The sequence below is a fragment of the Nitrosomonas sp. Nm34 genome (genome assembly GCF_900113925.1).
Classification (GTDB): domain Bacteria; phylum Pseudomonadota; class Gammaproteobacteria; order Burkholderiales; family Nitrosomonadaceae; genus Nitrosomonas.
Window position 1 is genome coordinate 1 of sequence record NZ_FORD01000017.1, and the last position, 57,671, is coordinate 57,671.

The window sequence follows — 57,671 nt, forward strand, 5'->3', positions numbered from 1 at the left end:
CCGGGCAATAGCGACACGATACGACAAGCTGAAGCGAAATTATGAAAGTATGGTAGCCATAGCGTGTGGATATCTGTGGCTACCTATGTGAAATGTCAACAGACCCTAGGGATAACCCCGTTAATGATGCGCCCAATAGCATCGGGAAAAAAGGGTAAGAGTTTTTTTAAAGAACTCTGCGGAATCGCCAGCACGAGGTGGCGAGTCCGCACAGTGATGCTTTCGTGATGGTGCGTTTCCAGAGTCAATCTAAGATGATTGTTTTCATCTTGATGAATGGCAGTCAAACAATAATTCATGTAAAGCTGAATCGAAGGGTATTGAGGCGAAGAGAATAATTTTACTAACTCAATGACCAGTGCTTCGGTTCCCTGCTTAATACCAACCAGCTCATCTTCAGGATGCAATCCTCTGAGCCAGAAATTGATCCACTCTGCGGCAGAGGGATTTTGATGGATAAAATGGTAAAATGTACCATATTCAATAATTTTCTTAAGGGCATTGTGGCTCAACACCTCACTTAATACGTTCCAGAAGCCGGTTTGGTAAAGCGAAATTCCATTAAAAGTAAGCTCATTTCTGACGCGGTGATAGAAGGCTTCATCCAGGCCAGCCCACCATTCCCAGTGCCGTGTATCTCGCGGATTATTTAAATCACCACCACTTTGTCCAAGAACCCGCAATATGCCCAGACTTAAAAGCTCAAGCGCATTAAATGGGTGTCCATGAGAAATACGGCCTTCATCTTTTTCCAGATCAAAGAGTGCTTCCAGATTAGTGGCTGGGGTATAGGGTGGAAAATAACAGGTTGCCAGTTTTAATTCCTGGATAAGGCGCATAAGAAGCGGTTGACCTTTTTTCTCAAAGCGCATGGAACCAAATTCTGCCAGGAACCCATCCATATCGACGGTCTCGATGCGTCCACCAAATCGCTCAGATTTTTCGAAGAGGGCTATTCTATGCCCAGGACCTTTCTGCTTATATAATTGATAACACGCGTAAAGGCCGGTAATCCCTCCTCCGATAATGACAGTATCCAGCTGCATCGAATCACTCATCATTCTCTCCTTTTTTCGTATGCTGCTCAGATGATGTTTCTACCGCATCATGCTCTTCAAAAAATCCCCCTGTTTACTTTTGCGTCCAGGGTATCTAGTATATGATTCTAAGCAAAATAAGAAGAGAAAAGCTTCAATCATAACGTTGACTTCGTACAAGTCAATTGTTACCGAACTAATTTACTTTACTTAACTTAAAAGGAAATATTATGTCTGTACTCGTCACATGTCCTGCACCCGATTTTACTAAACCTGCTGTCTTACCTGATGGCAGCTTTGATGAGAATTTTAATTTTCATACGCATATCCGTAACAAATACGCCGTGCTGTTTTTCTATCCGCTGGACTTTACTTTTGTCTGTCCCTCGGAAATCATTGCACATTCCCATCGCGCGAAAGATTTTCAGCAGCGTAATGTAGAAGTAATTGGTGTGTCAGTCGATTCCCACTTCACGCATTACGCCTGGCGTAACACCCCTATCACCAAAGGTGGGCTGGGTCCGATTGATATTACCCTGGTGGCTGATTTAGGCGGCGAAGTCATGAATGCCTACGGGGTCGCCCATCCCAATCATGTGGCGCTACGTGGCTCTTTCCTGATCGATCGACAAGGTATTGTACGGCATCAGGTCGTCAATGATCTGCCACTCGGGCGCGATGTTGATGAGATGCTGCGCATGGTTGACGCTTTACGCTTCCATGAAGAGCATGGTGAAGTTTGCCCAGCTGGCTGGAAAAGCGGACAACCTGGCATGAAAGCAAGTCCTGAAGGAGTAGCAGAATACCTCAGCAGCCACGGGGACAAATTGTAAGGCCGAATTCGACTGCTTCACGCTGGTGTTTTAATAGATAGATTAGGAAGAGATCATAATATAAGCAATCTAAGTGCAATATAAAAGGAACGCATAAGCCAGATAATCAGTCTCATGAGTTTGGATAGAGCGAAGTTTTGTTAAAGCTTTTTTAACGAAATATCGTTACTTATACTTCAGAGCTGAGAGGAGGAACACATGAGCTTAGATAAAGATAAAGCTGTCGCCTTATTGAATCAAATCATGGAACTCGAGCTGGCCGGTGTGGTACGTTATACGCACTACGCCTTGATGGTATACGGCTATAACCGTATACCTATCGTGGAGTGGTTGAACAAACAAGCTGAAGAAGGATTGCTGCATGCGCGCAAGGCGGGTGAGCTCGTCACCCTATTGGGAGGACATCCCTCGCTCGCCATCGGGCCTTTGCTGGAGACACACGAGCACGATACTAGTCTAGCCTGTTCAGTTCCGGTCGGCGATATCTTGCAGGAATCCCTTGCTCATGAAGATAAGTCGCTGAATCTCTATTATCAACTGTTGGAACTGGCTCAGGGCAAATCGGTAGTGGTGGAGGAATATGCGCGCAGTCAGATTGTGGCAGAAGAAGTGCATGCCGATGCAGTCAGAAAAATGCTGCGTCAACCCTGCGAAGCAGGGAGATAGATGCGATTTGTGAGTGTGAGGCACAAGATTTCATTGATATTGCCATCGCGGCACCGGCTCTGGCTGTGGTTCACGTGCCAACCGATGGTTACTTGATTATGCCTGTTTCGTCCATTGGAGAGACAACCGTTCGGCCTGTTCCAGAACTAGCCTGATCGCTTCTTCCTGTCGATCGGGTGGATATTTATAGCGGCGTAAGGTGATGCGCACCAGATTACGCAGCCGTGCACGGACGCTTTCGCGTTTCTGCCAGTCAACCGTGGTGCTGCGGCGCAGCTTCTCGGTCAGTTCATGCGCGATTTTTTTGAGGATGTCGTCACCCAGCTCACGTACCGCGCTTTCGTTGTCGGCTAAGGCGTCATAGAACGCGAGCTCGGATTCATTCAGCCCCAGATACTCGCCGCGCTTGGCCGCTTCGCGGAATTCCTTGGCCATCTGAATGAGCTCTTCAATTACCTGGGCACTTTCAATGGCACGGTTGCGGTAACGATTTAACGCCTCCTGCAGGCGATCGCTGAATTTCTTCTCCAAGACCACGTTGGTTCTGCTGCGGGATTTGACCTCATCATTGAGCAGTTTCTGCAGCAGCTCCACTGCAAAGTTGCGCTGTGGCAAATTGCGGACTTCTTCCAGAAAGCCATCGGACAGGATACCTATATCTGGCCGTTCCAGTCCCGCCAGCTTGAAGACGTCCTCCACGCCTTCGGCCACCACCGCATTGTCCAGAATCTGCCTGAGTATTGCGTGCTTGCGATCCTCCGACAATTTCTTATCGGTTTCGGTGGCTTTGGCGATCACGCTCTTGATAGCCTGGAAGAAGGCGATCTCTTCCCGTAGCGTGATGGCGTCATCCAGTGTGCCGCACAGAGAGAAAGCCTTGGTAATTGCTAGTACCACATCAGCCCAGCGCTCTTTGCCATCTTCCAGTCCCAGCACAAAATTGGCAGCGGGCAGTAGCAAGGTTGCCGCCTGAGTGCGATAGGCGGCATAGTCGAAGCCATGCAGCAGGTTACGCGCTACCTCCATCAGCTCCTTGAGTTTGGCCAGCGCTTCCGCGGTATCAAGGGTGGGCTGGCCCTTGCCACGGCTGTCAGTATAGATTTTCAATGCACGGCGCAGCTCAGCGGCGATGCCGATATAGTCCACCACCAGTCCGCCTTCCTTGTCGCGGAATACACGGTTTACGCGGGCGATGGCCTGCATCAGGTTGTGGTCGCGCATCGGCTTGTCCACATACATGGTGTGCAGGCAGGGCACATCAAAGCCGGTCAGCCACATATCACGCACGATCACCAGCTTCAGCGGATCTTTGGGATGTTTGAAACGCTTTTCCAATTGCTTCTTGGTCGCGGCGCTGTAGATGTGAGGCTGCATCAGCTCGGTATCTGCTGCCGAGCCGGTCATGATTATCTTGATGGTTCCTTGGGTGGGATCAAGGCTGTCCCATTGCGGCCGCAGCGCGACGATGGCGTTATAGAGGTGAACGCAAATCTCACGGCTCATGGTCACGATCATGCCTTTGCCTGCTACAGCCTCATTGCGTGCGTCAAAGTGCTGCACGATATCCGCTGCCACTTGCTTGATACGCGGCTCCGCACCCACGAGCTTTTCCAGTGCGGCCCACTTGGTTTTGGCTGCCTCGCGCAGCGCGATGTTTTCTTCATCCTCAAAGATTTCCTCAACCTGGTTGCTGAGTTGCTCAATCTCGGCCTGATTGATATCCAGCCTGGCCAGGCGGCTTTCATAGTAGATCGGCACCGTAGCACCGTCATCGACCGCATCCTGAATGTCATAGATGCTGACATAGTCGCCGAACACCGCACGGGTATCTTTATCGTCCGTTTCCACCGGCGTGCCGGTAAAACCGACAAAGGTGGCGTAGGGCAGGGCATCACGCAGATGCTTGGCGAAGCCATATTTGTATTTGCCCGACTTCTTGTCGAGCACTGCGCGAAAGCCATACTGCGAGCGATGCGCTTCGTCGGCAATCACTACGATATTGGTACGCTCAGTCAGGCACGGGAATTGGTCTTCGTCTTTCTCTGGGGAAAACTTCTGCACTGTAGTGAAAATGATGCCGCCGGATGGCCGATCTGCCAGCAATGCACGCAACTGTTCGCGGTTCTCTGCCTGCTGCGGGGCTTCCTTCAGAAGCGAGCGCGCCCCGATAAAGGTCTGATATAACTGCCCATCCAGATCACTGCGGTCGGTAACCACGACAATGGTCGGGTTCTGCATCTCCGCTTGCTGCATCAGCTTGCCGGTAAAGCACACCATGGAAATGCTCTTGCCCGAGCCCTGGGTGTGCCAGACGATGCCACCCTTGCGCGAGCCGGGCACCACTTGTTTGCCATAGGTAGCACGTTCCTGTTGCGCCGTGCTTTGCTCAGACTGTGGCTGTGTAGCGGCAATTACCGTGACGCGTACTGCCTCGCGCACGGCATGAAATTGGTGATATCCTGCGATTTTCTTGATCAGTCCGTCATCGGTCTGCTCATAGAGAATGAAATAACGCAGATAATCCAGCAGCAACTCTGGCGCGAAGAAACCGCGCACCACTTTCTCCAGCTCAAACTCCAGCAGTGGCCGGTCGTTTTCGTTGCGCAGCGTGCGCCACGGCAGGAAGCGCTCGCGGTCGGCGGTGAGCGAGCCCACCCTGGCATGCAGACCATCGGAGATCACCAGCGCCTCGTTGAACATGAACAAGTCGGCGATCTCAGCCTTATAAGTTTCAAGCTGATTGAAAGCTGCCCAGATATCCGCCTGCTCGGCCGCCGGGTTCTTGAGTTCGATGACCGCAATCGGCAAGCCGTTGATGAAGCACATCAGATCCGGACGACGTGGCTGCCTGATGCCTTGCACCGCGTACTGATTCACTACCAAAAAGTGGTTGTTGTGCGGTTGCTCGAAATCGATCAACTGCACGCGGTCGCCGCGTTTCTCGCCGTTGTTTTCGATTTCTACTGGCAGCCCGTCGAGCAGCGTCTCGTGAAAGCTGCGGTTACTTGGATCAGCGAGGGTTCGCGCAATTTGGCAACACGATGCAACCCCTCTTCCAGCACCGCATCGGGCACAGCTGGATTCAACCGGTGCAGCGCATCAAACAAACGCCTTGGCAACAATACCTGGCGGTAATCGGCACGCTCAGGCGTGTCGCCGTCCGGGGCGATGTCTGGACCAAAGCGGTACTCCCAGCCAGAGTCTTGGAACCAGGTGAGAGCAAGCTGTTCGAGGTCGTCTTCGGTCATGATATACCCATACAAGATTTGCAACTAAATGAAAAATATATTGTTATACAATAAGCTATGTAATTTATGCCTGTGGTGCTATATGAGTACCTAAATAAACATCAGGCCCAGAACGGCATGTAACGGGCGTAGCGTTCTGAAGCAGGAGCAGTAGGTTGGGCTGACGAAGGAAGCCCAACATGCCCAACACATCACCGCTCACCATAGTCATCCACACCATTGTTCATCATTTCACCACCCCAATTTGCCGTTGCCATGCCCCGCTCGATATACCCATGCAAAGTTGAATAAGGCCAATCCACCGCGCGCGCTGCCCAACCATGCTTGACCGGATGGTAATGAATGTAATCTACATGTCGCTCTAAATCGGCTTCATCCCGGATTTGATGTTCCCAATAGCGCCGTTGCCAAATGCCGCGTTCTCGCTTGGCTTGCCGACTAACGCTGACCACTTCGCCGACTGCCAGCCGCCGTGAAAATCCAGCTTTGATCAGCGACCAGCGCAACGGATAATCCGCGTTGCTCTCCGGCAAGCGCCAGATTGCGTGCAGGTGTTCGGGCAGCACCACCATCGCCACGATGGCGAATGGATGACGGGTTTTCACCGCATTCACCGCCGTGCGAAAAGCATCAATATGCCGTACCAAGATATCAGAACGCCGGTCTGCGAGATTTACCGTGAAAAAGTAGGTTCCTCCCGCTGTTCTTGCACGCCGATAATGCATCTGATCAGTTCTGTGGTGATGCTGGTGTTGGGCTTCCTTCGTCAGCCCAACCTACGGTTTCTGGTACGCGCAGTTCGCCGGAGAGGAGTTTGGGGAGAAGGGTGTCGCGCAGGGAGGCAAGTGTTCTCGTCTGGTTGGTATTAGAAAGAATCACTTCGAAAAGCGGAGCCAATAATTCCTGGTAAGAACAACGTAAGTCTGCTGTAGCAGCTAAAACACGCATTTCTGAGAAGCGGCCTGTACTAAGGTTTGTCAATACTGAACCACCGCTGCCACCTGCTCGGATTTCGTCGCCGAGATCTCGGAGAGTCCAGAACCAGTAGTACGTTTCACCCAGGTGCTCCGGGACAACCGAATTGATTTGCTGATTCGTCTGAGAATCTTCTGTTGTAATAACCACCAGCCCCGGCGTTGCTATACAACTCACACAAATTGAACCAGCCGGTAATGTCTTCTTCGTCTGCGATACTGCTCCTTTATGTGAGAGCTTTCTCTGGGTCATTGTGGCAAAGACGTTTCCATGCATATCCGGGATGGTAATGAATGGAATGTCATTTCCGTAATAAGCTGGATTCTTCGTCGGTGGAGTCTTTCCACATACGATGTTTCCAACATCCCTCACAGCCCACACAAACCACCCCTCCGGAATCTCGCCGAGTTCGGAGTCGACGAGTCGGTCGGGGAAGAGGGCGAGGAGGTCGGGAGTGAGTCCAAGGCGGTGGCAGATGGTTTCGGACGGTTCGCCGCTGGCTTTGGCGCGGACGGGGTCGAAGTCGACAAACCAGGATTTGAAGATCGCTCGTGCGATGGCCTCCAGCGTTTCGCTCATGCGTCGGTTCAGTTCGATTTTGTCGTCGAGTTTGCCGAGGATGTGGGCGATGGCGTGTTGTTCTTCAAGCGGCGGAACATTCACCTCTATTGGGTAAATAAAGTTGCGATTCAGCGAAGGTTGAGCACTACCGGAATTGTACCTGGCGAAGCTGATACTCTTCAGAAAGTAATAAGCAAATTTCGGATCATTACCGTGAAAATCGGTGACGTACAAAGCCGTGTTATGTGGCCAGTAATTAACCGGACAGTAATGCACCTGACCAAAAGAAGCGCCACTTCGCCCAATTACGATTCCAGGGCCCTTGGCCAGCGCGATGTCGTGAAAACCATTCTGTCCAGCTGAACCCATTACAGGAATCGTCCCAGGTTTACGCTCTATCTCGGTCAGATCATGCCCTCGCTGAAGGCTTACGAACTCGCCAAGCGTGGTGTGCCGCCAATTACCTGCCATAACCCAACCTCGCCAAATTCTCGCGTATCACGGCCTCTAGCCGCGCGCTTTCTCTGAATTGCTCGTTTAACTGCGCGGTGAGTCGCGCCATTATGTCCTCGAACGGTTCGCCGTCGGTTTCCTGTTCGGCCGCGCCGACGTAGTGGCCGGGGGTGAGTACGTAGTCGTGCTTTTTGATGTCTGTGAGCATGGCGGCTTTGCAGAAGCCGGGGATGTCTTGATAAATGAGTTGCCCTTCGACAGGCTCAGGGCGAACGGATTGCTTCCAGGCGTGGAAGGTGTCAGCGATCTTGCGGATGTCTTCCGGCGCGAAGTCGCGGAGCACGCGGTCTTTCATATAGCCGAGGTTGCGCGCGTCGATGAACAGGGTTTCGCCTTTGCGGTTTCTGAGCTCTGGATTCCCGCTTTCGCGGGCATGACGGCCACTTTGTTTGTGCTTGGTGAGGAACCAGATGCAGGCGGGGATTTGGGTGTTGGTGAACAGCTGGCCGGGTAACGCGACCATGCATTCGATCAGGTCAGCCTCAATTAGTGCTTTGCGGATGCCGCCCTCGTTGTTGGTGTTGCTGCTCATGGAGCCATTGGCGAGCAATAGCGCCATACTGCCGTGTGGCGCCAGGTGGTGGATCATGTGCTGCATCCAGGCGAAATTGGCATTGCTCGCGGGTGGGATGCCGTAGTGCCAGCGCGGGTCGTCGTCTTTCACGCCGGCGTTCCACTCTTTCATGTTGAACGGTGGGTTGGCCATGATGAAGTCGGCGCGCAGGTCGGGGTGCTGGTCGCGGGTGTAGGTGCTGGCGGGTTCTTTGCCGAAGTCGAAGTCCATGCCGCGGATGGCCATGTTCATTGAGGCCAGGCGCCAGGTGGTGGGGTTGGATTCCTGGCCGTAGACGGAGATCTGGCCGATGCGGCCGCCATGCTCTTCGACGAATTTTTCCGATTGCACAAAGAAGCCGCCGGAGCCGCAGCAGGGGTCGTACACGCGGCCCTGGTAGGGCTCCAGCATTTCGACGATGAGGGTGACAATGCTCTTGGGCGTATAATACTGCCCGCCCTTTTTGCCCTCAGCCATGGCGAATTCGCCGAGGAAGTATTCATACACATGGCCCAGGATGTCTTTGGCCTTGAGCGTGCCGTGCTTGAACGGAATTTCAGCGATGAGATCGATCAGGCCAGGCAGTGCGGCGTCGATCTGCTTGCGCGCGTAGTCTTTTCCAGCACACCTTTAAGTTTGGGGTTTTCCTTTTCCACCGCTTCGAGCGCATCGTCGAGCAGGCGGCCGATGCCGTTGAATTTGTAGTCGGTAGTCTTGCCGTTCTTGACCTGCAGCACGGTGCCGACCGCAACCTTGGCATGGGCTTGCAGGAAATCCCAGCGCGCCAGCGCCGGCACCCAGAATACGTTCTTTTCGGTGTAATAGTCACGCGCTTCGAGTTCCTGTTCGATCAGCTCGGCGCTGTCATCGCCCAGGTAATAATCATGGTTCGGGTCGCGGAAGGCAAGCTCAAGCTCAGCACGACGTTCCTTGAACGCATCTGACACGTATTTGAGGAAAATGAGGCCGAGCACCACATGCTTGTACACCGCGGCATCGAGCATCGGCAGCAGCTTGTTGGCCATGGTCCATAGGCGTTTATCGAGTTCGTTGAGGAATTGCTGTTCTTCAAGATTCATAAGGGTTACTGCATGATTATGTCCATTCGAGAGTGCCGATTTGAGCACCGGCAAGCGCATCAGTCAAGCGAGTTGTATTCAAGGTGAATATTCATCTGTGTTGTTTCAACGCCCAGTTATCAATCAGCTCGCATAGCTCATCAGGATGGAGGGCCGGTAACCAGTGTTCGGAGTCGACTGTAGCAAATTCTACTTGTGGCAAACTGTGCAGTAGGTTTTGGGTGTGTTCAGGGTCGGTGATACTGCGTCCACTTGACTGGATGACGAGGGCAGGGCAGCGCACCTCAGCAATGGGCAAGGGGCGCATAATCTCACTCAGGTTATTGATGTACTGCGCTGTCGGGATGACTTTGAGATCATGCTTGGGGCTGCCATATTCTGCCAGCATGGTTTGCAGCTCGGCTGGGCTTGCTTGATGTACGCGGCGATCCAGTACCTGCAGATCTAATGTGCCGAGTTGGCGTCGATAGAGACCAAGTCGATTGAGTAGTTTAATCAGTGACACAGAGACGCGCAGCAGTGGTATGAATGGCCGCAGTCGAGCCAGAATGCCGGTGAGTGCTTGACGCGCCATGGGTTCAATCAGTACCAGGCCAGCACACATGTTGGGATAGCGCGCGGCAAAGTTGAGGGCAATATTAGCGCCGAGGCAATGACCGACGAAAATGGCACGCGGCTGATGTTCATGCTGTAGAAGGGTAGCGATATCCTGGCTCCAATCCTCGAGTCGTGCTGGCCCGCGCCACATTGATTCGCCATGTCCGCGCAAATCCGGGCGCAACAACAAATGATCAGCAGCCAGGCGGCTGTGCTGGGTGAAATACCACCAGCGAGTGGAGTTGCTCGCAGCACCATGCAGCAACACGAGTGGTGTGACAGGGGGATGACTTTGCAAGTTTTGCGTCGGCGTCCATCGGCAGTAGGTGAGTTGGGTACCGTCTTTACCTTGGAAATGTAATTTTTCGTCCATCTACAGCCGTCCTGTTTTTTCTAAGCGGCGCTGGACCATGCGGTGATAGAGCGAGGACAGCCAGGGGCGAACCACGGGCAGGCCGATCAACCAGGCGAGCGGTTTGAGTAACGGCACGCGCGACATCAGCAGAATATAGGCATCCAGTTCAGAAACGACCCGTTGATTCTTATCGCGCACATGCAGCTCACTCAAGGCTTTGCGCGGATCAATCCCGATTTTGCGCAAATGATCGTCCTGCCCGGTGATATCGAACCAGCAGATAGCTTCCCCCTCTTTTCCTGCCAGTTTTTCATAGTTTTCCCGGTCCTTGATACAAGCTGGGCAGGAACCGTCGTAATAGACAGTGATTTCTTTCTTTTGCTCACTCATCATCCATCCTCTGATAAAAAGTCATCTCTAGTAAACTGTTCCAACATAACATTAAGAAAAAATGCCGTTCAATCTGAGCTCGTCCAAGGCCAATGTCAATTGCTTGGCAGATTGATGAGTTCACCGTGAGCGGTAAAGGTTTTACTGGGATGATCCGTTAGTTAGTCATGAAAACAGGTTTGAGGCAAGTTTCCTGGAACAAAAAAACTTTTTACCATAAATATAGATCGCGTAGGAGAGCAGAGAAGTGAATTTCTAGCATTTGTTCCTAGGGTCTGTTGACATTTCATATAGGTAGCCACAGCTATCCACACGCTATGGCTACCCTACTCTCGTAATTTCGCTTCAGTTTTCGTATCGTGTTGCTATTGCCCGATATGCTTTAGCCGGGCAATAGCATTCTCCAGCCAATGCCGGTATTGATTAAACCCCAATCCATATCTGCACTACTCTTCAGTGAGTTGCGCTTTCCCGGTATCACAGCCCGAGCGACCTTCTTCGTTATCTGTTCCCGTAACCATTCGCTGTCATAGCCCTTGTCTGCAACTATTGCTTTTGCGTCAGGCAACCTGGCAATCAAATCAGGTGCGGCAAAACAGTCATTGACTTCTCCACCGGTGATTTCAAACTCAACTGGCAAGCCATAACCATCGACCGCTAAATGGATCTTGGTGGTATTGCCTGCACGGCTTTTCCTGAGAGCCTGCGATGCTTGACTCGCTGCTCCCGCACTATGTTGATGCGCTTTAACATAACTGCCATCCATAAATCTCCATTCCTAATCCGGATCAACAGCCAATGCTTTGAAAATATTGAGCCATTTCCTGCTCAATGACCCTGCATTGAATCATTTATAGATAAAATTCCAGCAGCCGAACACCTGGGGCAGACCGCGCCATAGACAGCCAACCCGCATTCGATACAGTATGCCTTCTACCGTCATGCGCAGATTGCGCTTGTTATCAATCGATTCTTGAAGCAGAATCTTCTCCAGCTTCGACCAGTACTCATCATTGAGCCTCATTCGGGGCATCGCAAACTCGTTTTGTTGGTGGTAGGGGAACCCCAATATGACGAGTTTGTTTCTATCTATGAAACACTTATATTAAAACGTCAACAGGCTCTAGCGTCCAGAGAGTTTTAATTTTTTAAAGAAAAGCATTTATTGAACATTATTGTCAAAGCAATAACGGCTTCTTTCGCTGTTCATTCAAAATTGGTGGTATTCTAAAATAGAATTTCCGATCTTGAAGATTTGTAGGCTAAATCTCTTGCAAAAGGAGCGAATTATGACTATTACCCTTAATCATACGATTGTGCCGTGCATTGATAAGCAAGCGTCTGCAGAGCTTTATTGCAGATTATTTGGTTTTGAATATTTGGGTAAATTCTCCCACTTTATTGTGGTGCGGGTGAACGATACGCTATGCTTGGATTTTGATAACAAGGAAAAATTTGAATCGCACCATTATGCATTTAAAGTTTCCGAGCAGGAGTTTGGCGAAATCTTTGCGCGCTTGCAGGCAGAGAAGCTTAAATATGGCAGTGGTCCTACTGACGCAGAGAATATGACGATCAACCACAATTATGGAGGGCGCGGAGTTTATTTCCGTGATCCAAATGGACATCTGTTGGAGCTGCTTACGGCAGATTATGAAATGCCTCCACAATAGCTTACTTCCAGGTGGAGTTGTCACACCAGAGTGAGAATGAGCTGTTCAGTGTTCTTCGCTCATACCATATTCTATTGGTGTTTTGATGAAGAAGATATTGATTCCTTCTTCGTGTAGTCGGTTAAATATGTGTTTGGCCTCAGCTTCACTCAGCGCCATCGTTACTTCGATGGGCTGATCACTCAGCTCGAAAAAATGTGCTGCATGTAGTTTGCCATCATGACCGTAACCTTGGGTTGCAGCAATTAATGTGGCACCTCGGATACCGAGTCTGCGCGATTCTTGTAATAACCATTCACCCAAGGGTAAGCCATCATGTTGACGGGCTTGTTGGGTAAAAAAAGTCAATTGATAACCATGCATAGTCTTTCTTCCTTGAATTTAGGCGCTCCTTAAGAGCGAAATTGTTACTAACCCGAGCATTGTCATCAACAATGATCCTATCACATGTAGACTGATAGCACCGGCTGCTAAGAGTATTCGTTCCTGTTGAATGAGTGTGATAACTTCTGCCGAGAAGGTAGAGAAAGTCGTGAGTCCACCAAGGAAGCCAGTAATAATAAATAAACGCCACTGGGGGGCAAGCTCAGGGTGATTGGCAAATAGGGAAATTGCTATACCTATTAAATAGCTGCCAATGAGATTGGCGATGAGCGTTCCTGGCGGAATGGCTGGAAATAGTGTGTTGAGCGTGCTTCCAAGGAGCCACCGCAGGAGAGCGCCTAACGATGCACCGATGCAAATGGCGAGTATGGAATGAAACATATACTTCTATGATTCCGGATAATGATTAATTAACTAAAGTTGGTAGCTGATATGTTATACAACAAATTAAATTGATTCAGAGTTTTCGTCAGAATGATCTTATTTGTGCTATCCAAAAACCAATAAACCTATATTTTTGTTATACCGATTACCTCAAATGATTAATTTGTTGCGTATAGGCCATGATCGCTGGCAGAAGACCAGAATGGTAGTGGCCTTCGTTGCGCCCTATAAAAGGCAGGTTGCTTTCAGCCTGGTAGCGCTGTTGTTTACTGCAACGATCATGCTTTCAATCGGGCAGGGCATTCGCCTGCTGATCGATCGTGGCCTGGCTACCCAATCAGTTGAGCTGCTGACGCAGTATATGCTTATTTTCATATTGTTGATTATCGCGCTGGCGGTAGGTACCTTTACGCGCTTTTACTGGGTGACCTGGCTGGGCGAGCGTGTGGTAGCGGATATCCGCTGCAAAGTATTCGATCATTTAATCCATCTGCACCCTGGTTTTTTTGAAAATAACCGCAGTCTTGAAATTCAATCACGCTTGACTGCAGATATGACATTACTGCAAACCGTGGTTGGTTCATCTGTTTCAGTTGCTTTGCGTAATCTGGTAATGCTGCTGGGAGGGGTGGTCTGGCTATTTATAACCAATGCCAAGTTGACAGCACTGGTGTTGGTCAGCGTGCCGTTGGTGGTAGCGCCTATTCTGGTGTTTGGGCGCAGGGTACGGCGTCTGTCCCGTCAGAGCCAGGACAAGGTAGCAGCAGTAGGTGCTTATATCGGCGAGATACTAGGGCAGATAAAAACTGTGCAAGCTTACAACCATCAGGCGATCGATAAGATCAATTTTCATCGGCATGTGGAAGATGCTTTTGCCATAGCCAAGCAACGAACCATTCAACGCGCATGGTTAATCACCGCGGTGATTATCCTGGTGTTTGGCGCAGTAGGTCTGGTCCTTTGGGTGGGAGGTATGGATGTGATTGCAGGGCAGATTAGTGGAGGTGAATTGGCAGCATTTGTTTTTTACAGTGTTATCGTAGGTTCTGCGGTGGGTTCGATTTCAGAGGTTCTGGGAGAACTGCAACGTGCTGCGGGTGCCGCTGAGCGTACTGTCGAGTTATTATCTGCTCCCAGTCAGATCGTATCGCCTGCCCATCCCAAATCCTTGCTGAACGTATCGGGTCATATCGAAATAGAGCAATTGTGTTTTGCTTATCCCTCGCGTCCTGATGTGCTTGCCCTCAATAAATTGTCATTGACTATTAAACCCGGCGAGATGCTGGCGCTGGTCGGGCCATCAGGTGCCGGAAAATCGACCTTGCTGGATTTGCTATTACGTTTCTATGATCCGCAATCTGGTTGCATCAAGCTGGAAGGGATCGATATCCGGCAGATGGAAATAACAGCGTTACGAGCAAGTTTTGGATTAGTGTCACAAAATCCCATCTTATTTTATGGCACCATCAGCGATAATCTTCGTTATGCCCGCCAGGATGCAACGGATGCAGAAGTAGAAATGGCTGCCAAAGCAGCCTACGCACATGAGTTTATCGTTAACTTGCCAAAAGGCTATCAAACGCATCTGGGTGACGCAGGTTTAGGATTGTCAGGTGGGCAGAAACAGCGGATTGCGATCGCTCGCGCCATTTTAGCTAATGCAGCGATTTTGTTGCTGGATGAAGCGACCAGTGCATTGGATGCAGAAAGTGAATATTGGGTCAAGCAAGCGCTATCTCAGTTGATGGCACATCGTACTACGATAGCGATTGCGCATCGCTTGAGTACAGTCAAATCAGCGGATAGGATCGCAGTACTTAATCATGGGCGTGTAGAAGCACTCGGTACGCACGCAGAATTGATGGCAACCAGTGAGCTTTATGCACGATTGGCAGCGCTGCAGTTTGAAACTTAATGAACAAACTTAATGGATGAGTAAGATAGTAGCATACACAGTAAGCTAGAGTTTATCCACCGTCGTTGCTCTTATTTGCTGAGCTGGAACTTGGAACTACAAGCTTCGCAGGCAGGATCTTTTTTTAAATTGATGGTTCGCCATTTCATTGTCAGCCCATCGAGTAAAAGTAAACGTCCGTTGAGTGTTTCGCCAATGCCCAGCAAAACTTTGATTGTTTCCGCTGCTTGAGTACAACCGATGATCCCGGCTAAAGGTGCAAATACTCCCATCACAGCACAGTTGGGATCATTATCTTCACCAGAAAGAGGAAAAAGACAATGGTAACAGGGATTGTCGGCAGTACGCAGATCAAATACAGAGACCTGGCCATCAAAGCCCATCACGGCCCCTGAGATCAGAGGTTTTTTCTGAATAATACAAGCTTGGTTGATGGCATGACGAGTGGCAAAATTATCGCTCGCATCAACCACGGCATCAGCGGAAGAAAGCAGATGCACCAGCATTTCTTCTGTTGCTGGTTCTTGCAAAGTCATAATTTCGACTTCTGGATTGATATGATTAAGCGTTCTTCGAGCAGAGGTCGTTTTAGGTTCGCCAATCGCGTCAGTATTATGGATAATTTGCCTTTGCAAATTAGTTAAGTCGACGTTATCTTTGTCACAGATAACAATTTTTCCGATACCACTGGCAGCCAGATAAAGCGCGGCGGGGGAACCGAGTCCCCCCGCCCCAACGATCAGTATGCATGATTGCGTTAGCTTTTCTTGTCCCCTTACATCAATTTGGGGCAGCAAAATATGGCGACTATAACGCAATAGCTGACTGTCATTCACAATCCTTCCGCCTCACTTTTCAGCTATTGCATTACTTAGCACTTAGAAATCAGCTACTTTTTTTCGCTGTTTTTGTAGATTTTCTTTTTGCATCGGCATCCATTCCTTTCAGATGCTTAATTGCTTTGGTAAGCAGCACATCATCATTAGAACCAAACTCTATAGGAGTTTTTTTCTTGGAGCTAGATTTTTTGCTTTTAGGCTTCTCATCCGATTCATTAGCTTTTTGTGAGTCTACAGCATCAATTTTTAAGACTTCATCCACTTTGTTACTACGCAGATGCCGGCTAAGATCTGATTCACGCAATTGCCGGGAGGCGTCATCCGTTTCATCGATAATATCCGGTGTGATGCCCTTGGCCTGAATGGACTGGCCGTTAGGTGTGTAGTAGCGGGCTGTAGTCAACTTGATCGCAGTATTGTTGCCAAGTGGAAGAATAGTTTGCACTGAGCCTTTGCCAAATGTTTGGGTGCCCATCACGATGGAGCGCTTGTGATCCTGTAGCGCACCTGCAACAATTTCAGAGGCGGAAGCTGAGCCCCCGTTGACAAGTGTAACCATGGGGACTGTTTTAATTTCCGATGGTAATCCTGCTATAAAATCTTTACCTGGTCCACGCAGATAATATTCAGGATTAGCCAGGAGCCGCATTTTTGCATCATTTGTACGCCCCTCTGTATAAACAATGAGTGCATTAGCGGGAAGAAACGCTGCTGACACTGCTACAGCACTGTTGAGTAATCCGCCGGGGTCGTTTCTTAAATCAAGTACCAGCCCTTTCATCGGAGTTTTACTTTCTTTAAATAGCTTTTCAATTGCCTGGGCCAAATTTTCACCTGTCTGTTCCTGGAACTGCGTGACGCGCAAATAGCCATAACCAGGTTCAACTAATTTGGCTTTGACACTTTCGATTTTGATAATAGCACGCGTTAATGTAAATTCCAGTGGCTCGCCTTCGCCTTCCCGAGCGATAGTCAGTGTAATCGAAGTGTTAGGTTTACCTCGCATGAGCTTGATGGCCTCATTAAGGGTCATACCTTTCACTGCGGTATCATCTAGTTTGATAATCAAATCACCTGTTTTGATACCCGCTCGAAATGCTGGTGTGTCCTCAATAGGTGAAATGACTTTAACCAACCCATCTTCCATGGTCACTTGGATACCGAGCCCACCAAATTCGCCTTGTGTGCCGATTTGCAATTCTTTATATTCTTCGCTATCCAAATAGGCAGAGTGTGGATCCAAGCCAACCAGCATGCCGTTGATGGCTTCAGTAATAAGTTTCTTATCATCAACCGGTTCAACATAATCGCTTTTAATACGACCAAACACCTGGGTAAAAGCTCGTAACTCTTCGATTGGGAGAGGAGGCAATTCCGCTTTGAGTGCTTTATCAGCAACAGCGGAAAAGTTGAGACTGATCATCACTCCGGCAGCAACTCCAGAGAGGATTAAACTAAGTTTTTTAATAAAATTATGCATCACGTATTCTCCGCGCCTATCAACTTTACTATTTTTACCATAAATTTCATTCTATTATCATCCAAATTAATGGGTCAAATGGTTTACCCTGGTGTCGCAATTCAAAGTATAAACCTGATTCACGATGACCACCGCTGTTTCCTACAGTCGCTATCGTATCGCCACTTCGAACTCGATCGCCAACACGTTTGTAGATGGCTTCATTGTAGCCATAAAGACTCATATAATTGTTGCCATGATCTAAAATCATAAGGTTCCCAAATCCACGCAACCAATCGGCAAATACAACTTGTCCGCTTGCTATTGCCTTTACTTCATTACCGTTTTGAGAGCGAATAAATAATCCTTTCCATTTAATTCCTCCCTCCTGCCGTGGACTGTCAAAACGGTTGACAAGTTCCCCTCGTACTGGTAATCGCAGTTGGCCTTTGAGTGATTCAAATGAACGTCCGCTTGCAGAAGAATCCGGAAGCAAGTTGTTATGATGTAATGGTTGAGTAAATTTATCTGTGGCAGGGGGGGGAGATTTTTGGGGGGCATGCTTTTTGGGTGTAGGTTTTTTTTGACTAAGCAGTCTATTGATTTCTTCTACGAGCTTAGACAGCCGCTGCTCATCGCTTTTAAGCTTGGTAATTTCCCGCTGTTGCTGGATAATTTCTTCAGAAAGATTTGCAAGAATTTCTTCGCGCTTCATCTTTTCTTGTTCAAGTTGTTGTTTTTTTTTAGTTTGCTCAGATTGAATTTTTACAATTTCTTCTCTTTTTGTGTGGCTCTCGCGAGTTAATAGGTCTAATTGTTCAAGCTGGGTACGTAAGGTATTGATATTTTCGGAGCGTGCTCGCTTGAGATATCCATAATAATGAAGATTGCGAGCTATTTGATTGGGATCCTGCTGTTTGAGCAGTAACTGCATGTAATCTTGCTGCCCTTTTATGTATTGATAGTAAAGCATCTTACCAAGCTGCTCTTGCTGCATTTTAATTTCACTTTGAGTTTGTTTAGATTGCTCCGATAATTGAGCAAGACTCATATTGGCGTCGATCAATTGTTGAGCAAGCGTGACTAATATTCGATTGGTTTTGCTAATAGCGCGTTCTGATTCGCGTAAGGTATCTGCTGCTTCAGTTTTAGATGTTTCCTTGCTTGCCAGCTCTTTCTGTAACGCTTTAATGCGCTTTTGTAACTGTTTTAAGTCTTTACTGGCTGGAGGATTGGCATAAAGCTGGCCAGCACATATAAGAGCTAAAAAAAAGAGAGCTAAAAAAAACGTTATGATTTTGCGCAGTGTATCATTTCCATGGGAATACATGATTTATTTCAGATATATCATGCACAAGGTTTATGGGCGCGCGTTTTTGCGGACAGGTCAGATTAAGCATTCGCTTTGGCCTGGTTTGCTACATCTGACATGGCTTTTTCAATTTCAGCTAAGTTGCCGAGATAGTAATTGCGTAAAGGTTTTAAGTTATCGCCGAGCTCATATACCAGAGGAATGCCAGTAGGGATGTTATAGTTAAGAATATCCTGATCTGAAATATTATCTAGATATTTAATGAGTGCGCGCAGGGAATTACCATGCGCTACGATAATTGCCTGTTGTCCTGCGCTGACTTGTGGCGCAATCGTTTGGATCCAGTAGGGTAAAAATCGAGTGGTGGTATCTTGGAGGCTCTCAGTCAGAGGAATATCCTGCTTCGACATATTGCTATAGCGAACATCAAAACCCGGGTAGCGCTTATCATCCATTGTAAGGGCTGGAGGTTGAATATCGTAGCCACGTCGCCATAGCAAGACTTGTTTTTCGCCATAGTGGGCAGCTGTTTCTGCTTTGTTCAATCCTTGTAATGCGCCGTAATGCCGTTCATTCAGTCGCCAGCTAAGGTTAGTTGGGACCCACATCTGATCCATTTGATCAAGCGTGATCCAGAGTGTGCGAATGGCACGCTTTAATACTGAGGTATAAGCAACATCAAAGATAAATCCACTATCTCGTAGAAGCTGGCCAGCAGATTTGGCTTCTTCCTGTCCTTTTGGTGTTAAATCTACGTCTGTCCAGCCGGTAAAACGATTTTCTTTATTCCAAGTGCTTTCTCCATGCCGCAGGAGAACGAGTTTTTTCATGTTGACCTTCAAAAGAAGAAGCTAATAGTTGATAAAATCGGAGTTTGTAAAAGTGGTTGAGACATTAGAATTTTATTATATTTTGACAAAGAACGCAGCATATTGCAGTGATCTTCGTTGTTTTTTTGTAGTTGGGCGATAAAAAAAGTGCATTTCTGCTTAAGCAGCGCTCAATTTAATTAAGTTTTTTAATAAAAGGTTGCAGCTGAATTGTGTAAGGCACGCTGTGGGTTATCTATTCCTTCATGATAACCTATGACGCTATTTTTTCATTATTCTCTCTTTCTTTCTTGTTTTCTAGAGATGGAGATTTGTGAATACTTTGCTAAAATAAAAGGTTAATAAAACTCAGAGAATTGGAACAGGCATTTACTTATATGGAATCAACCTTTTTACAGGAAAATGTTTTTTTTATTATTGCTGCTGTTATGAGTGGCGGTATGTTGTTATGGCCAATGCTTTCACGCAATTCTGCTAAAGAAATAGATGTTCAGAAAGCAATCAGGTTTATTAATTACGAAAATGCGGTAATACTCGATGTGAGGAATGATCGTGAATATGCTGAAGGTCATCCTCCAAATGCTAAGCATATTTCTGTCGAGGACATAAAGGAGCGCTGGCATGAACTGGAGAAGTTCCAGGATAAACCTATTGTTGTGATATTCCAGCCTGGCTTGCGTGCAGGTCATGCTGGTGCAGTTTTACGTAAAAATGGCTTCAAGAAAGTTTACAATCTTAACGGTGGTATTGATACATGGCGCCGAGAAAATCTTCCAATAGTAAAAGATCGCTAAATAGGTAAAAAAGAATATGGCAAAAGTGATCATGTATGTATCGGGTTTTTGTCCTTATTGCACCATGGCGGAGAAGTTGTTGCGATCCAGAGGTGTGGAGGAAATAGATAAAATCAGAGTTGATTTGCACCCCGATCAACGTACTGAAATGATCAAAAAAACTGGGCGGCGCACCGTACCCCAAATCTATATTGGGGAGACCCACATAGGGGGATATGATGATCTTGCGCGGCTTGATCAGCAAGGTGAAGTCATAAAACTGTTATCAACCTGATTGTTAGTGATGTACTGTCGCTTAATAATCTTTATTATCAATTATTCTAATTGGGATTTAACATGAGTGAGCAACAGCCTGTATTTACCATTGAGAAAATTTATGTCAAGGATCTTTCTCTTGAAATTCCAAATGCCCCGCATATTTTTCTTGATCGGGAAGTGCCTGAAATTAATATGCAGTTAAGTACCCAAGGCGGAGGTATTGAGGGGGATATCTATGAAGTTATGCTGACAATTACGGTTACTTCGCGAATTAAGGAAAAAACCGTATTTCTGATTGAAGCTCACCAGGCTGGAGTCTTTCGGATACGTAACGTGCCTGGAAATGATATTGATCCTGTGCTGGGGATCGTATGTCCTAATATTTTATTTCCTTATTTGCGTGAAACTGTGTCGGATACGGTAGTGCGCGCGGGATTCCCTCCAGTCATCCTTAATCCAGTTAATTTTGAAGTCATTTATCACCAGAAAAAGCAGCAGACTGAATCAAAAACAGAGAAGGCTCAACAGACATCTGAAACAGAAAGCGTTCATTAATAGGGGGTTCACTTGCTACCAAGAAGAGACTTAATCCAAAGTTTCTTTCTGTTTTTCTCGCTTTTTTTTTCGTGTTGGGGTATGGCTGCAGAAGCAGAATTTTTCTCTGTCTCAGAAAATGCAGTCATAATGTATGACGCTCCTTCGCTGAGTGCTGAAAAGTTATATGTGGTCAGCATTCATTTGCCATTAAAAGTGATAGCGAAAGTAGAGGGATGGGTAAAAGTAAGCGATAGTAGTGATGCAGTTGCGTGGATAGAGAGAAAATTTCTAAGTGATAAGCGCTTTATTATTGTGACTGCTCCATTAGCCAATGTATATCAATCACCAGATGTTCATTCACCTCTACTTTTTCAGGCTCAAAAAAATGTGGTCATAGAATGGTTAAACTCCGACGTTGCCGGCTGGGTTAAAGTCCGTCATCGTGACGGTCAGAGTGGTTATATTAGAACTAATCAGGTCTGGGGTTCATGAAAATTGCCATATTAGGAGCAGGTGCTTGGGGTACAGCACTGGCCATCAATCTTTCTACAAATCATCAAGTCACATTGTGGACGAGAGATCAGAATCAATTGGCTGAACTTGTGGCGCTACGAGTTAATCAACGCTATCTTCCTGATTTATTTTTGCCTGATTCTTTGAAATTAACCTCAGAGCTGGATCTGGCTATCAAAAATGCTCAGTTTGCTTTGATTGCTGTTCCTGTCGCTGGGTTGCGTGAATTATTGCAAAAAATTAGCGCGATAAATAAAACATTACCCATCATTCTTGGGTGTAAAGGATTTGAGACGCAATCATCATTGCTACCCCATCAAATAGTACACGAGGTTTATTCTAAGATAGCGCCCTGTGGAATTTTATCAGGTCCCAGCTTCGCACAAGAGGTGGCGCAAGGATTACCTACTGCATTAACTTTGGCATCAGATGACAATAAGTTTTCTAGGGATATTATTAGAGCAATCCATACCGCTTGCTTACGTATTTATTCAAGTAACGATGTGATTGGTGTAGAAACGGGTGGTGCAATAAAAAATGTGATTGCGATAGCTACTGGCATCTCTGATGGATTAAAACTGGGCAATAATGCACGAGCTGCATTGATAACACGTGGTTTAGCAGAAATTACGCGTCTGGGTGTGGCATTGGGTGGCTGCAGAGAGACATTTATGGGGTTGGCTGGGATTGGTGATCTGATTTTAACTTGTACAGGCGATATGTCGCGTAACCGCCAAGTAGGGATGATGCTGGCGGCTGGTCAATTGCTGCCTGATATTTTACAAAAAATTGGACATGTAGCAGAAGGAGTGCATACTGCACGAGAGGCGGAACGAATGAGCCGGCATTTTAAGATTGAGATGCCCGTGACACAAGGGGTATGTAGTATTATTTATGAGGAAGTACCTGCTGAAATAGTCGTTAAGAAAATCCTCGAGCGTGAGCCGAGAAACGAGTTTGATTGATAGCGTTTATGATCTCCCTATCCTATCAAGTGCTAGTAAAATTTGAATTCTGGCAGGGTGATCGTTATTTTTAAATATGATTTTACTGCTTTTGGGTCTTCTGTACTGTCATTAGAAATCATCTCTCTTTTTTTTGGGTAAAAGTACCCAAAGAAAAAATTTTAAGACAATAACTTGACCAGGCGAAGATGGCTTGATATAAGGGCATCTGCAGGATTTTCTGTGTGTGATTTAAGTATCCATAACCCAATAACGCGAAAGGGGAATTAAATGAACAAATCTGATCTTATCGATGCCATTGCAGATTCTGCTGGAATCTCTAAAGCATGTGCAGGAGATGCATTGAATGGGGCGTTATCAGCGATTAAAGATGCGCTTAAAAATAATGAAAGCGTCACCTTGGTTGGTTTTGGAACCTTTAGAGTAGGAAAAAGAGCAGCACGTGCTGGTCGCAATCCCCGTACTGGAGAAGTCATAGAAATCAAAGAAGTCAAAGTGCCAAAATTCACTGCTGGTAAAGCGCTAAAAGATGCGGTAAACTAATCGCTTCCTTACGCAAGGTGGGGTGCTTAGCTCAGCTGGTAGAGCGTCGCCCTTACAAGGCGAATGTCGGCGGTTCGATCCCGTCAGCACCCACCAATCAGCGAGCAAGAATTAGATTGTTTTATGTTAGGAGTGGTAGTTCAGTTGGTTAGAATACCGGCCTGTCACGCCGGGGGTCGCGGGTTCGAGTCCCGTCCACTCCGCCAACTCATTATTAAGAGCGAGCATTAAATAGCGTATTAATGCAGACTTTCTTCCCATTTTTTACTTCACTGGATTTTAACTGTGTTTGATTTTGTTCATCGAAAAAAGACGATTGTTCAGGTTATACTGTTATTAGCTATTTTGCCGTTTATGTTTTGGGGCGTGGAGTCGTATCGTACGGATGGCAAAGAGAGCTATGTCGCAGTTGTGGACGGTGAAGAAATCACGCGAAGAGAATTTGAACAGGCGCTTAGGAATCAACATGAGGCCATGCGTAATATGTTAGGGGATAAATTTGACAGCACTCTGCTTGATAATCCTCAGATGCGCTTGGCAGTTTTAGAAAATCTGATTCAGAAAAAATTGCTACAGCACGAAGCGGCTAATGTCGGTTTAACTGTTTTGGATTCACAATTGGCACGCGAGATTCAGAATATTTCAGCTTTCCACGAAGATCAAAAATTTTCATATCAGCGTTATGAAGAGCTATTACGCCGTCAGCAAATGACCCCGGCAATGTTTGAGTCACGAATGGTCGCTGAGATTATGCGGCAGCAAGTGTTGGAGGCAGTTGCCAAAAGCACCGTGATTCCAGATACTGTAACCCGGAATGTGGCTCACTTAAGCGAAGTGAAGCGTGAAATAAATCAAGTTAAAATTGAACCGCAACATTTCATATCGCAGATTAACCCGGATGAAGCGGCAATACAATCTTACTATGAGAATCATCAAGCAGATTTTCTTCTGCCCGAGCGTGTGCGCATTGAATATGTGGTGTTATCTTTAGAGGAACTGGCTCAGCAAGAAGAAGTTGCGGCAGATGAAATCAAAAAATATTTTGATGAGCATCAAAGTGAGTTCGGTCAAGAAGAACAGCGACAAGCCAGTCATATTTTAATTGCTGCTCCTGCAACAGCTTCTGACGATGAGAAGGCTGCAGCACGTGAAAAAGTGGAGAATTTGCTGGCGCAGTTAAAAGCTGAACCAGAGAAATTTGCTGAACTGGCAAGCGAGCATTCGGAAGACCAAGGCTCGGCAAAAGTAGGAGGTGATTTAGGGTTCTTAGGGCGGGGTATATTAGTTAAGGAATTTGAAGATGAGCTGTTTCAAATGCAGCCGAATGAAATTCGTGGCCCCGTTGAAACGACGTTTGGTTTTCATATCATTAAGCTTTCTGAAATAAAACCGGCACAAACAGCGCCTTTGGAAGAGGTAAGAGATGAGATTGAACAAACTCTGAAACGTCAGAAGGCTGCAAGCCATTTTGGTGAAATTGTAGAAGATTTCAGTAATATAGTATACGAGCAAAGTGATAGTTTGCAACCTGCCGCAGAAAGACTCGGTTTAGCAATACAGCAAAGTGAGTGGATCGATAAAAAATCGAAGGAGCCCGCTATCGTCACTAACGAAAAACTGCTGCAGGCAATTTTTTCGGATGATGCGATTAACGAGAAACGCAATACAGAAGCGATAGAAGTCATGCCTGATACTTTTGTTTCTGCCAGGGTATTGGAGCACAAATCAGCGGCTATTCAATCATTAGATGTGGTCAGAGATGAAGTCATTGATCGCGTTAAGAAACAGCTCGCCGCTGAACTGGCTGAGAAAGAAGGCAGGGACAAGCTGGCTCAATTACAGGCTGGCGAAGACGTTTCGGTTTCATGGGGCGATACTAAGGAGATATCCTATATGCAACCCCAAGGATTGGAGTTAGATACTTTGCGTGCTATCTCCCAGACAGAAAGTGATAAATTACCCGCTTATACCGGGGTGACAGGATCAGACGGGAGTTTTAGCCTGATCCGTATCAATCGGATTATTGAACCGGCTTCTTTGGACAAAGACCAATACCAAGTTTTTAGTAATCAGCTAAAACAAATGATTGTTCAGGAAGAATTATCATCGTATCAGCTTGGCCTCAGGCAGCGATACGATGTAAAAATCCGCGAAGAAAGCTATTGATAATTTAACTGGTTATTATTCATCAAGATCAAAAGCGATGGTATTAAAACCGGCATCAACATAGGTAATTTCGCCCGTAATGCCACTGGCTAAGTCGCTACAAAGAAAAGCAGCAACATTGCCAACTTCCTCGGTGGTTACATTTCTTCGTAATGGTGCGACTTTCTCAGCATATCCAAGCAGTTTGCCAAAATTGCTTATGCCGGCCGCAGCCAGTGTTTTAATTGGTCCGGCCGAGACCGCATTTACACGTATACCTTTCTTGCCTAGACTGGAAGCCATGAAACGTACATTTGCCTCCAGACTGGCTTTAGCGAGACCCATTACATTGTAACTTGGCATGACGCGAACAGCCCCCAGGTAACTGAGCGTCAAAAGTGCAGCATTTCTTCCCTCCATCAATGGCAAGCCAGCTTTTGCTAATGCTGCAAAGCTATAAGAGCTGACTTCATGGGCAATATTGAATGCCTCGCGATTCACGCTTTCAAGATAATCACCCGCTAATGCTTCGCGTGGTGCAAATGCGATAGAGTGTACAATACCATCCAATCCATCCCACTCTTTGTTCAAATCTGTAAAACATTGATTAATTTCTTCATCATTTCTGACATCGCAACGAAACAATAAATGGCTGTCAAAATCACCAATCAGTTTTGCAACACGATCTCTTATATCTTCCCCTTGGAAAGTAAAGGCTAGTTGTGCGCCTTCACGCTTCATGGCTTTGGCTATACCATAAGCAATAGATCGATTACTGAGTAGTCCGGTGATGAGGATACGTTTATTGTCTAAAAATCCCATAATATGTCCTTCTACTGATTGAATCTGAAATTATAACCTAAGGATAATGGTAAAGAGGAGTAGTGCAAAGATAATAAGATTGCTGCAAGATATTGATTGTAAATTTTCTTTATCTTCATCTTATTCTTCGCACTATCATATGCAAGAGAGCATGAAATATAAGCTCATTCCATTTCTAAATCAAAAATGACGCGAGGGCGAGCCGCAGACAGTATAACTAATACGACAAGGAGAAGTCGGCAAAGTCAGTTCTGGTTTAGAAATGGAATAAATAATATGGATACATTAACCCATCTCTATATATTTATGCTGAAATCAATTCCATTTACAGTGAGATAATTTGAATGTTTTTCTCATTCCAGATCTTAGTTTTTTCAAAAAAATTCCTCAGGATGAGTTCGCTTATTGTTTTGATTTTGTTTCTAACAGCCTGCAATGAGGCTATTTGGAATAATCCTTATCCAAGCGATGATTCAGGTAAAAATATTCTTTACAATGCATTTGCTGAGCGCCCGAAACATCTTGATCCCGTTCAGTCATATAGTTCTAACGAAATATTATTTACTGCTCAGATATATCAGCCTCCTTTGCAGTACCATTATTTGAAACGTCCCTATGCCCTTATCCCACAGACAGTGGACAAAATGCCGACCGTGCAATATTTTGACGAGGACGGGAATCTTTTATCAGCAGATAATGAGAGCAATCATGTTGCTTATTCCGTGTATGAGCTCTCTCTCAAGCAAGATATTTTTTATCAACCTCATCCATCATTTGCTCGGAATGATCAGGGAGAGTTTCTCTATCATGATCTGACACGAGAGGAGTTACAGAAAGTTTTCAAGCTTGCTGATTTTACTCAAACGAATACAAGGAAATTGTTGTCGGAAGATTATATTTATCAAATCAAGCGATTGGCGCATCCAAAATTGCATTCACCCATATTTGGGTTAATGGCTGATTATATCGTTGGCTTGAGGGAATATGCCGATATATTGAGGAAGGAGGCTGGTGTCGCTCCTAACGATGAGTACCTGGATTTACGCAGTTTTCCATTAGCAGGCGTTGAGAGGGTGGATGACTATACTTTTCGTATCAAGATAAAAGGTAAATATCCTCAATTCATGTATTGGTTGGCAATGCCATTTTTTTCACCCATTCCTTGGGAAGCTGATCGCTTCTACGCCCAAGCAGGGCTCATAAAAAAAAATATTACCCTGGATTGGTACCCGATAGGGACTGGGCCTTACATGCTTACAGAGAATGATCCTAATCGCATCATGGTTCTGGCAAGAAACCCTAATTTTAAGGGGGAGTTTTATCCTTCTGAGGGTATGCCTGATGATATAGAAAAGGGATTACTGAATGATGCCGGTAAACCGCTTCCATTTATCGACAAGATTATATTTAGTCGTGAAAAGGAGAGTATTCCGCGTTGGAACAAATTTCTGCAGGGATATTATGATGCTTCAGGCATCAGTTCTGACAGTTTTGATCAGGCTGTACAAGTGACCGGGCAAGGCGAGGCAACAGTTACTGAAGCAATGGAAGCACAAGGAATGCGATTGGAGACAGCTGTCGCACCTGCTACTTATTATATCGGATTCAATATGCTTGATCCGGTTGTGGGAGGTCGTAATGAGCAAGAAAAGGCGTCTGCCCGTAAATTACGGCAAGCCATTTCAATTGTAGTGGATTATGAAGAATATATTTCGATATTTGCCAATGGTCGAGGTATTCCGGCGCAGAGCCCCATCCCCCCTGGAATTACAGGCTATCGAGAAGGCAGGGAGGGAGTTAATCCGATTGTCTATAAATGGCAGGATGGAAAGGCGCAACGCAGATCTATTGAAGAAGCAAACAGATTGTTGGCGGAAGCTGGCTATCCTAATGGAATAGATAATAAGACTGGCACGCCGCTTGTATTGTACTTTGATGTGACAGCGCGTAGTGCCGATGACAAATCGCTACTTGACTGGATGCGCAAGCAGTTCAGAAAAATCAATATCCAGCTAGTGGTTCGCAGTACTGACTATAATCGTTTTCAGGACAAAATACGCAAGGGTAATGCTCAAATTTTTGAGTGGGGTTGGAATGCAGATTATCCTGATCCAGAAAACTTTCTGTTTTTATTGTACGGTCCTCAGCGTAAGGTTGGCAGTAATAGCGGAAATAATGCTGCCAATTATGATAATGCCGAGTATAACCGGTTGTTCGAGCAGATGGAAAAGATGGAGGACAGTCCAAAGCGGGAGCAAATCATCGCTCGCATGGTTGATATCTTGCGTGAGGATACGCCCTGGTTGTGGGGGTATCATCCGAAGGATTATGCCTTGTATCATTCCTGGTACCATAATGTGAAACCCAATAAATTGTCTTATAACAACATTAAATATTCACGTATTGATTTTGTTTTACGGGAGCAAAAGCGGCGTGAATGGAATGAGCCAGTGATATGGCCAATTGGAGCGGGCGTGGCTGTGCTTCTCTTATTTCTTGTTCCTGGGATAATTGCTTATCGCCGCAGACAGCGAGCTGTCGGACTCGGGAAACCAGCTGAATAAATTGGAATAATTCTTAAGTTGTATGCTTAATTACATTTTTAGACGCATTCTCTATGCAATCCCAATTTTAGTGGGGGTTAATCTCATCACTTTCACCTTGTTTTTTGTAATTAATACGCCTGATGATATGGCCCGGATGCATCTAGGGGTCAAGCATGTGACGGATGAGGCGATCATGAAGTGGAAGCTAGAACACGGTTATGATAAACCTCTGCTGTATAATCCCGAGGCTGAGGGTCTAGCAAAATTGACTGGCACCATATTCTTTGAGAAATCAATCGCAATGTTTGTATTTGATTTTGGTCATGCTGATGACGGGCGCGATATTGCGCATGAAATCAAATCACGGATGTTGCCGAGTCTGGCAATCGCGCTGCCAATATTTTTATTGGGGTTACTAGCTCATATTACTTTTGCGCTGGTTATGGTTTTTTTTCGCATGACTTATATAGATTTCTGGGGTGTCGTATTGTGTGTGGCGCTCATGTCGATTTCAAGTTTGTTTTATATTATTGGCGGCCAATTTCTTGTGAGTAAGTTGTGGCATTTAGTGCCTATTTCTGGTTATGGTAGTGAACTGGATGCAGGCAGGTTTTTGCTATTACCCATTATTATCGGGGTAATAAGTAGTGCTGGAGCGAATGTACGGTGGTATCGCACAATTTTTCTGGAAGAAATGAATAAGGAGTATGTTCGGACTGCACGTGCCAAAGGTTTGCCAGAGAGTATTGTATTGTTCAGGCATGTACTCAAAAATGCTCTGATTCCAATTCTTACGGGTGCAGTGGTAGTTATTCCATTATTGTTTCTTGGCAGTCTGATTACTGAGTCGTTTTTTGGCATACCAGGCTTGGGGAGTTATACTATCGAGGCAATCAATTCTCAGGATTTTGCCGTAGTTCGTGCTATGGTGTTTCTGGGTTCTTTGCTCTACATCGTAGGTCTGATATTGACTGATATATCCTATACTCTGGTAGATCCAAGGATCAGGCTGGAATGATATAGGATGAATTCAAGAGCCTTCTAAAAGTTCATATTTGTGAGCGCCCGCTTCGCGGATTGCCTGCTTACCCCGTCTCGTCATAATACTATGTTGTTCACAAAAAATATTTCCTTACCTAGCAGTGATAGGCTGAATCAACATTTTTTGTTCTCGCCTTGTCTTGTTTAGAACTCTGAATTTTTAGAGGTGCGCTTATGTTTACGTCTCTGTCTTTTGCGATATTATCTGCCTAATAATCAATGGGTATAGGGTCAAGACTGCGCCATAGGTACCAGGTAGCTACCGAACGCCAAGGCCGCCAGTTTGTGGCAATTGTTTGTAATCTATTTTTCTCTATTGGTTGATTGCCATTATAGTGAATGCTTACAGCGCGTTGCAATCCAATGTCGGCTAAGGGAAGGACATCTGGCCGCTGCATATAAAAGATCAGAAACATTTCAGCGGTCCAGCGACCAATACCCTTTATCTGGATGAGGTGAGTAATCAGAGCCTCATCATTCATCTTTTGCCAAGCTATTTCGTCGTATCCACCTTGTATGAATCGCTCGGATAAATCTTGCAGATAACTTATTTTTCTTCCAGATAGACCACATGTTCGTAATATCTCTGCATCGATGCTATACAAATTTTCAGGTGTAATATTTGATAAAACAGTCGCTAATTTTTGCCATACACTTGCTGCAGCTTTGACCGAAATTTGCTGGCCAATAATAGCGCGAACCAGTGTAGTAAAAGCATCTCCGCGCGAATAAAGTGCGGAATCGTTAAATTGGCTTACGAGCCGTTGCATGACGGGATCTCGTTTTGCTAAATCATTCCTCGCTTGTTCCCAAAATATAGGCGCATTTCGCTGTTTTTCTTTAAGTAAGACCATCCTTTACTCTTTTGTTCTGTCACTAAAAACCATTTGTTAATTGCTCAATTGGACATTCATTTTACATGATAGCTTATCGATATTTATCGGCAATTTATTCTCAAAATTAAAGTAATGTTGTTTATTTTTAAGACCTTGCTTATTTCTTTTAAGTCTTTGTCACACAAGTGAAAAGTGCATATTTTTCTTCTTGACTACCCTCATTTTTTTGATTAGAGTGGCAAAGGGTGGTAAAAAGTGGGGAAGAGTGGGGAGTATTTGGAATATAGCGTGAGCTTCCAATAAAAAATAAAGGAGCGGCATGTTTCGCGGTATTACACAACTTTGCTTGGATAGTAAGGGCAGGTTTGCGGTGCCTGCGAAGTACCGCGAAGAATTATTATCCAGCTGTGCCGGAAATTTGGTGATTACTGCTGATCCTTCAAGATGCTTGCTGATTTACCCCCAGCCTTCCTGGGAACCCATAGAAAAAAAACTGAATAGTCTCTCTAGTTTCAATCCACAAAGTCGTAGCTTGCAACGTCTTATTGTAGGTAACGCATGTGATGTTGAAATGGACAGTGCGGGACGGGTACTGGTCGTGACACCGTTACGGCAGTTTGCCAGTTTGGTCAAAGATATTGTGTTAGTTGGTCAGGGTGAGAAATTTGAGTTGTGGGATGCTGAAAAATGGAATCAAGAAATTGAGGCGGCGCTTGTATATAAAGATGGGAATATGCCCCCCGAGCTGGAAGGGTTCTCATTGTAATGCTGGGGTATGGTTGTGCATTTACCCGTTCTGCTAAATGAAGCTATCGATGCGTTAGCAATCAAAACAGATGGAGTTTATGTAGATGGCACATTTGGGTATGGCGGACATAGTCGTTTGATTTTATCCAGATTGGGTAAAAAAGGACGCTTGATTGCATTTGATAAAGATTTGGCTGCGATCAAAGCGGCAGCAATGATTGATAATAAGCGATTCAGTATAAGACACTGCAGTTACGTCAAAATACAAAATGAATTGCTCGCATTAAGAGTAGAACGCGTAGACGGCGTGCTGTTAGATCTCGGAGTGTCTTCGTCTCAACTGGATGAAAGTACACGTGGATTTAGCTTTCGCTTAGAAGGGCCGCTTGACATGCGGATGGATACTAGCTGTGGGCAAACAGCGGCAGAGTGGCTTAATTCTGTTACGGAGTCTCAATTAGAAGAAGTCATTAGAAACTATGGTGAGGAACGGAATGCGAAGCAGATTGCGAGAGCGATTGTTATGGCACGAGCACGGCATCCTATTTCTAGCACGATTCAACTTGCCGAGATTGTAGCAGCGGTCGTGCGCGCGCGTGGGTATCAGCGGGAAGGTAAGCATCATCCTGCCACACGCACTTTTCAGGCGATACGGATATACCTTAATCAAGAACTTGAAGAATTGTTGTTAACTTTGCCGCAATGTGTAGATTTATTAAACCCTGGTGGGCGATTGGTCGTCATCAGTTTTCATTCACTTGAGGATCGCATAGTAAAACGTTTTATGCGCAAGGAAGCGAGCTCAGATAGGCTGCCGCATAAACTTCCTTTGCGTGATAGAGAAGTGAAGGAGTTGAGTAAACAGCGGTTGCGATTGGTAGGGAAGGCAACGCGGCCGGGCGCACAGGAAATAGCGGTTAACCCACGCGCAAGAAGCGCGGTCATGCGTGTGGCAGAAAGAATCATAATTAATGAGTAATTATATGACTAAACTGAATATTTATTTGGCTGTGATTCTTATTATTTGTGGGCTAGGCATCGTTACCTCGCAGCATGAGGCACGTAAACTTTTTATATTGTTAGAGAAAGAACAGGAGCTGGCTGATCAATTGGCAATAGAATGGAATCAACTGTTACTTGAGCAGAGAACATGGGCGATGCATGGACATGTTGAAAAAATTGCCAGAGGAAAGCTTGATATGACTGTACCAGCCCCGCTAAATATTCAAGTTATTTTGTCTGACCATGCCTCAAACCGGCCCTATAAGGAGTTTCCTTGATCATGAAACGCGATCCTGCCTCGTCTTTAGCTTTACCTCTATGGCGTTCACGATTGCTGATAATGCTATTGCTGTTGGGGTTGGCCGTGCTGGCAGGGCGCGCTATTTATCTGCAAGGACTGAATAAGGATTTTCTCCAACAACAAGGGCAATCACGCTATAGCCGTATCGTGGAATTGAATGCGCAACGGGGAAAAATAACAGACCGGTATGGTGAGATACTGGCGATCAGTGCCCCAGTAAAATCTGTTTGGGCTGATCCACAAAAAGTAAACGCAACACCCGAGCAATTACAGGCATTAGCTCAATTGCTCGAAATGGATGTAACAGATCTACGCAAGCGAGTTCTTGATCAGGATAAGAGATTTGTCTATCTCAGAAGACAACTCTCACCGGAAATGGCATCTGGTGTGGCTAATCTAAAAATAGCCGGTGTGTATCTTAAACGGGAATTTTACCGGTATTACCCAACAGGGGATGTGGCTGCCCACATTACTGGTTTTGCTGATATAGATGGCAAGGGACAAGAAGGTGTAGAACTAGGATGGGAAGATATCCTTACGGGTGAGCACGGTAGCCGGCGCGTCATCAAGGATCGTATCGGGCGTGTCATAGAAAGTGTCGAGAAAATTCGCTCACCCAAACCTGGCCAAAACTTGATGTTATCGATTGATAGTAAAATCCAATATCTTGCTCATCGAGAATTAAAGCGGTCGGTTAAAGCTAATCAGGCTAAGGCGGGTAGTGTGATTGTGCTGGACGTACTGACAGGAGAAGTGCTGGGATTAGCCAATTATCCCTCCTATAACCCTAACCAGCGATCAACTATACGGCCTGGAACCACACGTAATCGAGCGTTAGTTGATGTTTTCGAACCGGGCTCGACACTCAAGCCATTTGCTGTCGCTGTCGCGATGGAGATAGGCAAGATTAATCCCAATACGTTGTTTCACACCTCTCCGGGTATGCTGAAAATAGGAAACGCTACGATACGGGATGTCCGTAATAAAGGGACAATTTCTGTATCTCAAGTTATCCAAGAATCGAGTAATGTGGGGGCAGCAAAAATTGCTTTGATGTTACCTCCTAAAACATTGTGGGAAATGCTGAGTCGCTCTGGTTTTGGTATGCCAACGGGAGCAAATTTTCCGGGAGAAGAAAACGGTAGGTTGCGTCCTTACCATAAGTGGCGACCGATCGAGCAAGCTACGATGTCCTATGGCCATGGAATATCAGTCAATTTAATGCAGTTAGCACGTGCGTACACACTCTTTGCTGCAGGAGGAGAGCTCAAACCTGTATCGCTATTGAAACGGGATACCCCACCTGTTGGTCAGCAAGTGATTTCACGTGAAACGGCACTGGCCATGAGCAGGATGCTGGAGACAGTAGTGCAGCCAGGCGGTACCGGCTTGCAAGCTAAAGTCAACGGTTATCGAGTTGCTGGCAAAACTGGAACAGCGCATAAGCCATTGGAAGGTGGTATGAAAGGTTATGCAAAGAACCGATATATTTCTACTTTTGTAGGTTATGCGCCAGTATCTAATCCTCGTCTAGTTGTTGCCGTCATGATTGATGAGCCTTCAGCAGGACAATATTACGGAGGAGCTGTGGCAGCTCCTCTATTCAGTCAAGTGATGTCGGGTGCCTTGCGCCAATTACGTGTTCCACATGATGCGCTGGGCAATATTGTCACTTCTCCTTTACCTATTAAGTTGGAGAATGAAGGATGACACCAGGAGCGATACGGAAAACGGATGCAAATTTTGCCATCAGACTTTTCAGTCAACTGGGAGTACCAGTGACGCGCTTGACTGCAGATAGCCGTAAGTTGATGCCAGGCGATACCTTTCTAGCTTATGCCGGTGAAAGATATGATGCACGCAAAGATATTCCTCAGGCTATTGCAGTCGGTGCCAATGCTGTGATTTGGGAGAAGAATCAATTTACATGGAACCCCCTTTGGAAAATACCGAATTGTGCTGTATCAGGATTACAAGCCAAGGCAGGTGTGATTGCCAGTCATGTTTATGGATATCCCTCGCGTGAATTAGGGCTTGTAGGTATTACGGGCACTAATGGTAAAACTTCATGTAGTCATTGGTATGCTCAGGCAATGACAACTTTGGGGGAAAAAATCGCGGTTATTGGTACGTTAGGGAATGGATTCTTAGATTCACTAAATGAGTCGGTCAATACCACACCGGATGCGGTATCACTTCAGGCAGAATTTGCAAAGATTTTGCAAAATGGGGCGGGAGGTGTGGTAATGGAAGTTTCATCTCACGGTCTGGTACAGGAGCGAGTTAATGGCGCTGAATTTGCCGTGGCTGTGTTGACTAATTTATCACGTGATCATCTTGACTATCATGGCAATATGGATGCCTATGCTGCCGCTAAAGCAAAATTATTTTTTTGGCCCACACTTAAGTGCGCGGTTTTAAATCTAGATGATGTGTTGGGAATGGAGTTGTCTCACCAGCTTGTACACAAAAATATGCAAGTAATTGGATATGGATTCTATCAACCAGACAATATGGGGAGATACTCGCAAAACTTGAGGATATTGAGAGGAAGTAACCTTAAAGTAAATATCGATGGGCTGGAGTTTGATGTTGAATTTGAAGGACAGCGGGAAAGTTTGAAGGCTAATGTCACGAGCAGATTTAATGCCTCGAATTTGCTGGCGGTCTTGGCTACTATGCTTGCGAATGGGGTCGATTTCCACAAGGCATCTCATGCATTATCACAGGTTAAACCGATTGCAGGAAGAATGGAGAAATTTGGCGGCGGCGAGCAACCTGTGGTTATCATTGATTATGCCCATACTCCGGATGCTTTGGAGAAGGTGTTGAGGGGATTGAGAGAAACGATTTATAACAGTCAGGCAAGAAATAAATTTAGCTTAAGAAAGCCGAGATTGATCTGTGTATTTGGCTGCGGGGGTGATCGGGATCGAGGAAAACGTCCTTTAGCCGGTGAAATAACTACAAAACTTGCCGACGAAGTCATCATTACTAGTGATAATCCCCGTAGCGAAGATCCCCGTGCCATCATAGACCAGATAGTAACAGGTATCTCGCGTCACAATTACTCAATTGAAGAAGATCGTACATCAGCGATTTATCAGGCTATCCATAATGCGCGAAAAGGCGATGTGGTGCTGATCGCTGGTAAAGGATCTGAAGCGTATCAGGAAATTAATGGACAAAAAAATCCATTTGATGACCGTGAAATTGCGCAGCAAGTATTAGATGATCTGGCTAACCTGAAAGTGCAGGCGCAAAGATGATGTCGATACAAGAAGCTGCGCATGCCCTATCCGCAAAGTGGGGAGGTAAGAATGTTTTATTTACAGGTGTGAGCACAGATAGCCGAGCTATGAAGTATGGCGAGCTATTTGTCGCATTATCCGGCAAACAATTCGATGGCCATCAATTTATTGCCAGTGCAAGAGATCAAGGAGCCGTTGCTGCCTTAGTAGAGAGAAGAATGGATATTGGACAATCTCTACCGGAATTTGGTTGGCTAGAAGTTGCTGACACGCGATTAGGTCTAGGGCAATTATCAGCTTATTGGCGTACACGCTTTTCATTACCACTTGTGGCAGTTACTGGAAGCAATGGTAAGACAACGGTCAAGGAAATGATTGCCTCCATTTTCCGTAAAGCAGTGATGGCTAATGTCGAAGAAAACGATTTAGCTTCAGACAGAGTACTGGCAACTTTCGGTAACCTTAATAATGATATTGGTGTACCACAAATGCTGTTAAGGCTGCGCGAGCAGCATGCTTATGCCGTAATCGAGATGGGTATGAATCACGCTGGGGAGATCGCTTATTTAACCCGTTTGACTCATCCAACGGTAGCCGTCATTACGAACGCCGGTGCAGCTCATATTGAAGGACTTGGTTCGGTAGAAGCCGTTGCGCGGGCCAAAGGTGAAATTTTTGAGGGTTTGAGTGATAAGGGTGTGGGCATCATCAATGCCGATGATGATCACGCTTCATTATGGCGCAGCCTGGTAAAAAGTAGACATATCATTGATTTCAGTTTGAATAGCCCCGCACAAGTAACAGCTTGTTACCAATCTGATTCTTCCGGAAATAGATGGATGCTTAAACTTCCTGAAGGAAGCGAGGAGATACGGTTACAAGTGCCAGGCCAGCATAATATCTATAATGCCTTGGCAGCTGCAGCAACGGCGGTTGCTGTTGGCATTGATAAGCATACGATTGTAGCAGGATTGCAGGCATTTCGTGGCGTACAAGGGCGCCTGCAAAAAAAACTTGGCTTACATCAAGCCACCTTGATTGATGATACCTATAACGCTAATCCGGAGTCAATGAAAGCGGCACTCGCGGTGCTCGCTAATGAACCTGGAAAAAAAGTGCTGGTGCTTGGTGATATGGGAGAATTAGGTCCGAATGCAGCAGATTTTCATCACCAGATTGGTGTGGAAGCGAATCATTTCGGGATAGACCAGTTGCTTACTTTGGGCAGTTTAAGCAAGCATGCTGCGGTTGGATTTGGTAGGGGTGCTCGCCACTTTCCAACTATGGAGGCCTTGCTAGTAGAAGCGGAGAAATTATTGGACATCAACGTTAATATGCTGGTAAAAGGCTCGCGTTTTATGCAGATGGAGCGCGTGATAAGACGGTTAGAGGCTTGATGTGGTCTCGTTCCCTGATAAAAAATGAATGACAATAACTATTTAATGCAATATCAGCAACTTGTAGTGTTCTAAGGATAAAAATGCTATTAGTCATCTCTCAATGGATTTCCCAGGATATTCGTGCATTTAATGTGTTTAGTTATATTACTTTACGCACGATGTTGGCTGCACTTACCGCCCTGGTGATTTCATTTATTGTCGGCCCGACCATGATCCGCAAGTTGATGGCGTATAAAATTGGCCAATCCGTACGTAATGATGGTCCGCAAACTCATCTTGTTAAAGCAGGCACGCCAACAATGGGGGGAGCACTGATACTCGTCTCGATTATTATTACAACGCTATTATGGGCGGATCTGACTAATCAATATATTTGGATCGTTTTATTGACAACTTTGGGATTTGGCGTCATTGGCTGGATAGATGATTATCGTAAAGTAGTCCATCGTAATTCCAAAGGCCTGTCTGCATCAGTTAAGTTTTTCTGGCAATCAGTCATCGCGTGTTGTGTGGCATGGTATCTCGTCTCGATAGCTGAGCTTCCTGAACAGATTAATATGATTGTGCCATTCTTTAAAGAGGTGGTGATTCCATTGGGTGTCTCTGGTTTTGTGTTGTTGACTTATCTCGTTATCGTGGGAACAAGTAATGCAGTAAATTTGACAGATGGATTAGATGGTCTTGCCATTATGCCGACAGTTATGATTAGCGGTGCGCTGGCGATTTTTGCTTATGTAGCCGGTCATGTTGTTTTCGCAAAATATCTGGGTATTCCTTATATCGCTAATGCAGGTGAACTGGCAGTTTTTTGTGGTGCGCTTGCGGGTGCTGGTTTGGCATTTCTATGGTTTAACACTTATCCGGCAGAAGTATTTATGGGCGATGTGGGCGCGCTTTCACTGGGTGCAGCATTAGGAGTGATCACCGTGATTGTCCGTCAGGAGATCGTGTTGGTCATTATGGGCGGAGTATTTGTGATGGAAGCTTTGTCTGTGATGTTACAAGTCACATCCTTTAAGCTGTTTGGTAAGCGTATCTTCCGTATGGCGCCCCTTCATCATCATTTTGAATTGAAAGGATGGAAAGAAAATCAGGTGGTTGTCAGATTCTGGATTCTGACAATCATTCTAGTGTTAGTGGGATTATCAACATTAAAGTTACGATGAATCTGCATAATAAAAAAGTGCTGGTTTTGGGAATGGGTGAAACGGGTCTATCGATGGTGAAATGGTTGGCACGCCAAGGTGCAGAGGTGCGTGTTGCTGATAATCGTACTTCCCCTCCCAATCATGCAGTGCTGGAACATTTGCTTCCTGCTGGAAAAATATACAGTGGGCCGTTCAGAGCAGAAGTATTTGATGATGTTGATCTCATTGCGATCAGCCCGGGTGTGCCATTAGCTGAGCCGCTCGTACAACAAGCTGTGAAGCGCGACATCCCCGTTGTAGGAGATATTGAATTATTTGCCCAGGCACTAGAAAAGCTTGAGCAACCAAGGCCCAAAATTCTGGCCATTACCGGTTCGAATGGAAAGACAACTGTCACAACGATGGTAGGTGAGATGGTCAGAAATGCAGGATGGGATGTTGAAGTGGCAGGCAACATTGGTCCGGCAGTATTGGAATCACTCATGCGCCGCATGGACTTGGGTAAATTGCCGCAATATTGGGTGCTGGAGCTTTCCAGTTTTCAACTGGAAACAACACACAATCTTTCTGCTGATGCAGCAGCGGTACTTAATTTAAGTGAAGATCACTTCGATCGCTATGCTGGCATGCATGACTATGCAGTAGCCAAAGCAAGAATCTTTATCGGAGATAACAAAAGTGTCCAAATTCTAAATCGGGATGATGCAATGGTGCGCGCTATGGCATTGCCTGACAGAAAACAAATGACTTTTGGCCTGGATGAACCCATCTCAAATATGGATTTTGGTTTATTGCAAAGTGGTGCAGATCTTTGGCTGGTTCAAGGAGGCATGTACCTAATAAAAGCGAGCGAGATGATGATTCCAGGCAGACATAATATTGCCAATGCGCTGGCAGCGATAGCGTTATGTCGTGCCGTCACATTGCCCTATGAGCCCTTGTTGAAAACTTTGCGTGCGTTTCAGGGATTGCCTCATCGTATGCAAAAAATAGCGGTGATTAATAATGTTACTTTTTATGATGACTCCAAAAGTACTAATGTAGGATCCGCTATTGCAGCGTTGAGTGGAATGCAAAAAAACGTGGTGTTAATTGCAGGGGGAGATGGGAAGGGACAAGACTTTTTTCCTTTAAAGCAAGCTGTAGCTAACTGTACGCGTGCAGTGGTATTGCTTGGTCGTGATGCCAAGAAGATCGCTGAAGTGATCAGCGATGGCCAGCTTTTAATTCATTATGCAGCAACGATGGACGAGGCTGTACGGATCAGTTTTTTATTGGCACAACCCGGTGATGTGGTGATGTTGTCCCCAGCTTGTGCCAGTCTGGATATGTTTAGAAATTACATCCATCGGGCAGAGGTTTTTGTTGCTGCTGTCAAAGAAATTGAAAAGAAGTTTATTTTTTCTGATCAAGAGAGCCATTGAGCCATGATTAACCAGCCCACTATTAATCGCCAAGAAATAACAACCGATTTTGACTACTATCTGATTTGGTCTGCACTCGTATTGTTAAGCCTTGGGTTGGTCATGGTTTATTCTGCATCTATTGCAATCGCCGAGTCGGAATATGGTGAAAGTGGCTCATACTATTATTTGATACGCCATAGTATTTATTTGTTTGTAGGTCTAGTAATTGGATTTTTTGCTTTCCAATTTCCTATGCGCACATGGCGGGAATATTGTCCCTATCTGTTTTTGGTCGGAACCATATTATTAATTCTGGTATTGATTCCAGGAATTGGTCGTGAAATTAATGGCAGTCAGCGCTGGATTCCGCTGGGAATAGTCAATTTTCAACCCTCTGAGCTGATGAAGCTCTTAATGGTGATCTACGCTTCGGATTATGTCGTTCGTAAATTAGCTTACCTCGATAACTGGCGTAAAGGGGTTTTACCTATCGTAGCTTTGATATCCGCAGTAGGTTTTTTGTTACTGCGCGAACCTGATTACGGCGCATTTGTCGTTGTGACTGGCATTGCGGTGGCCATTATGTTCATGGGGGGGATGAGTCTTAAGCTATTTATTGGCGTGACGGGGTTGCTCGTTGCTTGTTTAAGTCTATTAATTATATCAGTAAGTTATCGTAGCAGCCGTATTGATGGCTTTCTGGATCCGTGGGCCGATCCTTATGGCAAGGGTTATCAATTAAGCCATGCATTAATTGCATTTGGGCGAGGTGAATGGTTTGGAGTGGGATTGGGTGGAAGTGTAGAAAAACTGTTTTATTTGCCGGAAGCACATACTGATTTTATGTTTGCTGTACTTGCTGAAGAATTGGGGTTTGTAGGTGTGGCAACGGTGATGGCGATGTTTACTTGTATACTTGTGCGCGCATTTAGTATCGGCCGTACCGCAGCCATCTTGGAAAACTATTTCTCAGCCTTGGTAGCACAAGGAATCGGGGTTTGGCTGGGGTTCCAGGCTTTTATCAATATGGGGGTAAATATGGGTGTGTTGCCGACCAAAGGATTGACACTACCACTTATGAGTTTTGGTGGAAGTAGTATCGTTGTTACCTGTATTGCACTTGCTGTCTTATTGCGGATAGATTGGGAAAATAGACAGAAAATAAAAGGGTTAAACGTGTGATAACTTTGATAACTATTCTAGTGATGTGAAGGTGGCACGAACAATCATGATTATGGCTGGTGGAACAGGCGGTCATGTTTTTCCTGGATTGGCAGTGGCTGATCATATGAAAACATTAGATTGGAATATCGTCTGGTTGGGTACATATAATGGGATGGAAGCGGTATTAGTACCCAAGCATGGCTATCACACTGAGCTTATTGAATTCTCCGGTTTGAGGGGGAAAAAAGCGTTGGATTGGTTATGGTTGCCATGGCGCTTGCTGCTGGCTTTCTGGCAGAGCGCCAGAATAATTATCCGCACTCAACCCGATGTGGTATTGGGAATGGGCGGCTATCCCGCTTTTCCAGGCGGTATCATGGCCTCATTACTAAATAAACCTCTCTTAATTCATGAGCAAAATGCAATTCCTGGCCTTACAAACCGGGTTCTTGCAAAAATCGCTGACAAAATTTTACTGGGATTTCCTGCGGCCATAGAAGGGACGACCAACAAGGTACAGGTGACTGGAAATCCAGTGCGATATGACATTTTGCGCTTGCCAGTACCTGGGCAACGTTTTGCTAAGCGGAGTGGGAGGCTTAAGGTATTAGTGATCGGGGGCAGTTTGGGGGCACGCATACTGAATACCACCATACCCCAGGCATTAAAGCTGATTCCGGAAAATGAACGCCCTTGGATCACCCACCAGGCAGGAAAAAATAATTTGAATGAGTTGCAAAAAAATTATGCCGAATATGGGGTGGAGGGCGACCTGGTATCGTTTATCGAAGATATGGCTGCGAGTTATGCGGAATGTGATCTAGTGATCTGCCGTGCTGGTGCGCTGACGATATCAGAGCTGGCGGTGGTGGGTGTGGCTAGTATTCTTGTTCCCTACCCTTTTGCAGTGGATGATCATCAAACGGCTAATGCTCAGTTCTTAAGCCAACATAATGCCGCCCTGTTATTGCCGCAAGACCAATTGACTCCAGAGGTTCTGGCAGATTTGATCCAGGGATTTACACGTGAAAGATTGCTGGAGATGGCAACACTCGCGCGCAGTCTGGCGAAACCGGATGCCACCAGAATAGTCGCAGAGGTCTGTCGGGAAATAGGAGCGCGGGCCAGATGAAGCATAAGGTTAGGCATGTGCATTTTGTCGGCATTGGCGGTTCAGGGATGAGTGGCATCGCTGAAGTCATGATTAACCAGGGTTATCGGGTAAGCGGCTCTGATCTAAGCAAGAATCTGACAACTGAGCGTTTGCAGCAATTGGGTGCCATAGTTCATATCGGCCATGCGAAGGAGAATGTGGCATCTGCTGACGTTGTGGTAACTTCAACTGCAGTAAAACAGGACAATCCTGAGGTTACAGCCGCACGTGAACGTCGTATTCCGGTGGTACCCCGTGCCATGATGCTGGCAGAATTATTACGCTTGCGACAAGGCATAGCTGTTGCAGGTACCCATGGTAAAACGACTACCACCAGCCTCATTGCAAGTATTCTGGCAGAAGCAGGACTTGATCCGACTTTCGTGATTGGTGGCAAACTCGAGGCAGCGGGTAGTCATGCCAAACTCGGTAGTGGGGAATTTATCGTAGTAGAAGCAGATGAGTCTGATGCTTCCTTCCTTTATTTAAAGCCTATTCTGGCAGTAGTGACCAATATTGATGCCGATCATATGGTTACTTATGGTCATGATTTCAGTAAGCTCAAACAGACATTTGTCGAATTTATCGAGCACTTACCCTTTTATGGCATGGCAGTTTTATGCATTGATGATAAAAATGTGCGCGAAATCATGTCAGCCATTACTAAACCAGTGACCACCTATGGCTTGTCCGAAGGGGCCCATATTAGTGCGACTGATATTCGCCACGATCATGGCAGAATGTATTTTTGTGCACATATTGGCGTAAATGGTGCCGCGCGCAAAATCAAGGTTACGCTTAATCTGCCAGGTATTCATAATGTTCAGAATGCACTTGCCGCTATAGCAGTTTGTAATGAGCTGGGCGTCTCGGATGCGGCCATCATTCGTGCGATGGCGACATTTGAGGGGGTCGAACGCCGTTTTCAGCGCTATGGTGAGATTAAATTGAACGGACAAGGTAGTTTTACCTTGATAGATGATTATGGTCACCATCCAGCGGAAATCGCTGCAACTATGGCGGCAGCGCGTGGTGCATTTCCTGGACGCCGGCTCGTGTTGGTTTTTCAACCTCACCGCTATACTCGTACGCGAGATGTGTTTGAAGATTTCATCCGAGTATTGTCGAGCGCTGATCTATTGCTGCTGACCGAGGTTTATGCAGCGGGAGAGGAGCCGATCGTTGCTGCCGATAGCAAATCACTAGCTCGTGCCATTAGAGTACTAGGGAAATTGGAGCCCATTTATACCGAATATATAGAGGAACTTCCTGCAGTGATCCATGAGGTTGTATTAGATAAGGATATCGTATTGATCATGGGTGCTGGCTCGATAGGGAAAGTAGCTGCTCGCGTGAAGCAAGCCGTGAAAAAGCTGGCTGTCGTCGGTGAATGAAGCTATGAGTACACTGATATCACGCCATCCAAAATCTAGTCGAGCGGTATCTCGGCCGCATGTGACGGTTATGAGCATTTCAGAGCAGGATGATTTTATTGGAGTGGTCGATACCCGTTTGCTACGGGGTGAGCTACGCATGCGTGAACCAATGAGAAAGCACGTTTCCTGGCGCGCTGGAGGTGTAGCAGATTATTTTTACTTACCGGCTGATCTGCAAGATCTTGTCCTTTTTTTACACCATTTACCGAGAACCGAGCCGGTTCATATGATGGGGTTAGGGAGCAATTTGCTGGTGCGTGACGGAGGACTCCGCGGTGTAGTCGTGGCATTGCATGCCCGGCTCAATGCTTTACTGCTGATCAAGCAAGATGAAGCAGGTGGCTTAATTTATGCCGAGGCAGGAGTGCCCTGTGCCAAGCTGGCACGTTTTGCAGCTTTACATCACTTGGCTGGTGCCGAATTTCTGGCTGGAATTCCAGGGACGGTAGGGGGAGCCTTAGCAATGAATGCCGGATGTTATGGGGCAGAAACTTGGGAAATTGTAGAGAAGGTCAAAACAGTTGATCGAGTAGGTAAGCTGCATGAACGCAACCCAGAGGATTATCTCGTCGGGTACCGGCATATCACTTTGCAACAAGCATCCGATAGCATCGACAATGAAGAATGGTTTGTCGGCGGGTGGTTCAAATTACACCAAGGTAATCATGACGATTCCCGACAAAAAATCAAAGCATTATTAGCAGCGCGTATTAGTAGTCAACCACTGAGTTTTCCTAATGCAGGTTCGGTTTTCCGTAACCCGACTGGCGACTATGCGGCGCGCCTGATTGAAGCATCGGGTCTCAAGGGCTATCGTGTAGGTGGAGCAGTCGTTTCAAGCAAGCATGCTAACTTTATCATCAATGACGAGAGTGCTACTGCTGCGGATATCGAGGCAATTATTTCCATGCTACGCAACACCGTGAAGGAAAAAACAGGAATTGATTTGATTCAGGAGGTTAGGATTATTGGCGATGCCAGGGATGAGAGATAATGCGTGTGCCTGACTACGGAAAAGTTGCAGTACTGCTAGGTGGGCGTTCAGCAGAGCGTGAAATTTCACTTAAAAGTGGCGCGGCAGTACTTGAGGCGCTGCTAAGTGAAGGGGTGGATGCCTATCCTTTTGATCCGGCTCATCAGCCTATGGAGGCGCTACAGCAACAAGGGTTCAATCGGGCATTCATCGCATTGCATGGCCGTTATGGAGAGGATGGTTCGGTCCAGGGGGCTTTGGAACTGATGGGGTTGCCTTATACTGGCAGTGGTGTTCTTGCGAGTGCTCTGGCAATGGATAAATGGCGTACTAAATTAATCTGGCAGGCCGTGGGCATTAGTACACCCCGTTACCTCATCATCAATGCCCAAAGTGATTTTGATGAAGTGGCAGCTTATCTCGATTTACCTTTGATCATTAAGCCTGCACGCGAAGGCTCAACAATAGGCCTTAGTAAGATTGAGTCAAAGAAAGACTTTTCAAATGCTTATCAGTTAGCAGCACAGCATGATTCGATTGTATTGGCAGAGCAATTTATTAAGGGTAAGGAATTAACTGCCGCAATTCTGGGTGAGACACCGTTGCCACTGGTTCGTATAGAAGTGACCGGAGAACTGTACGATTACCATGCAAAGTATGTTGCAAATGATACCCGTTATTTTTGTCCAAGCGGGCTGCCGGATGAACTTAGTCGCCAGCTACAGGCGCAGGCTTTACAGGCACACAGAATTTTAGGGTGCGCAGGATGGAGCAGGGTGGATTTGATCTTGGATAAAAATGATCAGCCTTACTTTCTTGAAGCGAATACATCCCCAGGCATGACTGATCATAGCCTTGTTCCGATGGCTGCGAAAGTTGCAGGTATTCCTTTTGAAGAGTTAGTCGTAAAAATTCTGGCATTGTCCTATGTGGAATAATTATCGAATGCTGAATCTATTTGCCAACATGATGTTTATAGGCGTGATATTGGCTGCAATCTATGTGCTTGGTTCAAGGGTGATAAAATTACCCTTGTTTGTACTAAAAGAAATAAATGTGGAAGGAATGAGTACCAATCAATTGGATAACACTAAGCTACGGTATATCACCCGCCAAGAGATTGAAGGTATTGCTCAGAATGAAGTGAGAGGAAATTTTTTTACTGTTAATTTGGATGCATTACGTGAAACATTTAAAAGTTTGCCATGGGTGCGGTCAGCAAAGGTTCAGCGTACTTGGCCATCAGGATTGAAAGTGATGTTGGAAGAACATAGCGCATTTGCGTACTGGGGCGATACGGCGCTAGTGAATAGGCAAGGAGAAATATTTCGCGCCCCGACTGACGAAATATTGCCGGTTTTTACCGGCCCTAGTGAAGAAAGCGTATCCGTGATTATGGATCAATATAAGATCTTTAACAAATTATTAGAGCCAATCAAACAAAGTGTTGCAGAAATTACGTTATCGCCACGGCATGCTTGGCTTGTTCGTCTGGAAAATGGAACATTATTAAAACTGGGTCGTGAAAAAATTGAAACTCGACTGAAGCGTTATATTTCGGTTTATAGCCAAAGTATCGTAAACATGAATCAGTCAATTCCTCTGGAATATGTGGATTTGCGTTATCCTAATGGGTTTGCCATACGACTGTCTGAGGCAATGCCACAGGTTTCGCGTAAGACCGGTACCGGCAAGAAGTTGTGAAATCAGGGAGGAATGTTAAATGAATAAAGCCAAAGAAGGCAGAGACCTGATCGTTGGTCTGGATATAGGCACTTCAAAGATTATGGCCATTGTTGCTGAAATAAAACCTGAGGGTGGTTTTGAAATTATTGGCTTGGGGAGTCATCCCTCACGTGGATTGAAGAAAGGCGTTGTGGTTAACATTGAAACAACGGTTACCGCGATCCAGCGAGCACTCGAAGAAGTTGAGTTGATGGCAGACTGTAAGGTAAGTGAAGTTTATACCGGCATTGCAGGCAGTCATATTCGAGGGTTCAATTCACACGGGATGGTTGCAATCAAGGATAAAGAAGTATCGGCACTGGATGTGGAGAAAGTGATGGAAACCGCCAAAGCGGTCAATATCCCAGCTGATCAACAGATCCTGCATATCCTTAATCAGGAATTTATTGTCGATGGGCAGGAAGATGTGCGGGAACCTATTGGTATGAGTGGAATACGGCTTGAAGTAAAGGTGCATATCGTGACTGGCGCAGTATCAGCTGCGCAAAATATTATTAAATGTGTTCATCGTTGTGGTTTGGAAGTACGCGATTTGATTCTGCAACCACTCGCTTCGGCCATTGCCGTTTTATCTGAGGATGAAAAGGATTTAGGTGTGTGCCTGGTTGATATCGGGGGAGGCACAACTGATATCGCAGTATTTACTAATGGGGCAATTCGCCATACTGCAGTGATTCCGATTGCTGGCGATCAAATCACGAATGATATTGCCATGGCGCTACGCACACCGACCAAAGATGCGGAAGACATCAAGTGTCGTTATGGGTGTGCCTTACGCACGTTAGCTGACGTGCGTGAAGCGGTGGAAGTGCCGGACGTAGGTAATCGAGGAGCACGCCAGCTTTCCAGGCAAACGCTCGCAGAAGTTATTGAGCCACGTGTAGAAGAGCTTTATTTATTGATACAAGCTGAATTACGACGTAGCGGTTTTGAACAGCTGCTTTCATCCGGAATTGTTATTACCGGTGGGAGTAGCTCTTTGCAGGGAATGGTAGAACTGGGCGAAGAAATATTTCATATGCCTGTACGTCTAGGGATACCTCAGTATAAAGGCAGTCTGGAAGAAGTTGTTCGAACTCCCAGATTTTCCACAAGTATTGGTTTAATTATGGCTGGTATGGAGGAGCATCGGCTCCATCAGCACAGCCATTTACAAGGGGGATCAGCTAAACAGGTCTTCGCAAGAATGAAAAGTTGGTTTCAAAAGAATTTTTGAGTATAGCGTTGTCAACACAGCACATTAAAACGAAGTTATCTAAAATTTAACATGCTAAAAGGAGAAGCATCATGTTTGAAATCATGAATACCGATAGTCAGGAAGCCATCATAAAAGTAATCGGTGTGGGGGGATGCGGTGGCAATGCAGTCGATCATATGATCCAGAATGAAACAAAAGGAGTTGAATTCATTTGTATTAATACCGATGCGCAGGCACTCAAAGCAAACCGTGCGCCCACCTTGCTTCAGCTCGGTGGGGGTATTACGAGAGGATTGGGAGCAGGTGCCAACCCGGAAGTTGGGCGTGAAGCTGCTTTGGAAGATCGGGATCGCATTGCAGAATTGATTCAAGGCGCTGATATGCTATTTATAACAGCCGGTATGGGTGGGGGTACCGGAACAGGGGCTGCACCCGTGGTAGCACAAATAGCCAAGGAAATGGGTATTCTGACTGTTGCTGTGGTCAGCAAACCTTTCTCATTTGAAGGAAAACGTCTGAAAACAGCCCAAGCTGGTATGGAAGCCTTGGCACAGCATGTTGATTCTTTAATTGTCATTCCCAATGATAAGCTGATGATGGTGCTGGGTAACGATATCAGTATGCTGGACGCGTTCAAAGCAGCCAATGACGTGCTATACGGCGCAGTAGCGGGTATTGCTGAAGTGATTAATTGTCCTGGGCTTGTCAATGTCGATTTTGCTGACGTTAAAACCGTCATGTCAGAAATGGGTATGGCCATGATGGGCTCAGCTGTGGCAAGTGGGGTCGATCGTGCACGTATGGCAGCAGAGCAGGCAGTGGCTAGTCCGCTACTTGAGGAAATAACACTATCAGGTGCACGCGGCGTTTTAGTAAATATTACTGCCAACTCAGGCATGAAAATGCGCGAAGTACATGAAGTAATGAATACGGTTAAAGAGCTGACAGCTGAAGATGCGACCGTAATTGTTGGAACAGTCATCGATGAAGGAATGAACGATGACTTACGTGTAACGCTCGTTGCCACTGGGTTGGGAAGCGTTACTCAAACCCAAACCCGACCCCTTACCGTTATCCATACCCGTACCGGAACAGATGATAGAGCCTCCACTATGCAGTTTGAGGAACCAGCTGTGATGCGTACAGGAAGGAGAAGCAGTGCCACGGTAGCAGCAATGCAGCAATCAGGTGTCGACCCGATGGATATTCCGGCATTCCTGAGAAGACAAGCAGATTAAAAATTAGCTTTAAGACAATAATATCGAAGAAATCTGGTAATCTGGTTCTTGATTGGTAACTCCTAAACGCATGTTATACTGCCCCTACCGATTACAATAGGGGCAGTATTGTTATTGGCACATTAATTTATTCGGCTTAATAACTCCATTTCTAAATCAAAAATGACGTGAAGACGAGTCGTAGACAGCATCAACAATACGGCAAGGTGAAGCTGGCAAAGTCAGCTTTGATTTAGAAATGGAATAACATGGCTCACTGAGCTGATAGCTGAATTTAGTTGCTCTATACAAAATCTTGTCAAACTTTTCCTCTTAAGTTTTATCCAATATACAAGAAATGACCGTTCTTCGTGCTGGATAATTTTTCTGAAGTTACGGGAATTATTGTCCGATCCTGGATCGGAATATGTTTGAGAGTTCGGCATTACTGTGCTTTTAGAGTTTTTCTCTATGTGTGTAACTCATAAAATCAATTATTTAAAATACTAACTTACCCAAAAAGTCAGTTATACAGACCTCTCTTTAAAAGAGATAGGGAATTTTTTGCTCTATGGTAATTGTGCTTTAGCCAGACAAAATCGGGCGATGGGATGAAGAGGTGGCAGTAAATGGAAACTTTTAATTTCTGGAATTATCCAGATAATATCTGGATATTGACTGGATTGATTCTGGTCATAGCGGTTAGTTTGTTGAAGATGCTTTCAGTCAATAATCAGAATAGCCGTAAATCTAAACAGCAGCTACAGAAAGGTATTAATTATTTATTTGTACTTAGCATAACCGGTATGGCGCTTAGTATTCTATTTTCTCAAAACAGCAGTCAAACAACATCCCAGCAAACTCCGCTTTCCTTTCCCACTCAAGACGCGATTGATCACAGATCTCCACAATCATTTGGCAGTGATACTGATAACGCTGTAAATACTGGGGATAGTATGAACTTTAATCAGTTATTTAGCATAATGCCCGATCGCGTGCGCTCGGGACGCCCAAAGACGACTGATCAGCAAAAAAAAGATGAGGATAGTGTAATCACTTCTGATGATGAAAAAGATTTTCGTTAACGAGAACTAATGGTGATCTCATTTGTCTCCTTTATTGATGAGCTTATTATTTGCATAAGTGGGGGGAGCTGATTACATTATAAAAAACAATAAGATAATTGAATTGTTCTTTGCTGTGAAGGAAATTAAATCATTTTAAGCATCGCGAAAATTCTATTTACGGTAGTTTTCTCGGAAAATTAACATAATTTTAATGAACAGTTAATCTTCAAGTCGAAATCTTCCTATCAATTATTTATAAAGTTAATGTAGGTATATTCCAAGTGGATAGAGATAAATGTACTAATATTTATCACATTATCATGTGATAAATATGGATTAATTTATCCTAATCTGGCTTTTCAATAACGCTATGCTGAGAATTAAATAGTTATATTGCCTTTATTTTAAAAGGAGGTAACTTAATTGATCCCAGACCATTTTTGTATTCTCGTTTGATCAACGATTTCGCTAAAGTTGGCCAATACTTTATGGGTGAGTAACCATTCGCATACTCGTATTGGGAGCACCACCCGCTTTCTTTATAGTTGTATTAGAGGAATAAGTGATTCTTCCTATGTGCGCGATAATCACTGTATTAATGGATACAAAGCTGCGGATCACATGGATGGCGATTGTAGTAAGGCTATTGCATTATTAGCAGTACTGATGCCTTCTTTTTGAATGATGGCTCTAAAATTGGTGTAAGTACTTTCGAGGATCTTGATATTGATGATCGTGGAAGCGATAAAGTAGGGCAGCCATTGGTCATAGTACAGCCACTTTGGTAGAGAGTTTTTCCACTTGGCTATAGCTTAAAAATTTTTTTCACTCTAATTTCACATAAAAATACTGAAATTAGATTCAATCCAGCAGATAGCCGCTCAACTTGGTGACTGCCAAATCAAACCGTAATTAATACATTTTAAAGCAGACCGAAACCTCACTTCATAGCAACAAGAGGTATCGTGACTGGAGAGGATTTTTTTATTTTATGATGCACACACTAAAAAAAGATGAGATTCGTTCCCATACTGCTCTACGAGGCTGGGCAGCATTAATGGTAGTGCTCGTTCACTTTCGGTCCTTTTTGCATCCATCGATTGATCCGGATGAGATAACATTTTTCTTTGCAAAGGGTTACCTTTGGGTAGATTTTTTCTTTATCCTCAGCGGTTTCGTTTTGTCCTATGTCTATGGTATCGAACGTCCTGAGCGTCGTACTTTTCCTGAGGTTACTTACTATCTGATTGCTCGTTTTGCTCGAATATATCCATTACATTTCGTATCGCTTATAGCTGTTTGCTTATTCTTTATCACAGGAGCCCTGATTAATTGGGGTTGGGAGGGAGAATTTTGCTGTGTATTCGAGGATGACTTGCGAAGCCCCGAATCACTGGTGGCTAACCTGTTCCTTATTCATGCTTGGGGTATGTTTGATTTTGAGACATGGAATCGCCCATCATGGTCTCTCAGTGTGGAGTTTTTTTGCTATCTGGGCTTTGCTGCTCTTCTCGGCATGGAAGGCCGAGGCAGAAAACTTGTTTTACTTGCTTGGTCATGCACTGCCATGCTTTTCTATTGTTTTTATCTGGGTACTAGTAGTGATGTAGATGAAAATTTTCGCTTGTCTATCATACGTGCTGCATCAGCTTTTTTGATTGGAATCATGCTGTTCTTAAAGCGTGAGACGATGTCTGCTGTCTCTGACAGATGGTTAACGATTATTCAGATCACGGCAGGTATTATGCTTTTGCTGGCACTACACTTTGGTATCACTGATGTTGTCTCGATTGGTTTAATGGCTGTGATAGTTTTAATTACTTGGGAAGATCGGGGCTTCTTATGCAAGTGGCTTGCCACGCGCCCGCTATACACGATCGGAGTATTTTCGTTCTCCATTTATATGTGGCATTATCTTATTAAGTTCGCCGCACAGAAGGATTGGGAAAGTTATACTGGCCTGGCTTTGCAGAGTAGTGCTGCTGGATCGCTATTACTCATCGCTTGTATGATCACCCTGGTCATCCCGATCGCAATTTGGAGTCATCGTTTGCTGGAAATACCCGCACGTAGATGGATTACCTCTCAGTTGAATGGTTTACTTGAAACCAGGTATATGCCTAAGTGTGCGTGATTCTGTGTATTATCAAAAAAGGAGTTTAGCTTTAAGGACGGTCGCTCAAGTAGTTAAGGAGTTTCTTGGTCAATGCTGAGATGGTTGACCTGTTCAAGCATGTTGTAACTCCCCAATAAAGTGATCTTTTTGAGTTTTGCCATTTTAGTTTCATATTGGAAGGGGTTCACGCTCGACCCCATCCAATGACAGCTTTTATTCGATTTCTAAATCAAACCTGACTTTGTCGGATTTCCTTATCGTATTATTAATACTGTCTGCGGCTCGCCTTCGCATCATTTATGATTTAGAAATGGAATTAGGTTTAATGTGATGAAATATATAATTATCGCTCTGGCGCTATTGCCAGCATCAATGAAGATCTCTTCGTTACCATTCAATGCATACGGATTTGGCCTATTATCCGGTTGGCTTGGTATGGGCTTGATTGCTGCAAGTTTATTGTTAATGATACGTGAGCCGGCCTGGGCAGACTGGTTTGATGGCTTGCAGCATATGTATCTCTGGCATCATAGAATGGGTGTGATGGGTTATGTATTGTTATTAGCTCACCCCTTGATTCTGTCTAGCCATTACTTTGAGCTAGATCTCGATGTTGCATGGCAGTATTTATCTCCTTTTAATCCAGATCCCATTAATATGGTGGGGTGGACAGGATTGATTATCTTTATGCTGGGTCTGGCGGCAACTTTTACTCAGCGCTTGTCGTATAGCCTGTGGCGGCGTCTGCATATGATATTGGTTGGAGCAGTAATGTTAGGTCTAGGGCATATATGGATAGCTGATAATTCTTCTGTCAGCTTCGTTATGGCTTGCTTTACAGTTGCTATAGCCATTGGCTGGCGAAGCATACGGGGAGATTATGGCATTGGTGCATTTCCTTATGAAGTCAATGCTGTTTATCATCCGACAGAACAAATTACTGAAGTATCTTTGCGTTCTCTGGCAAAACCCATGCTTGTTGCACCAGGCCAGTTTGTCAAGGCAGCTTTCTTTCAAGGTCCGAATTTCCAAGGATGTGGAGAATTCCATCCTTATACAGTCAGCAGAGTAGCAAAGGACGGTAGCTTATCTTTAAATATTAAGGCGCTGGGTAATTGCACGAAGCATATCCAGTCGCTTGAGCCTGGCGTTGCCGTCCATCTGCAAGGTCCTTATGGCAACTTTTTAATTGATCGGCCATCCTCACCGGAGATATGGATTGCTGCCGACCCCTTTTCTGGCTTTATTACGCAGCGACAAAGTGGACCGGAAAACAGAACTGATTTACCTTCACCGAGAGAAAGAAAATGTACCCTTTGAAAAAGAACTACAAACTTATGCGGCTAACCAAGAGCTTTTACATTTTTATTCTTTAGCAATGGAAAATGATCCCACGCTTTTATTTAAATGGTTGGCGAGTATCAGGAGATTAAAAGAGCAGCAAATATATCTCTGTGGACCACCATCGTTAATAGCGCTAACCACCAGTTGGTTACAGGAACAAGGTGTATCCAGGCGGCAAATTCATTTTGAGCAGTTTGATTTCCGTTAATGAAATATATTTATGTCATCACAACCTTATTGTTTTGGCTGTTCGTGGTGGGTTTATGGGCTGTACACTTCTTGACCATTTGAACCGGATAATGTTATTCACCAAGAGCAAGCGGTGACTGATCCCTTTAAATCAACAATAGGCTGTAATAACTTTATAGCTTTCAATAATATTTGGTAGGAATCTTTGTCGAATTGAGGTTTTGGTGAATTCAGAAGTTGGCAGAGTTCCGCCTCCGTTTTGATCGTGCCAAGATAAGCCCAGTTATCTACTATGATCAAATCATCATTTTCCTTTAGGTAGGCGGGACCCGTAAAAGGCCAGGTATGAAGGCGTAGTTGGGATAGCACTTCCTTCAGGCGTAGTGAATGCATAACTAACGGTTCTTCACCAACACACGCACCGCGGCATTTTTTGAGCTGTCTAGCGAAGCATGGGTTGCCCGCTTTAACCTTTTCCAGCCCAATGATGGCCTTGCAAAGTCCATGCTCGTTTGCCAGACCGGACAGTGCATTGTTGGCTGCTCGCAGACTTTTAAATAGGCCATAAAGATTCGATTGTTCACCAAAGTTTAAATCATGCGCATAAGCTATGTTAACATGCAGTCCTGCTTCAGTTTCCTTGAGCGAGATCGAACAGAGCTCATTATTGCGTCGAAGTTTGCGGTTATGCGTCGGTTGAAGCTTTTTCACCAGTTCGACTTCCTTGAGCAGTGCGCCGATCTCGCCTCCTGTCTCGACATAGTCAATCCGCCGTACCTGCTGCGAAAGGCTCATTTCTTTTGCTGACGAAACGTCGCCGGTGAAATGAGAAAGTACCCTTTGGCGAAGTTTCTTTGACTTGCCAACATATAGTGGGAGTTCGTTCTCTCCGTAAAATAAATAGACACCAGGACCTGTAGGTAGGCTATCCAGCATCTGCTCGTCCAAATATGTCGGCATGCTTGGGCGTCCAGACAAGGCTTTGATCGCAGCCGCAACTTCGATGGCAGGGATCTGTTGCTGGATCTTTTGCCAAAACTGATGAATAAGTTGCGCATCTGCCAGTGCTCGGTGACGGCCATTTACCTGCAAGCCATGCCGCTCAATCAGACTATCCAGATTGTGCTTAGGGTGTCCGGGGAATAGACGTCTCGAAAGTTTGACGGTACAGATTGTCGTTGCCCGGAAGTCATAACCTTCGCGTTTAAATGAGTGTTTTAAAAATCCATAATCGAACCGGGCGTTGTGCGCAATGAAAAGACGGTCTTCTATCATGCAGAATATTTGATGGGCGATTTCTGCAAAGGTTGGGGCATTTGCCACCATTTCGTTGGTAATCCCGGTCAAATTCTCAATAAATGTAGAGATTCGTGTTTCCGGATTGATCAGGCAGCTCCATTCTTGAGCCTCAGAACCATCAACCAAGATAATGCCAATCTCGGTGATCCGATCGACAGAAGCGGTGGTGCCCGTAGTTTCAAGATCAACGAAGGCTAAGGGCTGCATTGGTCGAATTCTCCGCTAAATTTTAGCAACTCAATAGCAACCAAAAATCATGAGGCAGCTCTGTATAAATCACTTCGCCTGATTTTTAATCAAATGGGGATTGGGGACAGAAAAAATAATCTCTGTCATTTTGCCTTGCAGTACCATAAATATCACTTACATTCATGGTTGGATGACAGAAATCCAAATTAATGTAAATAAGCAAAACGAAATTATTGATTGTGGATTACCATAGTTAAGTATACCATGTCAAAGATTAGATTGCTTATTCCATTTTCGAATCAAAGCTGACGTGAAGGCGAGCAGCAGACAGTATCAATAATACGGCAAGGTGAGGTCGATAAAGTCAGTTGTGATTTAAAAGTGGAATTAGATAGCATCTAATATAAACTAACCTAATTCGAAACTGGTCACGCCGTATAATCGGTCAGTATCTAAGGCAGGAGCTTGCTGAGTGTACATTCTTGCTGTCTCAAAAACTGGCTGCATCTTATGGCGCCGAACTAATGTAAATGCATTGGGATTTTGTTCCATAATATCCAGAAAAACGGGCTGCTCTGCTCTTACATTTGCTTTCAGTGCTAGAAACAGTGTTTCAGCGAATATAGGACTGTCTGCGAATAATGGAGCAATTTTATAACCAACGCGACAAGCTCGAATGACTCCATAGGCAACGAGCTTATCTTCATGAATAACACCAAGTGCCACGCTATCTGGTTGAGTAAGCCACAATTTTAGAAATGCGGCTCTGTCAGCGGGAAAAAATGCTGAGTCGTATAAATTAATCTGCTTAAAAGGAATTTCTGTAAGTTTAATCAGGCCTGAATTATTTGGAGCTTTGCCACCTGTTAGCCCTTGATAACGAATATTATGATAGGCCAGTTGAAAACCGTATTTTTTATAATTGTTCAACTGGGCGAGTACGCCATCCAATCCAATATTGCAACCTTTGAGATACTCCAATCCCGCATGCATAATTCTGCTGCCATAACCCTTGCCACGATATGATTCTTTAACAATATAAAGTCCAACAAAGCCAAAGGAGTTGCTGTATTTAACAGCGGATAAAAAGGCTACAGGTTCATTATTAAGTAAGCCTAAAAAAAAGCCGTTATTATCGGCTGCGTAAAAACAATCGCTATCATGCAAGCCAGGGTTCCAACCTTCAGATGCAGCTAATTCAATCGTGAAATCTAACTCTTTTTGGGTCATCCTTTTTATAATGTACGTATCGTTCATGAAATTCTCTTTTTGTGTTGGGTTTGCGTATAAGGCAGATCAAGTTTGAAGTACAACTTTTATAAGATTAACGAGAGACAAGCTGCGATAACATCCGAGTTGCTTGAAAAGGTGCTTCTTATATTCTGGCACAGTGGAATCGCGCTATATTCTGACGGGCGACTATCAACTAAACCTGCTGAAGGGGTAACAGAAAGGATTAATAATGTGCTACTTTCTCACCAGCACAAAGGTCACACTGTAACACTTGGTAATGCCAATAAATTTGCAGAACATGAAACTATCGCCTCAGAGCTGGAAGCTGCCATTTAGCTTGCGCCCCCCGACCATTCATGAGAGCGAGGATGGAATGAGAAATAGTAATGGCTTAAATCTTGCTACGATAGTATTTCTCAGTAATATGAAATTGACTGATAAAGTATCTGGATTTAGAGAGAGCGCATGAAGTGTGTTTCGGTTTATCGGTAAGTTATACCAGATAGTCATCAAAAGTTATACTTCGAATTAGGACCCACGTGTTGAAAAAGAGGTTTATTCCACCATTGTACCAAGTACACTCGTCCTTATTGCATCTTCGACCAGGACGAATTTCTACCGTTAATGCACGTGCTGATAATAGAATAGGAAGGAGCTATTCTAATCTAAAAACAGCAGATAGAGTAGAGCAATACAAAATACTGCAGAAAACTCTTTATCAACTACAAATTTGATGATGCGTTGGGATATTTTTTGTCGTGTCATAGATAACTACGGCGACATCGGTGTATGTTGGCGATTGGCGCGGCAATTAGTGGCAGAGCATGGCATTGCAGTACGGCTGTGGGTGGATAATGTAGCTAGCTTGCAGCGCATTTGCCCGGATGTTGATGATTCCCAGGAGGTGCAAAATTGTCGAGGAGTAGAAGTGCGGCGCTGGACTGAGCCATTGCCAGACTTGGCACCGGCTGATGTAGTGATTGAGGCATTTGGCTGCGAGTTGCCTGAGAATTATGTGGCGGCGATGGTGCCCACTGTATCCCATTCTACAGATCAAGCTCAGAGCAGGCTTTCTCTTGCGAGAGGAAAGGTAACGCGCGTATGGATTAACCTGGAATACTTGTCGGCAGAGCAGTGGGTAGAAGGTTGTCATGGTCTCCCTTCGCCGCATCCGTACCTCCCGATGATCAAGCATTTCTTCTTTCCCGGTTTTACTCCCATGACGGGTGGGTTGCTGCGAGAAAAAGGACTGCTAATGCAACGGGATGTGTTGCAGCACAATCTGGCAGAATTATGGTGTCAGCTTGACCTGCCTTTGCCTATTTTCTCCGAAACCACCATTTCGCTGTTTTGCTATGACAGTGCGTCGATAAGCAATCTACTGGACGCTTGGGCGGCCTCAACCACAGCGATACGTTGTCTGTTGCCAGAGGGCAAGGCATTGGGACAGGCAGCGAACTGGGCTGGACGAACAAGTCTGGCAGTAGGC

53 protein-coding genes, 2 tRNA genes and 2 pseudogenes (1 of these 57 running past the window's edge) are annotated in these 57,671 nt (G+C 45.3%); 37 read left to right on the forward strand and 20 right to left on the reverse strand.

What is annotated here, in order from left to right; genetic code table 11:
- A pseudogene (locus tag BM283_RS18045) lies at positions 1-91 on the forward strand (IS5/IS1182 family transposase); the annotation flags it as partial.
- A gap of 4 nt (positions 92-95) precedes the next feature.
- Here the strand turns inward: BM283_RS18045 and BM283_RS08715 are convergent.
- Entirely contained in the window at positions 96-1,058 is a 963-nt protein-coding gene (locus BM283_RS08715) for an FAD-dependent oxidoreductase (RefSeq protein ID WP_175492076.1), read from the reverse strand.
- A 209-nt stretch (positions 1,059-1,267) separates the two neighbouring features.
- Between BM283_RS08715 and BM283_RS08720 the strand changes: the two genes are divergently transcribed.
- Both BM283_RS08720 and BM283_RS08725 read left to right on the forward strand, forming a co-directional pair.
- Positions 1,268-1,870 carry a peroxiredoxin gene (locus tag BM283_RS08720; RefSeq protein WP_090692116.1) on the forward strand — a complete coding sequence of 201 codons (603 nt, stop codon included), beginning with the start codon at positions 1,268-1,270 and terminating at the stop codon, positions 1,868-1,870.
- A 198-nt stretch (positions 1,871-2,068) separates the two neighbouring features.
- Entirely contained in the window at positions 2,069-2,536 is a 468-nt protein-coding gene (locus BM283_RS08725) for a ferritin-like domain-containing protein (protein ID WP_090692119.1), read from the forward strand.
- Positions 2,537-2,632: 96 nt separating this feature from the next.
- Here the strand turns inward: BM283_RS08725 and BM283_RS08730 are convergent, their stop codons facing one another.
- From BM283_RS08730 to BM283_RS08760, 9 genes and pseudogenes are all read right to left on the reverse strand, one after another.
- Positions 2,633-5,566: a type I restriction endonuclease subunit R gene (locus BM283_RS08730; protein ID WP_368086419.1), complete on the reverse strand. Its 2,934-nt coding sequence runs from the start codon at positions 5,564-5,566 to the stop codon at positions 2,633-2,635.
- Positions 5,497-5,784 (reverse strand): type I restriction endonuclease, encoded by a 288-nt coding sequence (locus BM283_RS19945; protein WP_254776293.1) that lies wholly within the window; start codon positions 5,782-5,784, stop codon positions 5,497-5,499. The genes BM283_RS08730 and BM283_RS19945 overlap by 70 nt, the downstream gene beginning before the upstream one ends.
- 191 nt (positions 5,785-5,975) lie before the next feature.
- Complete coding sequence (locus BM283_RS08735) at positions 5,976-6,509, reverse strand: REP-associated tyrosine transposase (protein WP_090692121.1); 534 nt, start codon at positions 6,507-6,509, stop codon at positions 5,976-5,978.
- A 4-nt stretch (positions 6,510-6,513) separates the two neighbouring features.
- Entirely contained in the window at positions 6,514-7,791 is a 1,278-nt protein-coding gene (locus BM283_RS08740; RefSeq protein WP_090692123.1) for a restriction endonuclease subunit S, read from the reverse strand.
- Positions 7,781-8,863 carry an N-6 DNA methylase gene (locus tag BM283_RS19950; RefSeq protein ID WP_254776294.1) on the reverse strand — a complete coding sequence of 361 codons (1,083 nt, stop codon included), beginning with the start codon at positions 8,861-8,863 and terminating at the stop codon, positions 7,781-7,783. The genes BM283_RS08740 and BM283_RS19950 overlap by 11 nt, the downstream gene beginning before the upstream one ends.
- Before the next feature lie 95 nt (positions 8,864-8,958).
- The gene (locus BM283_RS19955) at positions 8,959-9,465 is read right to left on the reverse strand and encodes a type I restriction-modification system subunit M N-terminal domain-containing protein (RefSeq protein WP_254776295.1); all 507 of its coding nucleotides are present in this window, start codon (positions 9,463-9,465) and stop codon (positions 8,959-8,961) included.
- A 91-nt stretch (positions 9,466-9,556) separates the two neighbouring features.
- The gene (locus BM283_RS08750) at positions 9,557-10,435 is read right to left on the reverse strand and encodes an alpha/beta fold hydrolase (protein ID WP_090692125.1); all 879 of its coding nucleotides are present in this window, start codon (positions 10,433-10,435) and stop codon (positions 9,557-9,559) included.
- Positions 10,436-10,807 carry a thiol-disulfide oxidoreductase DCC family protein gene (locus BM283_RS08755; protein WP_090692216.1) on the reverse strand — a complete coding sequence of 124 codons (372 nt, stop codon included), beginning with the start codon at positions 10,805-10,807 and terminating at the stop codon, positions 10,436-10,438. It lies immediately after the preceding gene.
- 304 nt (positions 10,808-11,111) lie between these two features.
- Positions 11,112-11,840, reverse strand: a pseudogene (locus BM283_RS08760) (IS5 family transposase).
- 256 nt (positions 11,841-12,096) lie between these two features.
- Between BM283_RS08760 and BM283_RS08765 the strand changes: the two are divergent.
- A complete protein-coding gene (locus BM283_RS08765; protein ID WP_090692126.1) occupies positions 12,097-12,480 on the forward strand; it encodes a VOC family protein in 384 nt (127 codons plus the stop codon).
- 45 nt (positions 12,481-12,525) lie between these two features.
- On the opposite strand, the gene BM283_RS08770 is transcribed toward BM283_RS08765, so the two are convergent.
- Together BM283_RS08770 and crcB are read right to left on the reverse strand one after the other, a co-directional pair.
- Entirely contained in the window at positions 12,526-12,843 is a 318-nt protein-coding gene (locus tag BM283_RS08770) for a DUF190 domain-containing protein (protein WP_090692128.1), read from the reverse strand.
- Positions 12,844-12,861: 18 nt separating this feature from the next.
- A complete protein-coding gene (gene crcB, locus BM283_RS08775; protein WP_090692131.1) occupies positions 12,862-13,245 on the reverse strand; it encodes a fluoride efflux transporter CrcB in 384 nt (127 codons plus the stop codon).
- A 205-nt stretch (positions 13,246-13,450) separates the two neighbouring features.
- Between crcB and BM283_RS08780 the strand changes: the two genes are divergently transcribed.
- Entirely contained in the window at positions 13,451-15,163 is a 1,713-nt protein-coding gene (locus BM283_RS08780) for an ABC transporter transmembrane domain-containing protein (protein ID WP_254776296.1), read from the forward strand.
- A gap of 71 nt (positions 15,164-15,234) precedes the next feature.
- On the opposite strand, the gene BM283_RS08785 is transcribed toward BM283_RS08780, so the two are convergent.
- The 4 genes from BM283_RS08785 to gpmA form a co-directional block, all read right to left on the reverse strand.
- Complete coding sequence (locus BM283_RS08785) at positions 15,235-15,999, reverse strand: HesA/MoeB/ThiF family protein (protein WP_090692135.1); 765 nt, start codon at positions 15,997-15,999, stop codon at positions 15,235-15,237.
- A 49-nt stretch (positions 16,000-16,048) separates the two neighbouring features.
- Positions 16,049-17,482 (reverse strand): S41 family peptidase, encoded by a 1,434-nt coding sequence (locus BM283_RS08790; protein ID WP_090692137.1) that lies wholly within the window; start codon positions 17,480-17,482, stop codon positions 16,049-16,051.
- Positions 17,483-17,528: 46 nt separating this feature from the next.
- Positions 17,529-18,791 (reverse strand): murein hydrolase activator EnvC family protein, encoded by a 1,263-nt coding sequence (locus BM283_RS08795; RefSeq protein ID WP_090692141.1) that lies wholly within the window; start codon positions 18,789-18,791, stop codon positions 17,529-17,531.
- 62 nt (positions 18,792-18,853) lie between these two features.
- Complete coding sequence (gene gpmA, locus BM283_RS08800) at positions 18,854-19,603, reverse strand: 2,3-diphosphoglycerate-dependent phosphoglycerate mutase (RefSeq protein ID WP_090692143.1); 750 nt, start codon at positions 19,601-19,603, stop codon at positions 18,854-18,856.
- Positions 19,604-19,980: 377 nt separating this feature from the next.
- Between gpmA and BM283_RS08805 the strand changes: the two genes are divergently transcribed.
- From BM283_RS08805 to BM283_RS08845, 9 genes are all read left to right on the forward strand, one after another.
- Positions 19,981-20,397 (forward strand): rhodanese-like domain-containing protein, encoded by a 417-nt coding sequence (locus BM283_RS08805; RefSeq protein WP_090692146.1) that lies wholly within the window; start codon positions 19,981-19,983, stop codon positions 20,395-20,397.
- Positions 20,398-20,413: 16 nt separating this feature from the next.
- Positions 20,414-20,671, forward strand: a complete 258-nt coding sequence (grxC, locus tag BM283_RS08810) for a glutaredoxin 3 (RefSeq protein ID WP_046849761.1) — start codon at positions 20,414-20,416, stop codon at positions 20,669-20,671.
- 62 nt (positions 20,672-20,733) lie between these two features.
- The gene (gene secB / locus BM283_RS08815; protein ID WP_090692147.1) at positions 20,734-21,210 is read left to right on the forward strand and encodes a protein-export chaperone SecB; all 477 of its coding nucleotides are present in this window, start codon (positions 20,734-20,736) and stop codon (positions 21,208-21,210) included.
- Positions 21,211-21,291: 81 nt separating this feature from the next.
- Positions 21,292-21,684, forward strand: coding sequence for an SH3 domain-containing protein (locus tag BM283_RS08820; protein WP_090692221.1), 393 nt, complete (start codon positions 21,292-21,294; stop codon positions 21,682-21,684).
- A complete protein-coding gene (locus BM283_RS08825) occupies positions 21,681-22,670 on the forward strand; it encodes an NAD(P)H-dependent glycerol-3-phosphate dehydrogenase (RefSeq protein ID WP_090692150.1) in 990 nt (329 codons plus the stop codon). Before BM283_RS08820 ends, BM283_RS08825 begins: the two co-directional genes overlap by 4 nt.
- Positions 22,671-22,940: 270 nt before the next feature.
- A complete protein-coding gene (locus BM283_RS08830; RefSeq protein ID WP_046849758.1) occupies positions 22,941-23,213 on the forward strand; it encodes an HU family DNA-binding protein in 273 nt (90 codons plus the stop codon).
- A gap of 20 nt (positions 23,214-23,233) precedes the next feature.
- Positions 23,234-23,309: transfer RNA gene (locus BM283_RS08835), tRNA-Val, on the forward strand.
- Positions 23,310-23,342: 33 nt separating this feature from the next.
- Positions 23,343-23,419, forward strand: a tRNA-Asp gene (locus tag BM283_RS08840).
- 79 nt (positions 23,420-23,498) lie between these two features.
- Positions 23,499-25,379: a SurA N-terminal domain-containing protein gene (locus BM283_RS08845; protein ID WP_090692151.1), complete on the forward strand. Its 1,881-nt coding sequence runs from the start codon at positions 23,499-23,501 to the stop codon at positions 25,377-25,379.
- A gap of 15 nt (positions 25,380-25,394) precedes the next feature.
- Here BM283_RS08845 and BM283_RS08850 read toward each other — a convergent pair whose 3' ends face one another.
- The gene (locus tag BM283_RS08850; RefSeq protein WP_090692154.1) at positions 25,395-26,180 is read right to left on the reverse strand and encodes an enoyl-ACP reductase FabI; all 786 of its coding nucleotides are present in this window, start codon (positions 26,178-26,180) and stop codon (positions 25,395-25,397) included.
- Between the two features lie 392 nt (positions 26,181-26,572).
- On the opposite strand from BM283_RS08850, the gene BM283_RS08855 reads away from it, so the two are divergent.
- Entirely contained in the window at positions 26,573-28,744 is a 2,172-nt protein-coding gene (locus BM283_RS08855; protein ID WP_090692223.1) for an ABC transporter substrate-binding protein, read from the forward strand.
- A gap of 22 nt (positions 28,745-28,766) precedes the next feature.
- Entirely contained in the window at positions 28,767-29,744 is a 978-nt protein-coding gene (locus BM283_RS08860; RefSeq protein WP_090692156.1) for an ABC transporter permease, read from the forward strand.
- Positions 29,745-29,976: 232 nt separating this feature from the next.
- Here BM283_RS08860 and BM283_RS08865 read toward each other — a convergent pair whose 3' ends face one another.
- The gene (locus BM283_RS08865; RefSeq protein WP_090692158.1) at positions 29,977-30,621 is read right to left on the reverse strand and encodes a DNA-3-methyladenine glycosylase family protein; all 645 of its coding nucleotides are present in this window, start codon (positions 30,619-30,621) and stop codon (positions 29,977-29,979) included.
- A gap of 301 nt (positions 30,622-30,922) precedes the next feature.
- On the opposite strand from BM283_RS08865, the gene mraZ reads away from it, so the two are divergent.
- The 19 genes from mraZ (at position 30,923) to BM283_RS08960 (ending at position 53,248) form a co-directional block, all read left to right on the forward strand.
- Entirely contained in the window at positions 30,923-31,369 is a 447-nt protein-coding gene (gene mraZ / locus BM283_RS08870; RefSeq protein ID WP_090692160.1) for a division/cell wall cluster transcriptional repressor MraZ, read from the forward strand.
- A 15-nt stretch (positions 31,370-31,384) separates the two neighbouring features.
- Positions 31,385-32,329: a 16S rRNA (cytosine(1402)-N(4))-methyltransferase RsmH gene (gene rsmH, locus BM283_RS08875; protein ID WP_254776297.1), complete on the forward strand. Its 945-nt coding sequence runs from the start codon at positions 31,385-31,387 to the stop codon at positions 32,327-32,329.
- 4 nt (positions 32,330-32,333) lie between these two features.
- Positions 32,334-32,630 carry a cell division protein FtsL gene (ftsL, locus tag BM283_RS08880; RefSeq protein WP_090692164.1) on the forward strand — a complete coding sequence of 99 codons (297 nt, stop codon included), beginning with the start codon at positions 32,334-32,336 and terminating at the stop codon, positions 32,628-32,630.
- Positions 32,631-32,632: 2 nt separating this feature from the next.
- Entirely contained in the window at positions 32,633-34,363 is a 1,731-nt protein-coding gene (locus tag BM283_RS08885) for a peptidoglycan D,D-transpeptidase FtsI family protein (protein WP_090692166.1), read from the forward strand.
- Positions 34,360-35,922, forward strand: a complete 1,563-nt coding sequence (locus BM283_RS08890; protein WP_090692167.1) for a UDP-N-acetylmuramoyl-L-alanyl-D-glutamate--2,6-diaminopimelate ligase — start codon at positions 34,360-34,362, stop codon at positions 35,920-35,922. The genes BM283_RS08885 and BM283_RS08890 overlap by 4 nt, the downstream gene beginning before the upstream one ends.
- Positions 35,919-37,301 (forward strand): UDP-N-acetylmuramoyl-tripeptide--D-alanyl-D-alanine ligase, encoded by a 1,383-nt coding sequence (gene murF / locus BM283_RS08895; protein ID WP_090692170.1) that lies wholly within the window; start codon positions 35,919-35,921, stop codon positions 37,299-37,301. The genes BM283_RS08890 and murF overlap by 4 nt, the downstream gene beginning before the upstream one ends.
- Before the next feature lie 83 nt (positions 37,302-37,384).
- A complete protein-coding gene (mraY, locus tag BM283_RS08900) occupies positions 37,385-38,470 on the forward strand; it encodes a phospho-N-acetylmuramoyl-pentapeptide-transferase (RefSeq protein ID WP_090692171.1) in 1,086 nt (361 codons plus the stop codon).
- Positions 38,467-39,876 carry a UDP-N-acetylmuramoyl-L-alanine--D-glutamate ligase gene (gene murD, locus BM283_RS08905; RefSeq protein WP_090692174.1) on the forward strand — a complete coding sequence of 470 codons (1,410 nt, stop codon included), beginning with the start codon at positions 38,467-38,469 and terminating at the stop codon, positions 39,874-39,876. The genes mraY and murD overlap by 4 nt, the downstream gene beginning before the upstream one ends.
- A 3-nt stretch (positions 39,877-39,879) precedes the next feature.
- The gene (ftsW, locus tag BM283_RS08910) at positions 39,880-41,040 is read left to right on the forward strand and encodes a putative lipid II flippase FtsW (RefSeq protein WP_090692176.1); all 1,161 of its coding nucleotides are present in this window, start codon (positions 39,880-39,882) and stop codon (positions 41,038-41,040) included.
- A gap of 46 nt (positions 41,041-41,086) precedes the next feature.
- Positions 41,087-42,154 (forward strand): undecaprenyldiphospho-muramoylpentapeptide beta-N-acetylglucosaminyltransferase, encoded by a 1,068-nt coding sequence (gene murG / locus BM283_RS08915; protein WP_090692178.1) that lies wholly within the window; start codon positions 41,087-41,089, stop codon positions 42,152-42,154.
- Positions 42,151-43,569: a UDP-N-acetylmuramate--L-alanine ligase gene (gene murC / locus BM283_RS08920; protein WP_090692180.1), complete on the forward strand. Its 1,419-nt coding sequence runs from the start codon at positions 42,151-42,153 to the stop codon at positions 43,567-43,569. Before murG ends, murC begins: the two co-directional genes overlap by 4 nt.
- A gap of 70 nt (positions 43,570-43,639) precedes the next feature.
- Positions 43,640-44,605 carry a UDP-N-acetylmuramate dehydrogenase gene (gene murB / locus BM283_RS08925; RefSeq protein ID WP_090692183.1) on the forward strand — a complete coding sequence of 322 codons (966 nt, stop codon included), beginning with the start codon at positions 43,640-43,642 and terminating at the stop codon, positions 44,603-44,605.
- Positions 44,605-45,522 carry a D-alanine--D-alanine ligase gene (locus tag BM283_RS08930; protein WP_090692185.1) on the forward strand — a complete coding sequence of 306 codons (918 nt, stop codon included), beginning with the start codon at positions 44,605-44,607 and terminating at the stop codon, positions 45,520-45,522. The genes murB and BM283_RS08930 overlap by 1 nt, the downstream gene beginning before the upstream one ends.
- A 7-nt stretch (positions 45,523-45,529) precedes the next feature.
- Positions 45,530-46,288 (forward strand): cell division protein FtsQ/DivIB, encoded by a 759-nt coding sequence (locus tag BM283_RS08935; protein WP_254776298.1) that lies wholly within the window; start codon positions 45,530-45,532, stop codon positions 46,286-46,288.
- A 19-nt stretch (positions 46,289-46,307) separates the two neighbouring features.
- On the forward strand, positions 46,308-47,546 hold the full coding sequence (ftsA, locus tag BM283_RS08940) for a cell division protein FtsA (protein WP_090692190.1): 1,239 nt from the start codon (positions 46,308-46,310) through the stop codon (positions 47,544-47,546).
- Between the two features lie 71 nt (positions 47,547-47,617).
- The gene (gene ftsZ, locus BM283_RS08945; protein WP_046849738.1) at positions 47,618-48,766 is read left to right on the forward strand and encodes a cell division protein FtsZ; all 1,149 of its coding nucleotides are present in this window, start codon (positions 47,618-47,620) and stop codon (positions 48,764-48,766) included.
- Between the two features lie 608 nt (positions 48,767-49,374).
- On the forward strand, positions 49,375-49,830 hold the full coding sequence (locus tag BM283_RS08950) for a hypothetical protein (protein ID WP_090692193.1): 456 nt from the start codon (positions 49,375-49,377) through the stop codon (positions 49,828-49,830).
- A gap of 973 nt (positions 49,831-50,803) precedes the next feature.
- The gene (locus BM283_RS08955) at positions 50,804-51,946 is read left to right on the forward strand and encodes an acyltransferase family protein (RefSeq protein WP_090692194.1); all 1,143 of its coding nucleotides are present in this window, start codon (positions 50,804-50,806) and stop codon (positions 51,944-51,946) included.
- 312 nt (positions 51,947-52,258) lie between these two features.
- A complete protein-coding gene (locus BM283_RS08960; RefSeq protein ID WP_090692197.1) occupies positions 52,259-53,248 on the forward strand; it encodes a ferric reductase-like transmembrane domain-containing protein in 990 nt (329 codons plus the stop codon).
- A gap of 330 nt (positions 53,249-53,578) precedes the next feature.
- Here BM283_RS08960 and BM283_RS08965 read toward each other — a convergent pair whose 3' ends face one another.
- Both BM283_RS08965 and BM283_RS08970 read right to left on the reverse strand, forming a co-directional pair.
- Complete coding sequence (locus tag BM283_RS08965; protein WP_090692199.1) at positions 53,579-54,967, reverse strand: 3'-5' exonuclease family protein; 1,389 nt, start codon at positions 54,965-54,967, stop codon at positions 53,579-53,581.
- A gap of 390 nt (positions 54,968-55,357) precedes the next feature.
- Entirely contained in the window at positions 55,358-56,206 is an 849-nt protein-coding gene (locus BM283_RS08970; protein ID WP_090692200.1) for a GNAT family N-acetyltransferase, read from the reverse strand.
- 45 nt (positions 56,207-56,251) lie between these two features.
- Here BM283_RS08970 and BM283_RS08975 point away from each other — a divergent pair, with 45 nt between their 5' ends.
- Positions 56,252-56,518 carry a hypothetical protein gene (locus tag BM283_RS08975; RefSeq protein WP_090692202.1) on the forward strand — a complete coding sequence of 89 codons (267 nt, stop codon included), beginning with the start codon at positions 56,252-56,254 and terminating at the stop codon, positions 56,516-56,518.
- Between the two features lie 397 nt (positions 56,519-56,915).
- Positions 56,916-57,671: the 5' portion of an elongation factor P maturation arginine rhamnosyltransferase EarP gene (gene earP, locus BM283_RS08980; RefSeq protein ID WP_368086418.1), read on the forward strand. 438 nt of this gene lie beyond the right edge of the window; the window shows 756 of its 1,194 coding nt (coding positions 1-756); its start codon is at positions 56,916-56,918; its stop codon lies beyond the right edge, outside the window.

Coding starts and splice junctions, on each gene's coding strand:
- BM283_RS19950 (WP_254776294.1), bottom strand. CDS start 8,863: ATGGCTGAGGGCAAAAAGGGCGGGCAGTATTATACGCCCAAGAGCATT.
- crcB (WP_090692131.1), bottom strand. CDS start 13,245: ATGTTTCATTCCATACTCGCCATTTGCATCGGTGCATCGTTAGGCGCT.
- BM283_RS08955 (WP_090692194.1), top strand. CDS start 50,804: ATGATGCACACACTAAAAAAAGATGAGATTCGTTCCCATACTGCTCTA.
- BM283_RS08790 (WP_090692137.1), bottom strand. CDS start 17,482: ATGCATAATTTTATTAAAAAACTTAGTTTAATCCTCTCTGGAGTTGCT.
- BM283_RS08780 (WP_254776296.1), top strand. CDS start 13,451: ATGGTAGTGGCCTTCGTTGCGCCCTATAAAAGGCAGGTTGCTTTCAGC.
- BM283_RS08725 (WP_090692119.1), top strand. CDS start 2,069: ATGAGCTTAGATAAAGATAAAGCTGTCGCCTTATTGAATCAAATCATG.
- BM283_RS08930 (WP_090692185.1), top strand. CDS start 44,605: ATGCGTGTGCCTGACTACGGAAAAGTTGCAGTACTGCTAGGTGGGCGT.
- BM283_RS08820 (WP_090692221.1), top strand. CDS start 21,292: ATGGCTGCAGAAGCAGAATTTTTCTCTGTCTCAGAAAATGCAGTCATA.
- BM283_RS08965 (WP_090692199.1), bottom strand. CDS start 54,967: ATGCAGCCCTTAGCCTTCGTTGATCTTGAAACTACGGGCACCACCGCT.
- BM283_RS08770 (WP_090692128.1), bottom strand. CDS start 12,843: ATGCATGGTTATCAATTGACTTTTTTTACCCAACAAGCCCGTCAACAT.
- BM283_RS08960 (WP_090692197.1), top strand. CDS start 52,259: ATGAAATATATAATTATCGCTCTGGCGCTATTGCCAGCATCAATGAAG.
- murC (WP_090692180.1), top strand. CDS start 42,151: ATGAAGCATAAGGTTAGGCATGTGCATTTTGTCGGCATTGGCGGTTCA.
- BM283_RS08935 (WP_254776298.1), top strand. CDS start 45,530: ATGCTGAATCTATTTGCCAACATGATGTTTATAGGCGTGATATTGGCT.
- ftsZ (WP_046849738.1), top strand. CDS start 47,618: ATGTTTGAAATCATGAATACCGATAGTCAGGAAGCCATCATAAAAGTA.
- murF (WP_090692170.1), top strand. CDS start 35,919: ATGATGTCGATACAAGAAGCTGCGCATGCCCTATCCGCAAAGTGGGGA.
- mraZ (WP_090692160.1), top strand. CDS start 30,923: ATGTTTCGCGGTATTACACAACTTTGCTTGGATAGTAAGGGCAGGTTT.
- BM283_RS08715 (WP_175492076.1), bottom strand. CDS start 1,058: ATGAGTGATTCGATGCAGCTGGATACTGTCATTATCGGAGGAGGGATT.
- murD (WP_090692174.1), top strand. CDS start 38,467: ATGAATCTGCATAATAAAAAAGTGCTGGTTTTGGGAATGGGTGAAACG.
- BM283_RS08755 (WP_090692216.1), bottom strand. CDS start 10,807: ATGAGTGAGCAAAAGAAAGAAATCACTGTCTATTACGACGGTTCCTGC.
- grxC (WP_046849761.1), top strand. CDS start 20,414: ATGGCAAAAGTGATCATGTATGTATCGGGTTTTTGTCCTTATTGCACC.
- BM283_RS08970 (WP_090692200.1), bottom strand. CDS start 56,206: ATGAACGATACGTACATTATAAAAAGGATGACCCAAAAAGAGTTAGAT.
- BM283_RS19955 (WP_254776295.1), bottom strand. CDS start 9,465: ATGAATCTTGAAGAACAGCAATTCCTCAACGAACTCGATAAACGCCTA.
- BM283_RS08795 (WP_090692141.1), bottom strand. CDS start 18,791: ATGTATTCCCATGGAAATGATACACTGCGCAAAATCATAACGTTTTTT.
- ftsW (WP_090692176.1), top strand. CDS start 39,880: ATGATTAACCAGCCCACTATTAATCGCCAAGAAATAACAACCGATTTT.
- BM283_RS08750 (WP_090692125.1), bottom strand. CDS start 10,435: ATGGACGAAAAATTACATTTCCAAGGTAAAGACGGTACCCAACTCACC.
- BM283_RS08825 (WP_090692150.1), top strand. CDS start 21,681: ATGAAAATTGCCATATTAGGAGCAGGTGCTTGGGGTACAGCACTGGCC.
- BM283_RS08720 (WP_090692116.1), top strand. CDS start 1,268: ATGTCTGTACTCGTCACATGTCCTGCACCCGATTTTACTAAACCTGCT.
- BM283_RS08855 (WP_090692223.1), top strand. CDS start 26,573: ATGAGTTCGCTTATTGTTTTGATTTTGTTTCTAACAGCCTGCAATGAG.
- murG (WP_090692178.1), top strand. CDS start 41,087: ATGATTATGGCTGGTGGAACAGGCGGTCATGTTTTTCCTGGATTGGCA.
- BM283_RS08805 (WP_090692146.1), top strand. CDS start 19,981: ATGGAATCAACCTTTTTACAGGAAAATGTTTTTTTTATTATTGCTGCT.
- BM283_RS19945 (WP_254776293.1), bottom strand. CDS start 5,784: ATGACCGAAGACGACCTCGAACAGCTTGCTCTCACCTGGTTCCAAGAC.
- BM283_RS08740 (WP_090692123.1), bottom strand. CDS start 7,791: ATGGCAGGTAATTGGCGGCACACCACGCTTGGCGAGTTCGTAAGCCTT.
- BM283_RS08850 (WP_090692154.1), bottom strand. CDS start 26,180: ATGGGATTTTTAGACAATAAACGTATCCTCATCACCGGACTACTCAGT.
- BM283_RS08830 (WP_046849758.1), top strand. CDS start 22,941: ATGAACAAATCTGATCTTATCGATGCCATTGCAGATTCTGCTGGAATC.
- BM283_RS08890 (WP_090692167.1), top strand. CDS start 34,360: ATGACACCAGGAGCGATACGGAAAACGGATGCAAATTTTGCCATCAGA.
- BM283_RS08950 (WP_090692193.1), top strand. CDS start 49,375: ATGGAAACTTTTAATTTCTGGAATTATCCAGATAATATCTGGATATTG.
- BM283_RS08735 (WP_090692121.1), bottom strand. CDS start 6,509: ATGCATTATCGGCGTGCAAGAACAGCGGGAGGAACCTACTTTTTCACG.
- ftsL (WP_090692164.1), top strand. CDS start 32,334: ATGACTAAACTGAATATTTATTTGGCTGTGATTCTTATTATTTGTGGG.
- ftsA (WP_090692190.1), top strand. CDS start 46,308: ATGAATAAAGCCAAAGAAGGCAGAGACCTGATCGTTGGTCTGGATATA.
- secB (WP_090692147.1), top strand. CDS start 20,734: ATGAGTGAGCAACAGCCTGTATTTACCATTGAGAAAATTTATGTCAAG.
- BM283_RS08865 (WP_090692158.1), bottom strand. CDS start 30,621: ATGGTCTTACTTAAAGAAAAACAGCGAAATGCGCCTATATTTTGGGAA.
- mraY (WP_090692171.1), top strand. CDS start 37,385: ATGCTATTAGTCATCTCTCAATGGATTTCCCAGGATATTCGTGCATTT.
- murB (WP_090692183.1), top strand. CDS start 43,640: ATGAGCATTTCAGAGCAGGATGATTTTATTGGAGTGGTCGATACCCGT.
- BM283_RS08885 (WP_090692166.1), top strand. CDS start 32,633: ATGAAACGCGATCCTGCCTCGTCTTTAGCTTTACCTCTATGGCGTTCA.
- BM283_RS08765 (WP_090692126.1), top strand. CDS start 12,097: ATGACTATTACCCTTAATCATACGATTGTGCCGTGCATTGATAAGCAA.
- BM283_RS08860 (WP_090692156.1), top strand. CDS start 28,767: ATGCTTAATTACATTTTTAGACGCATTCTCTATGCAATCCCAATTTTA.
- gpmA (WP_090692143.1), bottom strand. CDS start 19,603: ATGAAAAAACTCGTTCTCCTGCGGCATGGAGAAAGCACTTGGAATAAA.